Here is a 57,671-nt window from a genome sequence, read left to right as displayed (position 1 = left end):
CTGGCTGCGTCGCGCCCACGACGACGAACAGGCGCGCCAGATCGGCCTGCGCCTGACCGGCCGCATCAATGACTGGTGGCGTCAGCACCTGGCCGATGAGTACGGGCTCGAGAGCGCGCTGGAACTGCAGTACGAGGTGCATTACCAGCGTTTTCTGATGCCCAACGTGCGGGGCGCCGATACCGGCAGCAAGAAGCGCTATGCCGGCTATGTCCGCAGCGCCGACGGCCAGGACAAGGTGACCTACAAGGGGCTGGAAACGGTGCGCACCGACTGGTCGCCGTTGGCGCAGCGCTTCCAGCAGGAGCTGTATCTGCGCATCTTCCGGGGTGAACCCTACCGCGACTACATCGTCGGCTATGTGGCCGACCTGTTTGCCGGCCGGCTGGACGAGCTGCTGGTCTACCGCAAGCGCCTGCGGCGCCAGCTGGACCATTACGAAAAGAACGTGCCGCCACACGTGCGGGCGGCGCGCATGGCCGACCAGGTCAACCAGCAGGACGGGCGCCCCCTGCAATACCAGCAGGGCGGCTGGATCAACTACGTCATGACCACGGCCGGCCCGGAGCCGCTGGAAAAGCGCAGTGCCGCCATCGATCATGGGCACTATCTGGAGCGCCAGCTGGCCCCGGTGGCCGATGCCATCCTGGTCTTCGTGGGCGACAGCTTTGCGGCCGTGACCTCACCCCAGCAGGAATTGTTCTGAAGCGCCGCAGAATGAAAAAAGGCCGGATTCGATGAATCCGGCCCTGCTTGTCTGCGCTAGCACTGGTCAGTGCAGGCGCGAATCCGACTCACGTCCCGAGCGCGGGTCGTACTGGACGCGCAGCGCCACCGGCTGCTGGCGCGGCTTGTGGTACAGCTTGTGGCGCAGGAACAGACCGAAGGCCAGCACGCCCGCGAGCACATAGAACGCATAGAAAGCCGCGAGATAGCTACCGTAGTGAAGCAGGGTGTCGATGATGGCCATAGGTCCTCCTTGGGGAGTCATTCAGTGTCGATGGCCTCATCGTATGCCGGGACGTCGGTGGCGGATATCAGGGTTTTTCTGATGTGTGTCGCTGCAACGGCAACTGTACCTCGACGGCTCGCGCCCCGTCAGCGCCCCGGACCCGGTTGCACCATGGCGGCGGCAGGCGGCACTTGCAGATGTTGCAACAGCTTGGACACCATCAGGATCACGGTCAGGCTGACGATGCAGAAGAACACCGCCAGCGGCGTCAGGCTATGGATGGACACGAAGCCGGCCAGCCCCATCATCCCCGAGGACACCAGCAGCAGCGCAAAGCCGAGGATGGCACTGGTCAGCCCGGCGATATGCGGGAAGATCGAATTGCCCTTGGCCATCAGCGTGGGATACATGGCGCCGGCGCAGAAGCCCATCACCAGCACCGGCGTGATCAGCGTCCACACCTGCAGGCCCACGGTCAGGGCCAGCGCCAGCATGACGAAGGCGGCACCGGCCATGACCCGCGCACCGATGCGCAGCCGCGCTTCGGCACTGGGCAGGCGGCGATGCTGGATGCGATTGGAAATGCCGCCCAGGAAATACATCATGCCGATGGCCAGCGCCATATAGCCGAAGAAGGTCGGTGGCTGGTGCAGGGTGTTCTGCACCATGAAGGGGCCGACGATGTTGAACACCAGCAGGATGCTATAGCACAGGCCCTGGGCCAGGAAGCAGCTCTGGAACACCGGGCTGGCCAGCACCATGCGGGCATTCCTGAACAAGGTCCGGGGGTGCAGGTGCACCGGCTGGGCCAGCGTCTCCCGGTAACGCCACAGGATGGCCCACATGGCGAAGGAGTAGATCAGCAGGAACACCAGGCAGGAGCGCCAGCCGAAGGCTTCCTGCAGGTGCGCGCCGATCACCGGGGCGACGATGGGCGCCAGGCCCCAGGCAATGGCCATGTAGGTGTAGGCATGCACCAGCGCCTGGCCGGCAAAGGAGTCGGTGATGATGGCCTTGGCCAGCAGGTTGGTGGCGGCGATGCCGAAGCCCTGCAGGATGCGGGCAGCGACGAAGGTTTCCAGGTTGGGCGCCACCAGGGTCAGCACGCAGCCCAGCGTGAACAGGCCCAGCCCCAGGGCCAGGATGCGTTTGCGGCCGAAGGCGTCGGCCAGCGGTCCGAACACCAGCTGTCCGAAGGCATAGGCGATCAGGTAGCCGGTCACGCTGGTCTGGATGGCCTGGGCCGAGGTGGCGTAGTCGATCGCCATCTCCGGCAGCGCCGGCACGTACAGATCGATGGCCAGCTGGCCGGCCGAGGCAAAGGCGCAGATCAGGAACAGCAGGAAGCGCGGGTGGTTCGGAGACGGCTTGGCAGAAGAGCTCATGAAGGGGGATGCTGCGTAGACAAAGACCGCTATTGTGAACCTTGATGCAGTTTTCTGCTGGCAGCGGCTCAGCTCGGCCGGACAGTCTGCATAAAGTTTCATTATTGGCCAGAGCAGAATGGCAAGTTCTGATGCCTGTAAAACATCATCTTGTAGAAATAATTCGAGACGAGAGCAGTAAACTTTCGATATTCGACTCTCCTCGTTCCCACGGACGTATCGTCTGCCGACCGCAAGCCAGCGCGTCTGCCGCGGCAGGTGGCGCGGCGGCAGCTGCCAATTCCTTGGGGGAGGGAGATATCGTGAATTTCATTTTTCGCCGGTTTTCGATCCGGCAGATCTTTATCGCGCTGGTGACGGTGATTGCCATGCTGATGGCGCTCATCGTGCTGGCCGCCTATGAGGAGGAAAACGCCAACATGGCCCTGAACCGGGCCAATGAGCAGCGTTTCAGCTCCTTTCTGCTGGCCGCCGAGCTGCGCCAGAGCTCGGACGACCTGACCCGGCTGGCGCGCACCTACGTGGTCACCGGCGATCCGGTCTACGCCCAGCACTACCAGACGGTGCTGGACATCCGCGACGGCAGGCGAGCACGTCCTCAGCACTACGAGCGCATCTACTGGGACTTCTTCGATGCCGAGGGGCGTGCGCCGCGTCCGGACAGCAATGTCAGTGCGGCGCTCACCGATCTGATGCGCGAGAACGGCTTCACCGCCGCCGAGCTGAGCAAGCTGACCGAGGCCAAGAACATTTCCGATACCCTGGTCCAGATCGAGACCCGTGCCATGGAGATGGTCAAGGCGCAGCGCGCCGCCGGTGCCAGCGCCAACCGCAACGAACTGGAACAGGCACGGCAGATGATGCATGACGCGAGCTACCACCAGAACAAGGCCCGGATCATGCACCCGGTCGACGAGTTCTTCGCCATGCTGGACCAGAGGACGGCCGGCCAGGTGCAACTGGCACAGGAAGCTGCAGACCGCATGACGCGCGTGGTCTACCTGCTCATCGGCGTCAGCCTGGTGGTGCTGACCGGCACGCTGCTGGTGGTGTACAAGGCCATTGCCGGTCCGCTGGCGGGGGCGGTGGAGGTTGCCCGGCGCGTCTCCCATGGAGACCTGACGGCGCCGATCGATGTCGGCTACAAGGGAGAGACCCGCATGCTGCTCTACGCCTTGAAGGAAATGCGCGACGGGCTCACCTGCATCGTGCGGCAGGTGCGCGAGGGGGCCGACTCGATCCGTGTATCGGCAGCCCAGGTCGCCTCGGGTTCCCAGGACCTGTCCTCGCGCACCGAAGAGCAGGCCGGTTCGCTGGAAGAGACAGCAGCCTCGATGGAGCAGATGAATGCCAACGTGCAGCGCAACGCCGGCAACGCCCAGCGCGCCAGCCAGCTGGCTGGTACCGCCTCTCAGGTGGCGCGCGAGGCGGGGTCGGTGGTGGCCGAGGTGGTGACGACGATGGCCTCGATCAAGGATTCCTCGCACCGTATCGTGGAGATCATCACGGTGATCGATGGGATTGCCTTCCAGACCAACATCCTGGCGCTCAATGCGGCGGTGGAGGCGGCCCGGGCCGGTACCCAGGGACGCGGCTTCGCGGTGGTGGCCGGCGAGGTGCGCAACCTGGCGCAACGTGCCGCAGCCGCTGCCAAGGAGATCAAGCTATTGATCGACAATTCGGTGGACAAGGTGGAGAGCGGCAACCTGCTGGTCAAGAAGGCCGGTCAGACCATGGCGGAAGTGGTCGAGAGCGTGCAGCGGGTCAACGACCTGATGGGCGATATTGCCAGCGCCAGCGTGGAACAGTCCAGCGGACTGCAGCAGATTTCGATGGCGGTCAAGCAGCTTGACGACGTCACCCAGCAGAACGCCACCCTGGTCGAGCAGACCTCGTCGGCCTCCGACTCAATGCAGGAACAGGCCAACCGGCTGGCGCAGCTGGTCGGGGAATTCAAGCTCTTGCCCAACTTCGACGAGGAAATCCCGCTGCTGCTGGTGGATTAGGATACTTTCACAAGCTCAGCTGAGCAGGCGTGCGCGCAAGGCATCGAAGCGCGCCGGCCATTCCCGGTGCCAGCGCTCGCGCAGGGCCGGTGCCATCCAGGCGGCATCCAGGCCGTTGAGCATGAAGCCACGCAGGGCATCGATGTCGGCGCCCAGCTGCAGCATCATCAGCCAGGCGCCGGTGGGCGTGACCAGATGCAGGGTCGGATCGTCGGTGTTGGGGTGCAGACGCAGGCCGGCGGCCAGCATCTGGCGGATCGGATGGTCCTGCGCCCAGCGTTGTGGCGGCAGGGTGCGCAGGTAATAGGAATTGGTCGGCACCACGGTAAAGATCAGGCCGCGTTCGATGCAGCGCTGCAGCAGCGCCGGGTTGTCGACGATGGTATAGCCGTGGTCGACGCGGTCCACCTGCAGCAGGTCGATGGCGGTGGCCACGTTGTTCCAGGGCATGCCGAATTCGCCGGCATGCGCGGTGGTCTTCAGGCCAGCTTCACGCGCCAGGCGGTAGGCGGTCTTGAACAGCTCGGGCGGACGGTCGTTCTCGCGGTAGTCCATGCCGATGCCTACCACCTGCGGCGCCGGATGCTGCAGCATCCACTGCACCATGCTCAGGGCCTCGTCGGGGCTGGCTTCGCGGTCGATGCTGGGGATCAGGCGGCCGATGATGCCGATGTCCCGTTCTGCATCCACGATGGCGCGCACGATGGCGTCTTGTGCGGCGTCATAGGCGATGCCCGAGACCCGCACCGTGCCGGTCGGGTTCCAGAAGAATTCGCTGTAGGCCACACCGTGTTGCCAGGCGTCCTGCAGGTATTCGTAGGTGATGCGGTAGAGGTCGTCGGGCTGGCGGATCAGCACGGCATCGAGGGCGCGCAGCACGCGCAGCACGCCGACCGGCTTTTCGCCGCGGGTGTAGAAGGCTTCGATCTCTTCGGCCGAGACCGGATGGCCGGCGCGCGCGGAAAGTTCGCTGAAGGTCTGGCGGCGCACCGCGCCGAACAGATGGCAATGCAATTCGACCTTGGGCAGGGCGCGCACGAATTGTTCGAGCGTCAGCGGGCCGGTATCGGTGGGGTCGTTAAAACTCATAGACGAAACATCGCGGAAGATCGGTTCAGGGAGGAGTCGCGGGGGCGTCTTCAGGACAGCGTGCCCAGCAGCTCCTGCATCATGCATTGCATGGCACGTGGGCCGTCGACGGTCATGGCGACCTCGGTATTGGCCGGTGCGCGCCGGGGGACGCGGAATTCGCACACCGTCATGCCCCGCGTGAGCCGGCCCTGCAGTTCGATATCCACCCGCGCCGAGCGGAAACTGAACAGTTCCGGACGCTTGAGCCAGATCGCCACCGCCGGGTCGTACATCGGCATGGGCACCGAGCCGTCCGGACTGCGGATGCGCAGGTAGGCATCGAAGTAGCCGGCCAGCCAGCGGGCGCGGGGCGTGCCCAGGGCGCGCACCTGCTGCACCTCGTCGGCGGTCACCAGCAACTGGCGGCACAGGTTCAGCCCGAACATGCGCAAGGGGATACCCGACTGGAACACCACATCGGCCGCTTCGGGATCGGCAAAGATGTTGAATTCGGCGGCCGCCGTGTGATTGCCCTGGTCGGCCGAGCCCCCCATGAGGATGATTTCCTTGACCATGGAGGCGATCTCGGGCGCACGCTGCAGGGCGATGGCCACATTGGTCAGCGGCGCGATGCACATGAGGGTGATCTCGCCGGCGTGCAGGCGGATCGCCTCGATCATGGCATCCACCGCGTGCGGCAGCGGCGAACGCTGCAGTTGCTGCGACTGGCGCGCTTCGAGTTCGGCGATATCGACCTGCGGCAAGGCGTCACCGGTGGTGGCCATGCCGGCCTGGCCGAGGATGGATTGCGCGGTCTCGATGTTGCCGGCCAGCGGCTTCTCGCAGCCGGCATAGACCGGCACATCCAGCTGATAGTGCTGCTTGATGCGCAGCGCATTGTCGTAGGTGGTCGCCAGCGGCGCGTTGCCCGCCACCACCGACACGCCCAGCCAGTTCACGTCGAGGTTGGCCGACAGCATCAGCATGGCCAGCCAGTCGTCGAAGCCGGGGTCGGTATCAAGCCAGATCTTGTGCATGTTCTTGTTTTCCTTGGAGGGTAGGGGCCTGCTCAGGCCGGCAGTGTCAGGGCTTGTTCCAGCGGCAGGTGGAAGGCCACGTCGTCGCCTTCACGGGCTAGTGCCTGGGCGGCCGGGGCCATGCCGCGCACTTCGCCCAGGGCAGTCTGCAAGAGATATTCCACCGATTCACCCAGGAAGCCCCGTGACAGCACGCGGCCCCGGTAGCTGCCGCTGCCGACCTGGACCTGCTGCACGCGCCAGCCGGCGCAGGCGGTACCAGCGGGCAGGCCAGGGCAGGGCAGGCTGCCATGTTGGCCATGTTGGCCGTGGAGGGCGCCGTCGCGGTAGTCGAACAGGTTTTCGAAACCCATGAAATTGGCGACGAAACGGGTGCGCGGGGCATTGAAGAGGCGCTCCGGCGTATCCAGTTGCTCGATCTTGCCGCCGTTCATGACCACGATGCGGTCCGACATCGCCAGCGCTTCATCCTGGTCGTGGGTGACGTAGAGCATGGTGATGCCCAGCTCACGCTGGATGCGGCGCAGCTCGGCGCGCATCTGCACGCGCAGCTTGGCGTCGAGGTTGGAGAGCGGTTCGTCCAGCAACAGCAGCTTGGGTTCGATCACGATGGCCCGTGCCAGCGCCACGCGCTGCTGCTGGCCGCCCGACATCTGCGCCGGCAGGCGTGCTTCGAAACCGGCCAGGCCGACCGCGGCAATCACCTTCTCCACCCGCTGGCGCAGTTCGGCCGAGGGTACCTTGCGCAGGCGCAGGCCGAAGGCCACGTTGTCGAACACGTTCAGGTGCGGGAACAGGGCATAGGACTGGAACACCAGGCCGATGTCGCGCTTGTTGGGCGGCAGGCGGCTGATGTCGCGTCCGTCCAGCGTGATGCTGCCGGCGCGCAGCTCGATCAGGCCGGCGATGGCGCGCATGGTGGTGGTCTTGCCGCAGCCGCTGGGGCCGAGCAGGGAAATCAGCTCGCCCCGGGCCACGTCCAGGTCCAGCCCTTGCACGGCGGTCTTGGCATTGCCGTAACCGAGGGCGACTTGCTGCAGTGTCAGGTAACTCATCACGTTCTCACATCACATGTATTTGGAAATGCCCAGCGCCTTTTCGGTGACCAGCACGAAGGCCATGGTGAACAGCACCAGCAGCGTGGACAGCGCCGCGATGGAAGGATCGAAGCTGTTTTCCATGTGGCCCAGCATCTCGATGGGCAGGGTGCTGATGCCAGGTCCGGTCAGGAACAGCGACACCGGCACCTGGTTGAAGGAGGTCACGAAGGCCAGGAAGAAGGCCGCGATCACGGCGCCCCGGATATTGGGCAAGACCACCAGGCGGAAGGTCTGGGCGCGGGTGGCGCCGAGGGTGATGGCGGCTTCCTCGATGTCCACGCGCAGGTTGGCCAGGCTGGAATAGACCACCCGTACCGCATAGGGCGTCAACAGGCCGACGTGGCCGATCAAGAGACCCAGGAATACTGGCGCGTCGATCACCAGCACGAAATGGCGCAGCAGGCCCAGACCCACCAGCATGGCCGGGATGATCAGGGGCGAGGTCAGCACCTGCTTGATCACCGCCATGCCGGGCGGCGGCATGCGTGACATGGCATAGGCCACGGGCACGCCCAGCAGCAGGGCGATCACGGTCGCCAGCAGGCCGATTTCCAGGCTGGTACCGAAGGCCTGGCGGAATTCGTCGGCCTGCAGCACCGCCACGATCCAGCGCAGCGAATAGGAGGGCGGCGGGAAGGCCAGCGTCTCGCCGCCGCTGAAGCCGGCCAGGAAGACGATGATGAACGGTCCCAGCAGGAACAGCATCACGGCCCACAGCACCAGGCGCGGGAACAGTCCTTGTTTCATGTCGTCCTCCGGGGAGCGGCAATGCGTTTCAATCCGGCGTTGACGGCCAGCGTCATCGCCACCAGGATCACCGCGATCACGTTGGCGGTGCCGAAGTCACTTTCCACGCTGACCTTCTGGTAGAGCAGGGTTTCCAGCATCAAGACCTTGGGTCCACCCAGCAAGGCCGGGGTGACATAGGCGGTGACACTGCCGGTGAACACCAGCGTGCCGCCCACGATCAAGCCCTCCTGCGTCAGCGGCAGGGTGACGCGGGTAAAGACCTGCCAGGCATTGGCGCCCAGGGTGGAGGCCGCCAGCGCCAGGTCGGCGGAGATGTTTTCCATGGCGCTGACCAGCGACATCAGCATCAGCGGCAGCAGCAACTGCAGCAGGCCCACGAACACCGCCATCTCGGTAAAGAGCAGGCGTTGCGGTTCATCGGTCAGGCCCAGTTGCAGCAGCACGGCATTGACTGCGCCATTGCGCCCGAACAGCACGATCCAGGCATAGGTCCGCGCAATGGGTGACACCATCAGCGGCAGGATCATCATGCCCAGCACCAGTCCGCGCCAGCGTGGTGCCACCCGGACGATGGCTTGCGCCGCGGGATAGCACAGCAGGGCCGAGCACAGGGTGACCAGGGCGGCGATGCGCAGGGTGCGCCACAGCACCTGCAGGTGCAGCGGTTCGGCGAAGAAATCGGCGAAGCGGGCCAGGCTCCATTGCAGCGGGCCGCCGTCCAGGCTGTCCGGGCCGCCGGTGCGGAAGGCCCCCAGCAGCAAGGCGGCCACCGGCAGCAGGAAGCAGACCACGGTGAAGATCAGCGCCGGCGTGACCAGCATCAGGCCGAGGCGGGTTTTGGATTGGGCGAGCATGTTGGGCAAACGATGTCAGGAAGATGAACGACAGCGACGGCCGCCATCCCGCAGGAGAGCGGCCATCGACGATGGCGTCGGGCGTGTGGCCGGACTACTTGCTGATGCCCTTGTTCCACTGTTCCAGCCAGCCGGAGCGGTGCTTGAGCAGGTCTTCCGGCTTGACGAACTTGAGCGAGGCGATATGTTCGCCGCCATAGGTATTGAATTCGGCCTTGTCCTTGGGCAGCACCACCTGGGTGTTCACGGGTGAATCCACCAGTTCCATCGCCAGCGCGGTCTGCACGTCCTTGGACAGCCAGAAATCCATCAGTTGGTAGGCCAGGTCGGCGTTCCTGGACTTGGCGACGATGCCCATCACATTCATGCCGGCGGCCTGGCCTTCGGCGGGGATGGCCCACTTCAGCGGCATGCCGGTCTTCATCAGCTGCGACCAGGTGAAGCGCGCCACCGGGGCGACCCAGATTTCATCCTGGGCAAACAGCGAGGACAGCTGCGCGCTGTTCTTGGTGAAGGTGACCACGTTGTTCTTGATGGACAGGATCTTCTGCATGCCGGCAGCATAGTCCCCACCCTTGCCACCCCAGGCCAGATCGGCCATCTGCAGCGCCAGCGGGCCCTGCGTGGTGCTCACATCCGGCAGGGCGATGCGGCCCTTCAGTTCAGGGTTCCAGAGGTCCTTCCAGGACTTGGGGGCGGCGGTCTTGTCGCTGCGATAGACCAGACCCACCGAGTAGATGGTGTAGCCCACGGCGTAGTTGCCGCCGATGGGATTGCGGGCGAAGGGGTAGATCTGGCTGTAGTTCTTCAGCTGGCTGTAGTCCAGCGGCTGCACCAGGCCCTTGCGGGCGGCTTCCAGCATGCCGAAGTCCGACAGCAGCACCAGGTCCACCACCGGGTTGTTGCGGCGGGCATCCAGCTTGGCGATGCGGTCGGCATTGTTGCCGGTCTCGACCACGATCTCGCAGCCGCATTTTTCCTTGAACGGTGCATAGACCAGTTTGTTGAACAATGGCTGCGAAATCGGGTAGGCCGACAGCACCAGGGTGCGCTTTTCCGCGTGGACCGGCGCGCTCAGCAGGGACAGGCCGAGGCCGGCAGTGACCAGGGCGGCCGAAGCACGGGTGAAGGGGACTTTGTTCAACATGACTATCCTTGAAACCGACAAAAGACTTGTATTGTAGGCCCGACCGCCGCGGGAGCCAGCGGTCAGGCCTGGGGAGAACGATCAGAAGACGTGACGCACGCCCAGCATCAGCACCGCCTGCTTCTTGTCACTGGAGGACGGGAAGCCGAAGATGGTGGCCTTGGTGGCATCGCCAGCAGCCATCTGGTAGCTGTAGGTGATGGCCACGTCGGTGCGCTTGGACAGGAAGTAGTCAGCCTGGAAGTTGACCTGGTGCCACTTGGGGTTGGTGTTGATGGTGTCGTACTTGCCGGTGGTATAGAAGTAGGACGCGCCCAGGTTCAGTTGTGGCGTGTAGTGGTGCACCAGGTTGATGTCCACGTTCTGCAGGGTCAGCTTGGTGTTGTCCAGGTATTCATACTTGACGTTGCTGTACATCGCGCCGAAATCGGTATTGCCCACGATGTAGAAGCCACCGGTACCGGCGATGCGCTGGCGGCGCACGCCGGCCGAGCTGTTGACCGCGCTCTTGTTGAAGATCAGCAGCGAGCTGGCGTAGTCGTTGCCCATGGCGCCGTCCGGGCTCTTGCTGCTGTTGGGCTGGTCCATCTGGGTGTAGGCCACGGCCCAGCGGAAGTTGCCGCCCTTGTAGCCGGAACCGATGCTCATGACGCGGTTCACGGCGGCGTCGCCGGCCGCTTCACCGAAACCATAGACGGCGGTGACGTTGAAGTTGTTGAAATAGGGGCTGACGTACTTGACCGAATTCTGCACGCGCAGGTTGTTGTAGCCGTTGTCGTTGTCGCCGATGTGCACGCCGTTGCTGGCGATGACCACGGGGCCGAGGTAGTCCTTGACGGCTTCATACTGGCGGCCCAGGGTCACGGTGCCCATGCTGTTGGAGGACAGGCCGACCCACGACTGGCGACCGAACAGGCGACCGTTCTGGGCGGCGCCGCCGGTCATCATGTTGAAGCCGTTTTCCAGGTTGAAGATGGCCTTGTTGCCGCCGCCCAGGTCTTCCTGGCCGCGGAAACCGATGCGCGGGTTCTGGTTGGTGCCGGACAGCGCCTCCAGATTGTGCGGTCCGCCCTGATTGCTGAGGTAGCCCACGCCACCCGAAATCAGGCCGTAGATCTCGACCTTGCTTTGTGCTTGCGCCTGTGCGCCTGCCAGCGCTGCCGGAATAGCCAGTGCGCCGATCATCCAGTGTTTTTTCATTCCTGCCCCTGTGGTGAGTCTTGATGAGGTCTTGCGACCGTTCTTTTTGGTGGTACTGCGAACGGTGTGGAGGATAGGACAAGTGCTTAAATAATATAATTTGTTTATATTTATAATTTCATAAACTGGATTTATAACCGAGACGGTTTTCCTGCCCTGTCTTTTTGGCAATGCCATGATCAAATTGAATCAGAAAGTCACCCTTCGTCACCTGCAGGCGCTGGTCACGCTGGCCGACACCAACAGTTTCAGCCGCGCCGCCGATGCACTCGCAGTGACCCAGCCGGCCCTGTCTGCGTCCATCAAGCAGCTCGAAAACCAGCTTGGGACGCGGCTTTTCGACCGCACCACGCACCAGATCAGCCTCACCGCGCAAGGGGCCGTGGTGCTGGAATACGCGCGTCACCTGCTCAATACGGCCAGCAATATCTTCGACGATATCGAGCATGCCATCGGCACCGGACGGCACCGCATCCGGGTCGGCGCCATCCCTTCGGCGGTCACGCTGACGGCGGCGGTGATCGCCCGTTACAACCAGGCGCACGACGAGCATGTGGAAATCCTGCTACAGGACATGCCCAACGACGCCCTGCTGGACGCCTTGCACTCAGGCAAGCTGGACTTCTGCGTGGGTATCAAGCCCCCCGATTCGCTGTCTTCCCAGACACTGGAAACGGTGACCCTGTTCGAGGATGAGCTGGTCCTGATCGTCTCCCGCCACCATGCCCTGGCCGGGGCCAAGGAAGTGCAGTGGCGGCAGATGGCCGGGGAAGAGATCGTGCTGTTCACCCAGGGCAGCGTGTGGGAATTCGCCTCGGCAGCGCTGATGCAGCACGGACTGGCGTCCTCGCGCCGCTATCAGGTGGTGCACAGCGAATCGCTGTACGGGGTGGTACGGGCCGGCATTGCCATCGGCATCATGCCCAGCCTCTACACCACCTACCTGCGCGACGACAGCCTGCACGTGGCGCCGCTACGGCAACCGACCCTGAAGCGCAAGATCGTGCTCATGCGGCGCAACGAGATCAGTCGCAGCGACTGGACCGACCATTGCTTCCGTGAACTGCGCAGTGACCTGAAGCAGGCCAATCACTGGTTCTGAGGGACTGCCGCTCAGTAGCGCGCATCGGCGGGCTTCTTGTCGCGGGGCCAGTCGTTGACCTTGGGTGCGAAGTCCGGACGCGGCTGGTGCGTGAAATATTCGGCCACATCCAGCGCCTCCTGATCGGACAAGCCTCCTTGACCAAGCGGAAAGCGGTCGTGCAAGGCGATCGGCATGTTGCGCTTGACGAAGGCTGCCGCAGTGTAGGTGCGCGCCATGCCGGCACCGATGTTGAACGAGGCATCGCCCCACAGCGGTGGGTATACCCACTGGCCGGCCTGATTCTTGACGCCTTCGCCCTGTTCACCATGGCACAGTGCACACTGCGCGGTATAGACACGCTGGCCGTTGACCGGATCAGGCTTGAGCCGGGGATCGATCTTGCCCACGCCACGGCCTGCGACCTTATCCTCGGCTCGGGTATCGCGCCGCATCCAGTCGATGTAGGCCAGCATGGCCTTCATGTCTTCCGATCCCGCCGGTAGTGGCTCGCCGTTCATGGAGCGTTGGAAGCATCCGTTGATACGATCTTCCAGCGTAATGAGACGCCCGGCGCGCGCGGCATAGCTGGGGAAGAAAGCCGACACGCCCACGTACGGCGAACCGTCGGCCACGGTGCCGGCATTGAGGTGGCAACTGGCGCAATTGAGTGCGTTGCCGACGTGACCGGGCAGCATGCGGCTGGTCTCGATGTTCAGGCGCGCGCCGCGTGTCAGCTGGGAGGCGTTCTTTTCACCGAGCATGTCGGCCAGGCGCGGTGTGACGAAGGTTGCAACTTTGGCCTTGTCCATGCCGATGCTTTCACTCAACTGGGCGCGCATGCGGCGCACCATCGTTTCACTGATGTCGCTCTTGGTGGAACCGCCCCAACTGGTGCGGGCGAAGTTGAGTATCTCGGCGATCTCGTGGTCGTTCAGTGCGGCGAACGAGGGCATGGTCATCACCCGCGACTGCGCCTGGGTGCGCGCTGAGCGCCAGCCGGTGAGCATGATGTGGATCAGGGAGGACGGGTCTGCCGAATGCAGCGCAGGATTGTTGGCCAGGGTGGGGAACACGTCTTTTACCCCGGCGCCGTCCGGGCGATGGCAATCAGCGCAGAATTGCACGTAGCCCAGTCCTCCCCGGCTGCCGTAGAGTTTGTCAGGCGACGGAGCTGAGCTGAGCGTAGTCGGCATCTGCATTGGCAACTCGCCGGGGGCAGGCTGCAGCGAGGCCAGATAGATGCCGATGGACTGCAGGTCGTCGTCGCTGAGGTACTGGGTGCTGTGCTGTACCACATCGACCATGTTGCCGGCCACGCTGCCGAAACGGTTGCTGCCGGTCTTGAGCAAGCGGGCCACATCGTCCGGCTTCCATAGGCCGCGCAGGCTCAGGGCACGCCAGTTTTCCACGGTTTCGCCGCTCAGGAAAAACTGGCCATTTCGGCCACCGTCGCTCATGGCCTTTTCCTGGAAACCGATGCCGCGTGGTGTATGGCAGGCACCGCAATGGCCCAGCCCCTGGACAATGTAGGCACCCCGGTTCCACTGGATCGACTGCGACAGATCCGGCTGGAACGGAGTGCGGTCGAGGAAGGCCATGTTCCATAGGGCCATGCCCCAGCGCTGGTTGAACGGAAACGACATGCCCAATGCCTGGTTGGCCTGTTGCACCGGCTTTACCCCTTGCATCACGTAGGTATAGAGCGCGCGCATATCCTCTTCTGTCATCTTGGCATACGACGGATAGGGCATGGCCGGGTAGAGATGATGGCCATCCGCGGCGACGCCTTCGCGCATGACACGGTCGAACTGGGCGAAGCTGTAGTTGCCGATGCCAGTCGCGCGATCCGGCGTGATATTGGTGGAATACAGTTTGCCGAAGGGCGTGTCCAACGGCAGCCCGCCGGCCATCGGCTTGCTCCTGTCGTGGGTATGGCAGGCTACGCAATCGCCCAGGCGCGCGATATAGCGCCCGCGCATTATCTGTTGCCGGGTACCAGCATCCTGTGTGGCGCTGTAGTCGGCGGGCAGATCGTCGATGACGTCGTTCGACGGTGGGGCGGAGGGCGGCAATGAGGTCGCCGCGACTGGCCGCAACGTCGCTGTGACAGACAGGCAGAGCAACAGCAGGCCTGCCGGCACGGACAGGGTAAGGCGGCGGAAGGGGGCGGACGGTAGCTGCATGATCGTGGCTCGCTGAGTTCAGATGGTATCGAGCAATATTTAACGCCCGTCCTCTCCCAGCGACGCGGCGGTGATCCCAACCGCCTTGATATGCCGCAAACAATGGTAGTGATGCGCCGTTGCGGGTTTTGCCAGATCGCACAATAGCGCATGCCATAAGAAACGCCGTCCGGTATGAACAGCACCGGACGGCGTTTCATCCAAAGGGTGGTCTATTTGCCGGAAGACCGCAGCGACATGCGCTGCAGGATGGGCATGCGATCGAAGAACTGGTGCCACAGCGCGCCCAGCACATGCAGGCCCACCAGGAAATAGACGGCATTGCCCATGAATTCATGGACTTCCTTGATCGGCCCGCGCAAGGCCATGTCCTTGGCCAGGATCACCGGCAGGGTGCTGCCGAAGAACACCACCTCGCGGCCACCGGCCTGGGTGAAGAGGATGCCTGTCACCGGCAGGCCGATCATCACCACGTAGAGCAGCAGGTGGACCGCGTGTGCGCCCAGCCGTTGTAGCCGGGGTAAGGGCAGTTCAGGCGGCACGCCCAGCATCTTGCGGGCGATCAGGCGCACCAGCACCAGGATCAGCACAAGCTGGCCGGCGTGCATGTGCACCGTGCGCAGCAGGTCGCGCAGGGGATCGCCCTTGGGAACATCGTCGCGGTATTCGATGGTGGCCAGCGCCACCACGAAGAGCAGGAACATCAGCCAGTGCAGGGCGACCGAGAGCGGGTGATAGCGTGTTCGTTGCAGGGTGTCGGGATATTGCTTCATGCTGGCTCCTCCTTGGCTGGCGAAACCGGAATAGTAAAGGCAGAAACTTAGACCGGCATTAGCCTGGCTCAAGAAATCGTGCGGCAGGCAGAGTCCTCGCCGGCAGGAATATCGAGGATCACCCGCAGGCCCTGGCCTGTAGACGCATCAGCGTGCTCCAGCCGCAGGCCGATATCCAGTCGCGCCGCGAGTGATTGCACGATGGAAAGTCCTAGCCCGGAGCCGGGCGCGCCCGCCGGGTCGATGCGATAGAAGGGCTCGAACACCCGCTCCCGCTGCTCGGCAGCGATGCCCGGGCCGGTGTCGCTGATTTCCAGGCGCACCTGATCTGCCTGGGTGGCGGCTTCGCCTGCAACGGCGATGCTGACCCGCCCGCCGGGCGGGGTATAGCGCACCGCATTGTCGATCAGGTTGTTCAACAGCAAGCCCAGTTCCAGCGGGTTGGAGCAGACCTCGACCTCCAGGCTGCCATCAACGCCCAGGTCGATATCCTTCTGTTGCGCCAGCGGCAACAGGTCTTCCAGTACCGGTCGCACCGCCTCGCGCAAGACAAAACGGCGACATTGCGAGGCATTGGCCGACTCACCGGACTCGCCACCCTGGGCCCGTGCCAGGGCCAGCATCTGCGCCACCAGCGCCTTGCTGCGTTCGATGCCGCTGCCCAGGCGTTGCAAACGTTCGCGGGCGGTGTCGGACATCTCGCTCTGCTGCAGCCGCTCGGCCTGCAATGACAAGGCCGCCAGCGGGGTACGCAACTCATGGGCGGCATCGGCCACGAAACGCCGCTGGCTGCGCATGGCACCTTGCACCCGGGCCAGCAGGCGGTTGATGGCCTCCACGAAGGGAAGGATTTCGGTGGGCAGGGCGGTGGTGGCGATGGGTTCCAGCTGATCATCTCGGCGCTGGTCGATGTCCCGGCGCAGGCTCTGCAGCGGGGCGAACAGCTTGCCGATGATGCGTTGCAGGGCCAGCAGCAGGACTGGTACCAGGATCAGCACCGGGATCAGCGCACGCCAGGCATTGCGGTAGGCAATGCGATCGCGGACATCGGTTTCCTGCGACAGGGCGATGCGCCGACCCGATTCCAGCGCTTGCACGTAGACCCGGAAATTCTCGTGATGCATGAAGACGGTCTGCAGACCGTCATGCAGGTCCGCCGGCAGCGGCAAGGGGCGCTGTCCGTGCTCGGCCTGGGCCGTCGTCTCTCCCGGTGAGGCTAGCCATTGCACGGCGATGCGAGATTCGTGGTCGCCACCGGGATAGCGGCCTACGGCACCGGCCTCGGGCAATGTGCCGCCCATGCGGGCGATCAGGGCGCCCACCTGGCGCAACATGTCATCCTGCATGCGGATCGAATCGCGATAGGCACTGATGAAGCCGAAGCAACCCGCGCCCACCGCCACCAGCAGGATGGTCGCGGTCAGTGCCAGCGACAGGCGCGCCTGCAGGGAGCGGCTCATACCGGACGCGCGACCATCCATCCCATGCCCCTGATGTTCTTGATGGCGTCCTTGTCCAGTTTCTTGCGCAATGCATGGATCAGGAATTCGACGGCATTGCTCTCCACTTCCTCGCCCCAGCCGTAGATGCGTTCTTCCAGATCGCTGCGCGAGAGAATGGCGCCGGGGCGTTGCATCAGCGCCTGCAGCAAGGCGAACTCGCGGGCCGACAGGCTCACCGGTGGCGATTTCTGCCAGCGGGCGGTCTTGGTGCCCAGGTCCAGCTGCACGGCGCCATTGTCCAGCAGGTCGGTGGCGGCACCCGATTTGCGCCGCATCACGGCGCGCAGGCGGGCCAGCAGTTCGCCCAGGGCGAAGGGCTTGAGGACATAGTCGTCAGCCCCTGCATCCAGGCCATCGATGCGATCCTGCACGCCATCGCGGGCGGTGATGATGAGCACGGGAATGTCGCAGCCACTGCGCAACTGGCGCAAGACGGAGAGACCATCGCGACCAGGCAGTCCGAGATCGAGCAGGGCGGCCGCGTAGACCGGTTGGTGGGTGGCCGACAGGGACGAGGCAGACGAGAGGGCGGAGAGTGCGGAGAGGGCAGCGGCCCCGTCACGTACCCAGTCGACCGCATACGAAGCCTCGCGCAGCGCCGCGCGGACCTCCTCGCCGATCATGATGTCGTCTTCTACCAGCAGTATTCTCATCGCCTTGCCTGGGTGGAGCCGGGACGTTGTACCGGCGGCGTTAGAGTCTACGGCAAAAGTGTGGGGGAGGAAATGCGTGGGTCGGTTCAGGTGACGGCGCGACCGGTTTCTTTTCGGTCAGACTGGGTGTCATCAGCGAAGTCCATGAGAACGCATCTCACGCCTATCCATGAAATGGGTTCTAGTCGAGCGCGTCGTCATCTTCCCCGGGCGTCAACGTCACGTGCTCCAGGCCGTTGTGTACCTCATTGGCATTGGCCAGCCACTGCCAGAGGATGTCCTTCTCTTCGATACCGGGGCGGTCCGTGACCACGGCAGGAAACGGCATGCCCTTTCTCACATAGGCCTGCCGATCCCAGCGATTGAAGGAAGCATGCAAGGGATGTGTATCCGGTAGATAAGGACGCCATATGCCCGCGCGCGGGCAAGGTGAATGGCTTCTGTAGTAGCGCTCCGTTTTCGGGATATCGCTATAGCGCGCTGCGCGGCGGGCCAAACGGGGATCGTCCTTGATTGGCGCCGGTGGCAATTGGTCGATGGCCTCGCCCAGATAATGGAAGCGGATGCGCCCATCTTCATCTTGCAGGCCGGTCCGGCTGCGATCGAAGAGCTCCCCCTTCAGATAGCGCATCGGTAGCTGCTGCGCATCCCACGCACGATGACGCTCGCTGACCGGATGCATCAGGCGGGCGATCCAGTAGCCGGTCTCGGGGGCGGCCGTGCTTTCATACTGCGGCACGATCTGGCGTTGTGGTTGCTCGGGGAGTTGCCGGCCCGGTTCGATATGGGCACGGCCGGTAAGCAGCCAGGCTGGGTTCGGTTCAGGCGGAGGTGGCGCAGCGGGTCGGGGAAGAATTGGCTTGGCCGCGTCGAGCAGGGTGTTGCGGTCGCCGTTCCACATGGGGAGCTTGGCGGGGGGAAGTGGGAGAATCTTGTCCAGGTTGGGGAAGCGGAGATCGGGATCAATGCGGAGCGCCGCCGCCAACGTCGAATAGCGGTCTGCACGAGTCGGGTCTTTGAATCCTCCGACTAACGGCCTTCCCACCGAGAAAGACAGACTGAGATAAGAAGCACCCTCATCACTACCCAATTTGACCGAGTCATGCAGGACAACCAATGCTCGCTCCATATCGTGGCCCATCGCGCTGTCCCTGCCTATCAAGCTTAGTCCTAATGCATAGGCAGCTTCGCGGTTTCCTTGTTGAAATCCGCATTCCATCATTTTGATGCCGATTTTTCTATTACCCCAGAAACCTTGTGCAGGATCATCATAGACTGCGCGCAGCGCCTTACCTATAAAAGCTTGAGCACTGGCACTACCCATGTCTGCCGCGAGTTCCAGAAAGGCATAAGCTCTACTTGGATCGCTTTTTACACCCATTCCTTCCATGTGATACCGCCCCATTACATTGAAGGCAGCGGGAATTCCCATCCTCATGGCCTCTTCGATAATCTGAATAGCGCGCTCGGTATTGCGATCCACGCCTTCGCCGTGGGCGTAACCGTCGGCAAGATTAAGCATGGCTTTCCAGTGACCTCGATCCGCTGCCTGCTGCCATAAATGAATGGCCATTTTGTAATTGCGTTGCTCTGGCCAAAGCCGGTGATTGGTGAGCGCCAGGCCTTCTTGAAACCATATCTCAGCTTGTGGATCGTTCGGAGGAACAATGTCGGTTTCATGCTTACATTGAAATTCCTTGCGATGCGGATCAAAGGCTTTCAACGGCATGTTGCGGGGAAGGTTATTCATGGCATTGGAGGAGAAAATAGTTAGAGAAATAAGAATCGATGAAACACACGAGAATCCGCGCATAGGTTTATGCCAATCTAAATCTGCTAGTTCGCGAATCCTTGAATGGGAATAAAAATCCAATAGGCGCGCTACCTATTACACGGGCTTCCTCGTTCTCGTCCATCAGCTGCTTCCACGCATTGAATGCCTCATCTGCAGATATCCTATCGATGGTGACGGGATTACATTTCTCGGCATCTCCGGTATGTCTCCCCCACACATGCTTCCTGATCTGAGCACTCATCGCAGGATCATCGCAAGCCACATTGATCTCCGCATCCACCGCCATCGAGCGCAGATTCAGGTTGGCGCTGCCCACCGTAAACATGGAGTCGTCGATCACCATCAACTTGCTGTGGATATAGATTTCACGATAGCGCTCGCCCAGCCTGGCTGACTCCCCCTCCTTCGGTGGCGTTCGTGAGCGCCACGCATGGTCGTAGGTCCACAAGGTGCCGATGAGCGTACGCATGCCCAATGACTTCAGTTGCTCGCTGACGTTCTCCTTGCTGGTACCGGTCGATGCAGCGCTTTGGGCCAGGGTCGAGGGCTCTGCCGGTTTGAGCATGGGGTTCGGCACTTCTCCCTTGGCGCGCTTCTCGCTGGCATAGCGCTCCCAGTCACGCTGCTTCTGGAGCTCGTCTTCGATCAGCTTGTCCTGGTTGGGCATGGACTCTCCATGGCCCAGAGCGCGTACCGTGTCGTAGGTGCGGGGTACCATCTGCGCCAGTTCCGGGGCCGGAATCACCGCCATCACATGCAGCACCGGTACATCGTCCAGGCTCAGGCCGGCGCGCTGGCATCCCTGGACGAAGTTGTTACGGTTTTCCTTGAGTTCCTGCGCCCACTCGGTGTACTGGAAATACTGGTTTTCCACATACAGGTAACTGCGCGCAAAGCTGCTGGCCTGGCGATACAGGCGCTTGATGGTCTTGTCGCCTTCTTCCGGCTGGGTGCGCACGATCTGGGCATTGACCGTGGCCTGGCCTCTCAGGGGCTCCCACAGGCCAGGAGGCGGCCGATGCACGTCGTGCTCACGCTTGAGCGGGGTACCTCGTCCCTTGGCGCGGTTCCAGGCATCGGTGAAGTTCTTGCTGATGCCCACCAGCGCCTCTCCCTTGATGCGGCAGGCATAGTCCTGATAGGGCTTGAGGCCAGGTTGGCCATCCTTGGTGCCACCTTCCCACGACTCGCCGCGGCGTGGATCGTGGAACAGGTGTTCTTCGGTATCCCAATAGTCGGTCACCGAATTCAGGCCCATCACATACCCGACCGCATGTGCACCGCCTTCGTGTTCGTAATCGATGAGAATGGTCTTCTGGTGATCCGTGGCGACCACGGCCATGCCGACGGTCTCCAGCAGGCCGCGCTTGCCGGGCTCCTCGGACAGGCTGCCCAGCACCGCACTGACGTCGCCATCGCGAATGCGCAGACTCAGATTCTCGATCAGGCCCTGCTCGGCTTCGCGGTACCACTGGGCGTTGAAGGCTTCGCGCATGCCCTGGGGATCGTCGGCCGACGGGGGTAACTTTTCTTGCCTGCCCATGCGGTACAGGTTGCGCACGTTGGGTTCATAGGGGCTGGGCTGCCGGAACCCTGGCATATTCTTGGCCAGCGAGCTGCCGATGAAGCCGTACCACGACAACAGCCGCACCTGCACCGGCTTGCCGCCGTTGTAGCGGCCTGCGGCGACATTGCGCAGCAGACCGCCCCAGCTCTCGCCACGTGGCCATTGACCCCGTTCACGCTCCAGCTCCATGGCCGGGTCGAAGCCCCAGCAGATGATCTCCACACTAGCGCGAGCTTGCTTGATGTCGTTGAGGATGCTGCGAAACCCTTCCTCGCCGCAGTAGAGCATGGTCAACTTGTTACAGCGGTGGATGGGAGCGTGCTTGTCGTGCTCGCTTTCGAGCAGCCATTGCACACTGCCCCAGCTGATGGGCGAGGCTTCACTGAGGGGGACGCGGGATTTGCGGTGGGTGGTGGGCATGATCGTAGAAGGGGGAAGAAACGAGAGACTGTCCAAAAAGTCGGCCAGTATCGGCCGACTGTCTGGTCTATCTCGCTTCCTGCTTCGATCTAATGCCTTCCTACCGTAGATATTCGAGGCCCGGGGTATTCACACCGGGGGTTCCATGTCATCGGGCACAACGCCCGGAATGTATAGATGAATCCGTAAAGGCCCTAGAGCCGGCCGTTGCCAATGCGCTGCGCCGCGAACGCCCGTGCGGCTTCAATGGCCTGTTCGCGGCTGTGGGCCGGCAGATTGGTCTCCACACGCTGCCGCTGGACCACGCAGATACTGCGGCGCGAACTGGAACGGCCGCGGTAGATGGTGACGAAAGGCATCCAACCGGTATTGGACAGGTTGGAAAACGCCTCCAGCACGATCTCGTATTGCCCCATCACTTCGATATCCATTCTTCCTCCGTAGTCGGTTTCCCTTCATCTGGCGCGGGCCTGGAACAGCCGGGATGGACGCAGGATAGAAAGCCTGCGGCCTGCGCGCCACACCATGGCGTGCTGTGCTGTAGCGCGCAGGGCCGCATCTGTACTGCTTTTGCGGCTGTTGTGGTGGTTTTTCCGCGACTGCGAACTGTGTTCCCCCTGGCTGACGGGCTGTGTATGTACCGCGCCCGTGGTGCCGACCCTAGACTGCGTTCCAATCGACCCAATGGCGCCCGCAATGGCGTGAGGAAGGAACCGCATCATGAGAACCAACAGGCAGGGAGGCGATGGCTACAGTCGCACCATGATCGAATGGTGTGCCTATGCGGCCGCACTGGGTTTTTCGGCCTTGCTGATCGCCAACTTCGTGTGGTCCGAGCGACGTCTGATCCATGCCGACGAGACCACCCGCATGCAGACCCAGGCCCGCATCATCGAAGAAAATCTGGCCCATCAGTTCCAGGGCGTGCGCAATGCGCTGGAGAGTGCCCGCAATGCCCAGGCCGACGGTGCCAGCTGTCATGCGGATTGCCAGAGCCTGCTGCTGCAATCGCTCAAGCGCGCCATGCCGGGTGTGCGCGCCATCGTGGTGCTCAATGGCAGCGGCCATATCGTGCGCTCGGCCGACGACATCGCCGATCGCCGTCTGGACGACCGCGATTTCCTCTCGCAGATCCCGCGCATGTCGTCGGGGCAGGTGATGTATGTCTCGCAGCCCTTCGAAAATACGCCGGGCGTGTTCAACATCAAGCTGTCGCTGCCCATCACCACGGCCGATGGCCGCGTCGAGGGCGCGGTCAGCGCCATCCTCAATCCGGAATACTTCGATGCCGTGATGCGTTCGGCGCTCTACGCGGACGACATGAGCATTGCCATCACCGGCGAAGACGGGCGGCGCCTGCTGTTCGTGCCGGCCAATGCGGCGCAGATGCGTCAGGCCGGGCAGGGCCGCGCGGGACCGGACGATTTCCTGCGCCAGCATCTGCGCAGTGGCGAGATCACCAGCGTACAGACCGGCAAGGACGCCCAGGGCCAGGCGCGCATGATGGTGCAGCGGACCATCACCAGCCGCGAGCTGGGGCTGGACAAGACCCTGGTCATCAGCCTCTCGCGTAGCGTCGACCATATCAATGCCGGCTGGCATGAGCCGGCACATTCATTCCTGCTCATGTGGCTGCTGTTCGCCCTGGCGGCGGCGCTGGTGCTGGCGTTGCTGCAGGGACGGCGGCGTGCGGTGCAGGTGCTCACCCACCAGCGCGAGCTGCAGCATGCGGAAATGAACGAACGCATGGAACTGGCCTTGTCCGGCGCCAATCTGGGCCTGTGGGACTGGCATATCCAGGCCGATACGCGCAGCGTCGACGGGCGGGCCAGTGCCATGCTCGGTTATCCGCCCGAGCGCCAGTTCGACGCCCCCGGCGAATGGCGCACGCTGGTCAACACGGAACACATGGCGGCCCTGGATCACGCCTTGCGCCTGCATCTGGCCGATAGTCGCCATTGCTTCGAGGCCGAATACCAGATGCGCCACAAGGAAGGTCACTGGGTCTGGATTCAGTGCCGCGGCAAGTTGGTCGAGCGCGATACGCACGGCCGTCCGCTGCGCATGGTGGGCACGCGCATGGACATCAGCGCACGCAAGGCGGCCGAGGAGGAGATTGCGCGCCTGGCCTATTACGATGGCCTGACCGATCTGCCCAACCGGCGCCTGCTGCTGGATCGCCTGTCGCAGGCGGTAGCGCGCTATGCCCGCGCCGGGCAGTATGGCGCGGTGATCTTCGTCGACCTGGACAACTTCAAGGGCCTCAACGACACCATGGGTCACGATACCGGTGATCGCCTGCTGGAACTGGTGGCCATGCGCCTGCAGCAGGTCACGCGCGAAATCGATACCGTGGCCCGGCTGGGTGGGGATGAATTCGTCATCCTGCTGGAAAACCTGGGCAGCCAGATCGAGGAAGCGGAGAACAATGCCGAATGCGTCTGCCGCAAGATCCTCACCGCGCTCAATGCCGGTTACGAACTGCAGGGCAGTGAGGTGCGCAGTACGCCCAGCCTGGGGGTGGTGCTGTTCGGAGCCGGCCGGCATACCGTCAATGACCTGCTGCGCCAGGCCGACATGGCGATGTACGAGGCCAAGGCCGCCGGGCGCAATACCTATCGCTTCTTCTGTCCCTCCATGCAGGAAGTGCTGGACCAGATGGCGATGCTGGAAAACGATCTGCGTCACGCCCTGGTACGGCGCGAACTGCGCCTGCATTACCAGCCCATCGTGCGTGCCGACGGCAGCCTCGCCGGTGTAGAGGCGCTGATGCGCTGGCAGCATCCGCAACGCGGGATGGTGTATCCGGCGGCCTTCATCGGCCAGGCGGAAAAGGCCGGCCTGATCGTGGAGTTCGGACAATGGGCACTGACCACCGCCTGCGAGCAGCTGGCCGCCTGGGCTGGCGATGCGAAGACGGCGCACCTGACCATCGCGGTCAATGTCAGCGCGCGCCAGTTCCGCCAGCCTGACTTCGCGCAATGTGTGCTGGACATCCTGGAGCGCACCGGTGCCAATCCGCGCCGGCTCAAGCTGGAGCTGACCGAAAGCATGCTGCTCACCGACGTCGATACGCTCATCACGCGCATGGCCATGCTCAAGGAGACCGGCCTTGGCTTCTCGCTGGATGATTTCGGTACGGGCTATTCGTCACTGAGCTATCTCAAGAAATTGCCGCTGGACCAGTTGAAGATCGATCGATCCTTCGTGCAGGACATGCTGCAGACGCCGCATGCCTGGTCCATCGTGCAGACCATCGTCAACCTGGCGCAAGGCCTGGGGCTGGAGGTGGTCGCGGAAGGGGTGGAGACCAGCGAGCAGTGGGCGGCCTTGCGTCGCCTGGGGTGTGCCGGTTTCCAGGGCTATCTGTTCGGCAAGCCCATGCCGCTGGAGGAATTGCGGATGGGCGTGACGCTGGCCGCGCCGGGCCATTCGGAGGGCGGCGAACCCGGTACCGGCGCGCCGCGCAGCATTCATCTGGCGCTGATCAGTCCGGTGGCGGGCGGCTGAAAGGCCATAGTGCTCAGTCCCGCTTGCATCTCCCGCTCGGCACGGCCTGCGCTGGCGACTATGTCGTGACAGAGTTCACCCAGGGTGCGCACGGCTGCTTCGACGTCGCGTTCCCACGGGAAGCTGTAGTTCAGGCGGATGCAGTGATGGAAGGCCGGATCGCTGCTGAACATGTCACCCGGCGCCACGCTGATGCCGGCCTCCTGGGCGCGCGCGTGCAGTTCGATTGCCCGCACCGAGCGCGGCAGGCTGACCCACAGCAGATAGCCCCCCTGCGGCTGCGAGCAGTGGGTGCCGGCGGGGAAGAACCGCAACACCGCCGAACGCATGATGCGTTCGCGTTGCATCAGCAATTTGCGCAGCCGCCGCAGATGGAAATCATAGCCCTCGTTCTGCAGGTATTCCGCCACCGCCCGCTGGGGGTGGGTGGGCATGCTCACGGTGTTGAGGAACTTGAGCTGCTCCACGGCCTGCCGATAGCGGCCCGGCATGGTCCAGCCGATGTGCTGCTCCGGGGTGAGACTCTTGGAGAAGGAACTGCAATACAACACCAGTCCCTGCTCGTCGTAGCTCTTGGCCGGGCGTGGGCGCTGGTCGCTGTAGTGCAGTTCGCCATAGACGTCGTTTTCCACCAGCGGCAACTGGTAGGAAGCCATCAGTCGCACCAGCGCCTGCTTGCGCGAGTCTGGCATCAGGTAGCCCAGAGGATTCTGGAAGTTGCTCATCACCACCGCACCGGCCACCTCGCCACTGGCCAGGGCACGGTCCAGCGAAGGCAGGTCGATGCCCTGGCCGGGATCGGTCGGGATGGGCAGGGCGCGCATGCCCGCACGTTCGATGGCGTGCAGCAGGGCGTAGTAGGTCGGAGACTCCACGGCGATGGCCGCACCCGGCCGGGCGATGGCCTGCAGGCACAGCTGCAGGGCTTCGGTGGCGCCCTGGGTGATGATGATTTCGCTGGCCTGGACCGGCAGTCCGGTCTCCAGATGGCGACGCGCGATCTGGCGGATCAGGTCGAGGTTGCCGGGTGGCAAGGTGCCGATCAGTTCGCGCTGTTCGCGGCGCTTGTAGAAGCCCTGTGCCAGCTGCGTGATGCGCGCCGACGGGAACAGCGCCGGGTCGGGGTAGGGCGAACCCAGCGGGATGCGGGCATTGCAGTTGATGGAGCGCAGATTGTGCAGCACCAGCGCTGCCGGCGTGGCATCCGCAGGTGGCACTGGCAGGCAAGCGGGGCGCGCCGGTATCGGCACGGGGCCGGGCGGGCAGGCCGCTGCCTGGCGCATGCGTACGAAATAGCCCGACTGCGGGCGGCTCTCGATCAGTCCCTGACTCTCCAGCAGCAGGAAGGCCCGGATCACCGTGGAAATGCTCAGGTGGTATTGCTGGCTGGCGCGACGGACGGAAGGAATCTTCTCGCCCGGCAGCATCACGCCTTCCTGGATCTGGCGCCGGATGGTGTCGGCGAGGGTTTCGTAGAGCTTCATGGGTTTTCCCGTAGCAAAGCAATCGGATGGACGCATCCTAGGACCGCGCTGTCAGGACGCCAATCATACGAAGGTATGGACGCTTGCCGGTTTCACCCACGCTTCCCCATGCCATGAGAGCGGCCCCGCTCCAGGCCTGCGCCAGCGGCCGGTTTTCATCCGATGGGCACCCTATACTTTGGTGTAATACATGTGCTTTGTCCGCCCTGCAGGTTATATACTCGCGTCCGGAAGGAAGGATCGCCATCCGCGGTCCTGACCATCATTCAGGGACCACAACCGGTCCACATAAAAACAGGCAAGCCAGCAGGGGGGAGCAGTATGTACCGATTCAATCGTTCGCCGGCAGTACCGGCCGCGGCCGCGGCACTGACGGTAGCGATCTTTGCCGTGGATGCACTCACCGAGCTGGACGTGGCCATTGCCGTGCTCTACGTCGGCGTGGTGCTGATGTCGGTCTGGATCTGGCCACGGCGCGGCGTGATCGCCGTGATGCTGTTCTGCATGGGCCTGACTCTGCTCGCTTATCTGATCTCCCATGGTTTCTTCAAGGACGAGGCGGCCCTGACCCGTTGCCTGGTCAGTCTGGCCGCCATCGCCATTACCGGATTTCTGGCCGTCAAGGGGCAGGATGCGACCATTGCCCTGCTGCAACGGGAAGAAGCCCTGAACCAGGCCCGCAGCCAGCTGGCCCACGCCAGTCGGGTGAGCACCCTGGGTGAACTCACCGCCACCATCGCCCACGAAGTCAATCAGCCGCTGGCGGCCATCGTCACCCACGGCCAGGCCGGCCTGCGCTGGCTCAACCGTGAGGAACCGGTACTGGAGGAAGTGCGACGCGCGGTCGATGCCATGCAGCAGAACGCCAAACGGGCCAGCGAGGTGATCCAGCGCATCCGCAGCATGGCGCGGCCCTCGGCTCCGACCTTCGTGCCGCTGGATGTGAGCCAGATCAGCGCGGAAAGCTGCGACCTGCTGGGCCGCGAATTGCAGCGCCTGCATGTGAAGTTGAGGCTGGACCTGCCGACGGGATTGCCGGCCGTGCTGGCCGACAAGGTGCAATTGCAGCAGGTGCTGATCAATCTGGTCATGAACGCAGCCCAGGCCATGCACGAGGCGCGAACCATTGCGCCGGTGATCGAAGTGCGTTGCGGCCTCACGCCGGAAGGCATGCTCTTTATCGAAGTGGCCGACAACGGTCCCGGATTCAGCGAAGAGCAGCTCAAGAAGTTGTTCGCCGCCTTCTTCACCACCAAGAAAGAGGGCATGGGCATGGGTCTGGCGATCTGCCGCTCCATCCTCGAATCGCTAGGCGGCAGCATCGTCGCCGCCCATCGCAAGCCACAAGGAGCCTTGATGACTGTCCAGCTGCCGCCGATCCAGGGAGATGAACAATGAGTTCGGTGGCGCGCGTAGCCGCTGCCGAGTCCGCACCCGCGGTGCCGGTGGTATATATCGTCGACGACGACCCGGCCCTGCGCGAGGCGCTGGACAGCCTGCTGCGCTCGGTGGGCCTGCAGGTGTTCGGTTATGCCAGTGCCATCGAATTCCAGCAGCGTCCGATCCAGAGCAGTCCATCCTGCCTGCTGCTGGATGTCCGTCTGCAGGGCGTGAGCGGGCTGGATGTGCAGGCCGAACTGGTGCGCAGCGGCGTGGACATGCCGGTGATCCTGATGACTGGCCATGGCGACATCCCCATGAGCGTGCGGGCCATGAAGGCCGGTGCCATCGATTTCCTGACCAAACCTTTCCGCGAGCAGGACTTGCTGGACGCCGTGGCCACCGCCCACGAGAAGGACCGGCTGCAGCTGGAGCAGCGCCTGGCGCGTACCGGCCTGCAGGCACGCTATGCCAGCCTGACGCCGCGCGAGGCCGAAGTCATGTGGCTGGCCGTCAGCGGGCTCCTGAACAAGCAGATCGCCGGAGAGCTTGGCACCAGCGAGGTGACGGTGAAGATCCATCGCGGCCACGCCATGAAGAAGATGCAGGCACGTTCCTTCGCCGACCTGGTGCGCATGGGTCAGGCCCTGGAGCAGCAAGGGCTCAAGCCGCGCGCCTGAAGCCTGGCGCAATGCCACGGCAGGGCGCCGGCCGGCCAGGCCGAATGGCGTGTCGGCGCCCGTCTTACCCCCGCTCATACCAATGTATGATTCCCGCCCCGGCCCGGGCTTGATAACCTGCAATCAAGAATTCGTCTCATCCATGCGGATGCAGAAGACAGGCCGGCGCTTCGAGCCGGCATCGCCAAGGGAATGCAGTGAACCAGCCAAGCAAGATTGCCGTAATCGATGATGACGCCTCCATGCGCGAGGCCCTCTCGGCGCTGATGCGCTCAATGGGATGGACGGTGCAATGTCACGCCAGCGCCGACGACTTTGTCGCCGAACAAGCCTATGAAGCCATGGATTGCATCGTCACCGATGTCCAGATGCCCGGCATGAGCGGCGTGGAATTGCTGGAATGGCTGCGCGGCCGCCAACTGGCCATGCCGGTGGTGGTAATCACGTCGTATCCCACCGTGGCGGTAGCGGCGCGGGTGGTGGCGGCCGGCCGCTCGGCCTTCCTCGGCAAGCCCTTCGATGGCGACGAGATGCTGCAGACGGTGGAAACTCTACTCAAGCAATGACCCGGGGGGGAAGATGGAAAATCTGATGCAGCAGACCCAAGCCATGCCACGCCGCTGGAAAGACAGCCTGCGCAGTCTGGTGACCGCAATCGCACCGGCAGCCCAGGAGATCAGCCTGCGGCAACGCCTGGCCCGTCATTCACGCTGGCCCATCTACCTCTTGCTTACCCTGGTCGTGGCGTGCGGCGCCAGCCTGTCCATGGTCATGCAGAACACCGTGGAAAACATCCGCCATGCCGCCGATCCCCTGGTGCACTGGACCCTCAATGGCATGGGCATGCATGACGTGACCGAACTGCTGCGCGAGGGCGGCATGGTGGATCTGAACCTGAACCGCATCGCCCGTCTGGTGCACTGGTTCAATCTGCTGGCACTGGCCACGGCGCTGTTCATGATGTATCACATCCGCGCCCGCTTCCGCTCCGAAGACGCGCTGGCACACCAGGCAGCGCACGATCCGCTGACCGGTCTGGCGCACCGCCGCTCGCTGGAACACCGCGTGCTGCACCTGCGTGGCCGCGGCCATACCCTGGTGCTGGGTAGCGTCGATCGCTTCGAACGGGTCATCGGCGCCTACGGCCATGAATTCGCCGACGCCATGATCACCGATATCGCATCCCGTCTGCGCAGCATTGCCGGGGCCTATCATGGCGAGGTCTTCCGCCTGGATGGCGCCAATTTCGTGATCCTGTATCGCCACCATGCGGACTCCGAGGATTTCTCGCGGGCGCTGGTGGCCCTGCAGGCCGGCATGCAGCGGCCTTTCAGCTGCCGCGCCCACGAAGTCTATTCCAACCTGAGCCTGGGAGCGGCCGAGTATCCGCGTCATGGCGGCGACGCCGTGCAACTGCTGCGCAATGCCGACGCCGCGCTGCAATCGGCCCGCGCACAGGGTGGCAACATGCTGGTGGCCTATTCGGAAGCGCTCAACGCCGAAGCGGTGGCCCGGGTCGAACTGGAGGCCCAACTGGTACACGCCCTGGAACGCAACGAACTGGAACTGCACCTGCAACCCCAGCAATCGCTGCAGGACGGCAGCCTGGTCGGATTCGAGGCGCTGGTGCGCTGGCGTCGCCAGGGCCAGCTGGTGCCGCCGGGCGATTTCATCCCCGTGGCCGAGGAATCCGGCCTGGTGATCGCCATCGGGGAATGGGTGCTGGAACGTGCCTGTGCCCAGATCCACGCGCTGCGCAACCTGAGCGGACGCGACATGGTGGTGGCCGTGAACATCTCGGCGCGCCACTTCGGCCACCCCGATTTCCTGGCGCGCATGCAGGCGCTGCTGGCACGCACCGGCATCAATCCCGCCTGCCTGGAACTGGAAATCACCGAAGGCGCCGTCATGGAGCATACCGAGGCCGCCGTGCAACTCTTGCACGAACTGCGTGCACTGGGACTGAAGCTGTCGATCGACGATTTCGGCACCGGCTATTCCAGCCTGGCCTACCTGAAACGCTTCCCCATCGACAAGCTCAAGGTCGACCGCTCCTTTGTCAGCCAGCTACGCCCCAGTTCGCAGGACGCTGCCATCGTGCAGGCGGTCATCGGCCTGGGCCATACGCTGGACATCAAGGTCATTGCCGAGGGCGTGGAAACGGTGCAGCAGCGCGAATGGCTCAAGCGCCTGGGTTGCGATGAAATCCAGGGCTACTTCTACAGCCGCCCATTGGCGGAGCCGCAGCTGCTGGGTTTCGTGATCGGCCAGATGCGCGAAGAAGCGGCGGCCTGAAGGTCACAGGGCGCGCCCCTTGCAGGCGACGCGCCCCGGATCACCGCAAGTCTTGCTCAGGCGTCCAGCCAGACATGCTCGGCAAAGGAATATCCCATCATGCCCCCCAGCGGGATGGGCGAGAGGCCTTTGAGCTTGCTGCTGTAGCCGTCCAGGCTGGCCAGGAACATCGGGATGCCGATGCCGGCTTGTTCATGGATGAGGGTCTGCATGTCGCCATACATCTGCTTGCGCTTGCCCAGATCAATCTCTGCCCGGGCCGCGGTCAGCAACTGGTCGAACTTCTCGCTCTTGAACCGTGATTCGTTCCACGCCGCCTGGGACTGGAAGAATTGCGTCAGCAACACATCGGCACTTGGACGTGGGTTGACGTTGCCGAATCCGACCGGGTTGTTGAGCCACTGGTTGGACCAGTAACCCTCCGGCGGCAGGCGCTTGAGTTCCAGTTCCAGCCCGATGCGCTGCGCGGTTTGCTGCATCACCGTGGCGATATCGACCGAATACATTGCTGCCACCGAACAGGCGATCGGCACCTTGCCGCTCACGCCGGATTTCTGCAGATGGTACTTTGCCTTGTCCAGGTCCATCTGGCGTTGTGGAAGACCAGCGAGGAAAAACCGGTTGGTGGGGTCGATGGGCTGGTCGTTACCCAGCACGGCATGACCACGGGCGATGTTCTTGCGCATCAGTTCGCGGTCCATCAGATACTTCATGGCCAGCACGAAATCCGGATTGCTGCCGGGACCCACATCCTTGCGCAGGATGAGGTCGGTGTAGGCGCCCGACTGCGTTTCCAGTACCGCAAAGCCGGGACTGCCCTTGACCCGTTCGATGGAGCGCGGATTGAGGTTCGCTACCAGATCCATCCCGCCCGAGAGCAGTGCATTGACGCGCGCACTCTCATCGCCGATGCCGACATACTCGATCTCGTCCAGATAGGGCTTGCCGGGAATCCAGTAATTGTCGTTGCGGACCACCACCGAACGGATGCCCGGGTTGAATTCCTTGAGCTTGTAAGGGCCGGTGCCGATGCCCGCGCTGAAATCCGTGGTGCCGGCCTTGACGATATGGAAGTGGAAGGTCCCGACGATCACCGGCAGATCGGCATTGGGCGCCACCAGGGTAACGGTCACTTCATTGGGGCCGGTCTCCTTGACGCTGTCGATCTGGTCGGCCAGGGTCTTGGCCTTGGAGGCGGTGGCCGGGTCCTTGTGCCGGATCAGCGAGAACACGACGTCGGCCGGCGCCAGCGGCTTGCCGTCGTGGAAGGTGACGCCACGACGCAGCTTGAATACCCATACCTTGGCATCCTTGCTGCTGAAGGATTCGGCCAGCGCCGGTTGCGGCGTGAGCGTGGCATCCAGTACGGTCAGGCCGTTGTAGAGCATGGTGCCGCGCGAATAATCGGTCTTGTTGGACTGCTTGGCCGGGTCCAGCGTATCGCTGACCGAGGCGGTATCGCCGCCAACCCGCAGCCGGCCGCCACGCCGTGGCGTCTGGGCATAGGCAGTGATGGCGCTACTGGCCAGGCCGCCCGCCAATGTCGCCTGCATGCCGCCTGCCAGCAGCATCTTGAGAATATCGCGTCGGCTGGCGCCGCGTTTCATGCATTCCATCAGGCCGGCAGTGTCGCTGGCGCTGAGGAGAAGCTCGTTGTTGTTCTTGCTGTTGTCGTCCATGGTGCAACTCCCTGGTGGTTGAAGCGTGAGGACATCGGTCGGCCGCGCGCAGCGGCTGGCCTGTTCCCGGATGAACTGCTGACCTCTGGTCGGGCCAGAGGGCGAGGCTTAACGGCCGGCGTCGACGGCATCGGCCAGTTCGGCCAAGGTATGGAAGTGGTAGTCGGGAACGGTGTGCTGGGAGGCTATCGTGCCGCCCGGACCGGATTTGTCGTGACGACGCTCGATCCAGCAGGTGGTGATGCCCAGACGCTTGGAGACGCCGATATCGTGGTACTGGCTCTGCGCCACATGCAGGTTGTCGGCCGTGCGATAGCCCCATTGGCCTTCGAAGCGGCCACGCGCATAGGCGAAATATTGCGGATCAGGCTTCTCGCACAAGGCATCGTCGCAGCTCAATAGCAGATCGAAGGGCTCCCCCAGGGTGCGGGAGAAATGCTGGAGCGCCCAGCTCTGCGCATTGGTCATGGTGACCAGCTTGAAATGCTTGCGCAGGCGTTGCAGCGCCTGTACTGAATCGGGGAAAGCGGGCCAGCGCGCGACCGAATCGCGCAGGCCGCGAGCCAGTTCGGCGCTGTCGGGCAGGCCCAGACCGGGCGCAATGACATGCCAGCAGCGCTCCAGGTCGTCCGGATACCAACCGGTATTGCCATCACTGCGCGCGGCGCGGTAGGCCGTCAGAAAATCTTCGTCGGAGATCTTGCTGTCGGGAACCGCCTCGCGCAGGTAGGCCAGCATGCCTCCCTCGAAATCGATAAGCGTGCCGACGACATCAAACGTGAGTACCTTGAAGTGCTGCAAAGACATGTCCTGCTCCAGAAAGTAGGTGGCGATGGGAGGGGGAGAGATGACTGCAGATGAAAACAGGTGCGACAACCTGAGCATACGGAGCAATGGCCGAGCTTTCTTCCGAAGTGGGGTGAGCAAACCGCACAGAATTTTTTTCTGCACGGTCGCAACGGCATGTTGTGACAGTCCGACTGCTGCCGATTTGTCAAAACCCGCATGATGCGCGGTCGGGATGGAGAGGGAGATCGATGATGTACGTGCAGCGCACGACGCAGGCAGCGCATGCAGCGGGCCTGGCGCGCGTTGTAAAACTTCATATACCAGATTAAAATGAGAATTATTATTATCTAAGTCAATTCTTGTCACCGCCATGTCCGTCCCGCCCCTCGCCGATGCCGAGCGCTTCCAGATGCTTTATCGCGAGCATCATCGCTGGCTGCAGCAATGGTTGCGGGGCAGGGTGGGCAGCAGTTTCGACGCCGCCGACCTGGCTCAGGACACCTTCCTGCGCGTGCTCGGCAAGCCACGTGCGCTGGATGAGGTGCGGGAACCGCGTGCCTGGCTGAGCCGCATCGCGCACGGACTGGTGGTGGACAAGGTGCGCCGCGACGAGGTGGAGCGTGCCTGCCTGCAGGCCATCGCCAGTCTGCCCGAGCCGGAGGTGGTCTCACCGGAAGCGCGGATGCTGCTCATCGAACTGCTGGCGGCCATCGACGCCATGCTCGAAGGCCTGGGCGCCCGGGCGCGCGAGGCCTTCCTGCTGTCGCGCCTGGAGCAGATGAGCTATCCCGAGATCGCCACCCGCATGGGGGTGTCGCTGAGCAGCGTGGAGAAATACATGGCCGCCGCGATTCGCCATTGCTACCTGATGCGGCAGTCGCTGCAGGGTTAGCCGCCTGCATTTGTGCCCGCGCCATGCCTGCCTCGCCGCCAGCCAGCTCCAACACGCCCGCAGTCGATCCCCTGGTCCTCGACCAGGCCATCGCCTGGCTGGTCCGCTTGCGGGCTGACGCCGGGCGCCACGGTGTGGATGCCCACCTGCAGGCGCAGATAGAGCACTGGTGTCGTGCCGACCCCTGTCATGCGCAGGTATGGCGTGATCTGATGGCTGCTGAAGAACAGTTCCAGCGCCTGGTGGCCCTGCCGGTTCCGGCCGGTCAATGGCAGGGACCACTCAAGCGACTGTCCCGCAGCCGGCAGGCGCGGCAGTCACGCCGTCGCTGGCTGGGCGGTGTCGCACTGGGTCTGGGGGGACTGGCCGTGGCGTCGCTGGCGGCGCGCCAGGCGGGCCTGCTGGACCTGCCGGAGCTGCTGCAGGCCGATGGCTACACCACCGCCACCGGCGCCCAGCGTCGGCTCAGCCTGAGCGACGGCACCCATCTGGCGCTCAACACTGATTCCCACATCCAGGTCCGTTTCGACGAGGAGCAGCGGCTGCTGGTGCTGCGCCAGGGTGAAATCTTCGTCGATACCGGCAAGGATGCCCAGGCCGCGCAGTATCGACCCTTGCGGGTCAGGACTGGGCAAGCGCTGCTGCAGGCACTGGGGACGCGTTTCGATGTGCGCCAGCAGGCGCAGAGTACCCGGCTCACGGTGATCGAGGGGCAGGTGGCGGTGCAGACGGCCAGCGGCATGCGCGAGGTCATCTTCCCCGGTGAGATGGTCGAGATCGATGCGCAGGGGCAACTGGCGCGCCAGGCCATCGTGACGGCCGCCATGGACCCCACGGCCTGGCTGGAACAGACCCTGGTGGCGCGCCAGATGCGGCTGGACGACCTGCTTGCCGAGATGGCCCGCTATCGCCATGGCTGGCTGCTGTGCGATCCGGCGGTGGCCGACTTGCGGGTGTCCGGCGTCTTCCAGTTGCAGGACAGCGACGCAGCCCTGGACTCGCTGGCCCGGACACTGCCGGTGGTCGTGCAGCGACGCACACGGTTCTGGGTGCGGCTGGCGGCGGCCGGCTAGTGAGTCAGGCAGCGGGCCAGGCAGTGCGCCGCGCGGGCTGATCGGGACGGGCCGGATTTTTTTCGCTTCCGCTTACGGGTTTTGGCGAACTCGTTCGGCATCCCAGTGTAGCCCGACGAATCGAACCGCTTGCGCATGCCCTCCACTCCATTCCTGTCCCTGAACTCCCGCACCGCCGGCATCACGCGCATGGCGCTGACGGCGCTGCTGCTGGCCCTCGGCGGCCTGGGCTTGTGGCCGGCCGAGGCCATGGCGCAGGACCGACGCCATTACGAGATCGCCGCCGGACCGCTGGAACAGGCCCTGAACCACTTCGCCCGCCAGGCTGGCATCACCCTGTCGTATGCGCCGGACATGGTGCAGGGCCGGCAGGTAGTGGCGCTGGCCGCTACGCTGGCGGTGGAGGATGGCCTGGCGCAGTTGCTGGCAGGTAGCGGCCTGCAGGCGGTACGTGCCGCCAATGGCAGCTATGGCCTGCAATGGCGCACCGGCATGGGTGAAGGCGGCGCGCCCATGCCGGTGCGCCAGCAGACGCAACGTCTGAAGGACGTCATCATCGACGGTCGTGGCGAACAGGCCGAGTTCGCCGAGGGCAGCGAGGGCTACGCCGTTGCCGCTAGCCAGAGCGCCACCCGCACCGTCACCCCCTTGCTGGAGATCGCCCAATCGCTGTCGGTCGTCACCCGTGCCGAAATGGAAGCACGCGGCGCGGACAGCATCCTCGACGTGCTGCGCTACATGCCCGGCGCCAACACCGAAACGCATGGCGTCGATCCACGCGGCTACGACTACTTCAACCTGCGCGGTTTCATCAATGCCCAGAACACCAGCAACTACCTCAATGGCCTGCGCCAGCCGGTGGCCGGCTTTGGCACGTTCCGCACCGAGGCATACGGGCTGGAACGGGTCGAAGTCTTGCGGGGAGCGGCGTCGGCCAGCTTCGGGCAGGCCGATCCGGGCGGGGTGGTCAACCGTATCAGCAAGGTGGCCGGAGACGATGCGCCCAACGAGATACAGGCCGGTATCGGCAGCTTCCAGCGGCGCCAGCTGGCGGCCGACCTGAGCGCTACCCTGGACGATGCAGGCCGGGTACAGGGCCGTCTGGTGGGCCTGGCGCTGGACAGCAATACCCAGTTCAGCTACGGCAATGGCAGTGCCGTGCCCAACGATCGTCTGTACCTGGCGCCCTCGCTGAAGCTGCAGCTGGGCGGCGACAGCCATCTGATCCTGCTGGCCGACTACCTGCGCGACCGCAGTGGCAGCGGCCGCTGGACGGCGGTACGTCCCGACGGCAGCCTGACTCATACGCTGGTAGGCGACCCCGGTACGGATCATCAGCGGGGCGAGCAATGGTCGCTGGGCTGGATGCTGGATCAGCGGCTGGATGCGACCTGGCGCCTGCAGCAGAATTTCCGCCACGCGGCGCTGCGGTCGGACTACTCGGTCCTCAACCCGGGCAGCTTGAGCGGCAGCGTGCTCTCGCGCAGCAGCGCCCGATACCAGACGCAACTGACCAGCACCCAGATCGATACCCGCCTGCAAGGCCGCTGGCAACAGGGGCCGCTCGACCATACCGTGCTGCTGGGGCTGGACCTGATGCAGATGCGTCAGGACGAGCAACGTTACCGGGGAACCGCGCCCGCGCTGGACCTGGCGCAGCCGGTCTATGGCATGCCCATAGCGCTGGCCTCCACCCTCTATGCGCAATTGCATGAAGAGATGCGCCAGACCGGCGTCTATGTCCAGGACCAGATCCGCGATGGCGCCTGGGTATGGACCCTGGGTAGTCGCCATGATCGCGTCACCGATAGCACTCGCAACGACATCGGGCCGTCCCGCCTGGATAGCCGCGCCCAGGCCTGGAGCCATCGCCTGGGCCTGGCCTGGACCCATTACCCCGCTCTGGTGCCGTATCTGAACTACAGCACCGCCTTCCTGCCGCAGGCCGGCCAGGACGCCGCGGGCCAGCCCTTTGCACCAGCCTACGGACGGCAACTGGAAGTCGGTCTCAAGTTCCAGCCACAGGGGCAGCGCCTGCTCTATACCGCCGCGCTCTACCAGGTCAGCAAGGACAACGTGCTCACCGCCGACCCGCAACACGCCAATGCCTACCTCACCCAGAGCCAGGTCCGCTCGCGCGGGGTGGAACTGGAGGCCAAGGGCAGGCTGCACCCAGGTCTCAACATTGCGGCCGCCTACGCGTATACCCAGGCCATCAACACGCGCCATGTCGATCCCGCCTTGCAAGGCAAGTCGCCGGTGCTGGTGCCACGTCATGCAGCCAGCCTGTGGCTGGACTACAGCCCAGGCCCGGTGTGGTCCGGCTGGGGGATAGGAGGGGGCGTGCGCTATGTCGGTCGCAACTACGCCAATGCCGACAACAGCGTGCGCAATGCCGCCGTACTGCTGCTGGACGCCATGCTGCGGCTGGACCAGGGGCATTGGCGCTATGCGCTCAACATCAGCAACCTGACCAACCGCCAGAGTACCTCCTGCCTGGCCGAGCCGACCCTGACCTGCTTCTGGGCCGAAGAACGGATGGCGCTCTTGAGCGCCCGCTATCGCTGGTAGCCAGAGGAAAGGGGACCCATCACCATGCAAGACAGGCAGGCAATACCTCACCACGATGCGACTGCATCGGACCTGCGCGAGCATTTCATCGGCCAAAGGCGGCGTCTGCGTGATGCGGCGCTGCGCATCCTGGGCTGTCCGCATCGCGCCGAGGACGTGGTGCAGGATGCCTACCTCAAGATCAGCGAAGTCCCGGCCGGGTTCGATATCCGCCAGCCCTCGGCCTACCTGCTGCGCATCGTGCGCAACCTGGCCATCGATCGTCATCGCCGCAGCGCCTTCGAGAGCGATGTCTTCGCCGTCGAGGAAGAGGGCCAGGCCGTTCACGAAGAGGCTCAGGGGCCGGAAGCCATCGCCATCAGCCGCCAGACGCTGGCGCTGATCAGCCACGCTTTGGCCAGCCTGCCGCCGCGCACGCGCCGGGCGTTCGAGCTGTATCGGCTGGGCGGCATGAGCCAGCGCGAGATCGCCGCTGAACTGGGAATATCGGCCACCCTGGTCAACTTCCTGATCCGTGACGCCATGGACAGTTGCCGCGCGCAGCTGCAAGCCGGCGCGACCTGTCATGGGACGGAGCGATAGGCTATGATGCGCACTCGTGCCGCCCTGATGGGTGGCGTGTTTTTTTCCGGTGTTTGCGCCTCGTCCCATCGATCCGTCCTCCATGTCCCAGCCTTCCGCTTCTTCCCTGTCGTGGCAGACCGCCGTCTCCTGGGTGATGCGCGAGCACGAACAGGACGGGCTCGACGAGCCTGAACAGCAGGCCCTGCAGCAATGGCTGCAGGCCGACCCCGCCCATCTGGCCGCCTATCGCGAAGCCCGCACCCTGTGGCTGGCGCTGGGCTTCATTCCCGCCCCCGGGGAGCGTGGCTGACGCGCGTCGCGCTTCTTCCACCAGATCACCACGCCGGTCACCGTCAACAGGCTCACCGCCAATCCCAGCAAAGCCAGCGCGATGCGCCAGGGCAGTCCGAACACATGGCCCATGTGCAGCGCGCCGAGCCAGTTGCTGAAGGTATTGCCGCTGCGGTCGCCTGTCGGCAGCCAGTGGCCGCGCACCTGGCCGCTGGCGGCATCGATCAGCAGTCCGGTATTGCCGACGTCGCTGCGCAGGTCGGCATTGCTGTGCACCATGTAGGCATACACCCCGCGCCGGCGGTCGTAATTCAGTCTTTCCTCGAAGTCGATCTGCAGTCCGCGTTCGCTGGCGAAACCGGCCATGGCCCGGCGTGCCATGGCATGCGCCTGCGGCCAGGACATCGGTGGCCCCGCCGTCAGTGGTGATGCATTGGCCAGGGGCGGCGCGGGGCGCCAACTGTAATCGAAGGGCAGCAGGCGCGACATCACCGGCAGATAGATCTGGTCGCGCAGGTTGAACATCACGCTGGACCAGGCCAGCATCAGCAGCAACACCCAACACCACAGGCCGAAGGCGCGATGCAGGTCGAGATTGACGCGATAGAAACCGGCCCGCCACTTGACCAGCCAGGCCGGCTTCCATTTCGCCAGGAAAGGTCGACCCCGTGGCCAGGTCAGGATCATGCCGACCAGGCAGTCCAGCGTCCACAGCGTGGCCACCACCCCCATCACCAAGGCCCCGGCCACGCGCGGCAAGGCCAGCGAGTGGTGCAGGTTGAACACCAGCGGCATCAGTGCCGACCGTTCCAGGCTGATCCTCTGGCGGTCCCGCAGCCCCTGGATCGCCCCGGTATGGGGATTGACCAGGACTTCGTCATACCCCAGCCGGAAGGGCTGGCCGGTGGCGCGGTCGATGGCCGGGCCGACCAGGAAACGTACCGTATGACCCGCTTGCGGATGCAGGATCAACTGGCTGACATCGGCCTGTGGCCCCAGCGCCAGCGCCACCCGTTCGCGCAGCGCGTACGGGTCCAGCATGGCCGAGGCCAGCTGGCCCGGGGCCGGATGCGCCAGATGCAGCTCCGGCGCCAGCCACAGATCGAGCTCGTCCTCGAAGGCCAGCAGGCTACCGGTCAGGCTGGCCACCAGCAGGAACAGGGCCAGCACCAGGCCGTTCCAGCGATGCAACAGGACCAGCGTGTGGCGGTCAGGTGCGTGGCGGCACAGCCAGGCGCTGGCCCGGCCGGCCAGGGGGGGGCGCATTACCATCGGGTGGTCAACTGGAGCAGTCCGGTGCGACGGGCGCCGTATTCACACAGTTCGGAGCAGTACGCGTAGACCCGGTCGGTCACGTTGTTGAGCTTGAGCGCCAGCTCGATATTGCGCCACTCGCTGTTGATGCGACCCAGGTCCATCCTCGCCCCGAAGTCCAGCAAGGTGACCGCCGGGGTTTCGAAGGTGTTGAGGGCATTGCCATAGGAGCGACCGATGTAACGTACCCCGGCCGAGAGATGGGCGCCGGCCATGGCGCCACGCTGGAAGCCATAGTCCACCAGAACGCCGGCATTGTGACGGGCCGCCCCAGGCAAGGCCTTGCCCACGGTGCTGGTGGCGCTGCTGCTGGAGGTATTGCTGGTGACCTTGGCATCGGTATAGCTGTAGCTGGAGGTCAGGTTCAACCCATCAGCGAGCGACATCTTGCCTTCCAGTTCCACCCCGCGCGAGCGCGCCTCCCCGGTCTGGATCGAGTAGCCGGCGTGGGCCAGATCGGCGGTAGCCACGTTCTGCCGGCGCAGGTCGAACACTGCCAGGGTGAACAGCGCATTGGTCCCCGGTGGCACGTACTTGATCCCGGTCTCGTACTGCTTGGCCCGTTCCGGCTTGAGCATGTCACCGCCATAGCTCAGGCCGGTGGTGGGCGTGAAGGACTCGGTATAGCTCAGGTAGGGCGAGAAGCCTCCCGCCATCTCATGTACCAGGCCGAGGTTGCGGGTATTGGCGCGGTCACTGCGGTCGGTGACGGTACGGGCGATGGCATTGCTCACCTTCTGGTCGGAGCGGTCGTGGCGCAGCCCGGCCGAGAGGATCCAGCGCTCGCCTATCCTGATCTGGTCCTGCAGGTAGAGGCCCATCTGGTCATCCTGGGTGCGCAGGTTGTAGTTCTCGGCCACCGCCGGCAGGTTGCCGTAGCTGGTGGTGTAGATGTTGGAGAACACATAGCCGGCCGCAGTATTGGGGCTGACGTAGCCGCGCACGGTACCGGCGGTATGGTGCAGGTCCAGGCCCATCAAGACCTTGTGCCTGAGCGGGCCGGTGCCGAAGTCCGCCTGCAACTGGTGGTCGGCGGTGAAGGTATTGGAGTCGGTCCCCAGGCGCCAGCGCTGCAGCGCCGCCACCGCCGACTGCGTGGCGGGGAAGAAGGCGGCGAAACGCAGGTTGTTGCGGGTACCGTTGTAGTCGGTGTAGCGCAGGTTCTGGCGGAAGCTCCAGACCTCGTTGAACTGGTGCGAGAACAGCGAACTGAGCGACCAGTTCTCGTAGCGCTCGTTGTTGTCGCCGGTGCGTCCCAGCGCGGTACTGGTGGGAATCTGGCCGTTCGGATTGGGGCTGACCGTGCCGCTGGCCGGGAACAGGTTGTTGGACAGGCCTTCACTACGCTGGTATTCGAAGCGGCCGGTCCATTCGGTACGCTCGTCCGGTCGCCAGGTGATGGCCGGCGCCAGGAACAGGCGGCGGTCCACGGTCCCGTCGACCTGGGTGCCGGCGTCGCGCGCCAGGCCGGTCAGGCGATAGGACCAGACTCCGGCGGCATCCAGGGCGCCGCCGAAATCACCGGCCACCTGCTTGCGGTCGAAGCTGCCCACTTGCACCTGCAGTTCGTGTAGCGCGGTGGTGGTCGGCTTCTTGGAGACCACGTTGATCAGCCCGCCCGGCGAATTCTGGCCAAACATCACCGAGGCCGGGCCATGCAGCAATTCGATGCGCTCCAGCCCATAGGGCTCGGGCGCATAGCGGCTGTAGCTGGCGTTGGACGAGGTCAGCATGCCATCGCGATAGAAAGAACCGCCATTGTTGAGCGCAAAGCCGCGCAGCAGCGAAGCCGTATCGACGATGGCGAATGCTCCCGTGGACACCTGCACGCCGCTGGTATAACCCAGGGCCTCGGCCACGGTGCGCGCCTGCTGGGTGGCGATCTGGTCGGCGGTCACCACCGAGATCGATTGCGGGGTCTCGGTGATGGCGGTGTCGGTCTTGGTGGCGGTGGCGCTGCGCCGGGCGACGAAGCCGTGCACCGGACCGGTGGCCTTTTCTTCTTCGGTGGCGGTGACGGTGACCTGCGGCAGGGCCGTGCTGGCAGGGTCGTTCTGCGCCCAGGCGGAGGAAGTTGCCGATAACCCGAGCAGGGCCAGTCGCAGGGACTGCACCAGCAGGCGGGGGCGCAGGGGAGAGCAAGGGAGCTTGTTGTTATATCGGTTGGTCATGGTCGAGAGCGAAATACGCAAGGAGGGATCGCCAGCCGGGCTGGCGCGTGCCGGATGGCGCGCTCTCTGATAGACGAATGAGAAGTGTTTGTGTTTAGGAGGGAGTCCGTGCGGCGAAACACGGCACCGCCTATCCGCTGCCTGCACACGGCATTGGTAGGTTGGTAGGTTCGAGCGACTGCATTATGATAGCCAGCCTGCCGACACCGCAGCCTGCGGGGTGCAGACACCATCGAGATGCAGAAAGTGAGTTCTTGCGCAATGACGCACGACGAAGACCCGATATCCCAGGATGACCGCGCAGCACGCGGCAGTGCCGGCGAGGTACTGCATGTTTTCCTCAAGCTGGGGCTGACTTCATTTGGAGGGCCGGTGGCGCACCTGGCGTATTTCCGCGACGAGCTCGTGGTGCGCCGCCGCTGGATTGGTGAAAGCAGCTATGCCGATCTGGTCGCGCTGTGCCAGTTCCTGCCCGGCCCGGCGTCCAGCCAGGTCGGTTTCGCCCTGGGCCTGTTGCGTGGCGGCCCGTGGGGCGCCCTGGCAGCCTGGGCGGCATTCACCTTGCCATCGGCGCTGTTGCTGCTGGTCTTTGGCCTGGTCGCTGGGAGCATGTCGGGTGTCCTCGGTACCGGTCTGCTGCACGGTCTGAAAATCGTGGCCGTGGCTGTGGTGGCCCAGGCGGTCTGGGGCATGGCGCGCACCATCACGCCCGACCGCCAGCGCATCAGCATCGCGCTGGGTGCGTTGATGATCGTGGTCGGCGCTGGCAGTGCCGTGGGCCAGATCGCCGCCATCCTGTTTGGTACCGTGGCCGGCTTGTTGTTCTGTCGCGACCTTGCCGTGACCCGCCGGGGGCAATTGGGATTCGGCGTGTCGCGCGGTGTCGGCCTGGCCTGCCTGGCTGCTTTCCTGCTGTTGCTGGTCGGCTTGCCGATGGTGGCGACGTGGTCCGGGCTACATGCTGTTTCGGTGTTTGATGCCTTCTATCGGTCGGCCTCACTGGTCTTCGGCGGTGGACATGTGGTGCTGCCCTTGCTGCAGGCCGAAGTGGTCGGCCCCGGCTGGGTCTCCAACGATGTCTTCCTGGCTGGCTATGGTGCCGCGCAGGCGGTACCGGGACCGCTCTTTACCTTTGCTGCCTACCTCGGCACGGTGATGCATGCCTTCCCCAATGGCGTGGCAGGTGCCGTGCTGTGCCTGCTGGCGATCTTCCTGCCGGGTTTCCTGCTGCTGTTGGGCGCGCTGCCGTTCTGGGACGACTTCCGGCAACGGCCGCTGGCCCAGGCCGCCATGCGCGGGGCCAATGCCGCCGTAGTCGGCCTGCTGGCGGGGGCGCTCTACAACCCGGTGTGGACCAGTGCAGTGTTCAATGCCCGCGATTTTGCGCTGGCCGTGACCGGCATGGTGCTGCTGATGGCCTGGCGCCTGCCGCCATTGGCGGTGGTGGTGATCCTGGCGCTGGGCGGGGTCCTGCTGCAGGCGCTCTGAAGCCTGGCTGCTGTTGCCGGGCTTGCAATCAGGAAACCCCTGATGGCGTGCGCGTGGTTGCCGTCCTATCGTGAATCCACGATAAGGAGGGAACCATGTGTACCAACGCCATGAGCATCGCACGCCGCCATCTGGGCATCATCGTCCGGCTGTGCGACATGTCCGAACAGGATGAACCGGTCGCCGAACTGGTGCGCGCCACCGTCAGGAACTGCCTGCTGGCGATGCAGACGGCCGGCACCGAAGCGGCCGAGGCCAGCGAGATCATCGGACAGCTGCTGCAGCATGAACTCGCCGGCGTCCCGGCCGACCGGGACAAATACCGCAAGGTGCTGGAAGCGGCCCACCTGCATGCCGAATACCTGATGCTGGCCGATCGCAGCGCCGCCCACTGAACGTCGCCACTGGCGGCCGCCGGCCGTCATGGCCTATCCCGTGTGATCAATAGCTGCCGTCGAACTGCTCGGCCGGTACCGGCTTGCCAAACAGGTAGCCCTGGTAGCGGGTGCAACCCAGGGCCGCCAGGAATTGCTGCTGCTCGCGGGTCTCGACGCCTTCGGCAATGACTTCCAGACCGAGCGCATCGGCCAGGGCGATGATGCTCCTGGCGATGGCGACATCGCTGGGTGTGGCCAGCAATTCACGGACGAAGGACTGATCGATCTTGAGCTGATCCAGCGGCAGGCGCTTCAGCAGCGACAGCGAGGAGTAGCCGGTACCGAAATCGTCCAGCGCCAGCGTCAGCCCATGGCGCTTCAACTCCAGCATCTTGTCGATGGTGGCTTGCACGTCCTCCACCATGGCCGACTCCGTCAACTCCAGCTTGAGGTGGGCAGCCTGAGCGCCGGTCTCTTCGATGGTGCGCAGGATGTCCTGCACGAAATCCGGCTGACGCAGCTGGAGCGCGCTCACATTGACCGCGATGACCACCGGTGGCCGATTGCCGTTGTCGCTGCGGTTCCAGCGCACGGATTGGCGACAGGCCTGCTCGAACACCCAATGTCCCAGTGGCAGGATCAGGCCCGAGGCCTCCGCCACGGGAATGAAGAGGCCAGGCGAGACCGGGCCCCGGAAGGGATTGTGCCAGCGCGCCAGGGCTTCCACGCCGATCAGGCGACCGGCCTGGTCGCGCTGCGGCTGGTAGTGCAGGCTGAACTCCCCATTCTCGATGGCGCGGCGCAGGTCGTTTTCCAGGCCGGTGCGGAAATGCAGGGCCGATTCCATTTCCTGGTTGAACAGGCAGAAGGTATTGCGTCCCGCCTTCTTGGCCGCGTACATGGCCAGATCACCCTGGCGCAGCAGGTCCTGCACGCTGGCATGCGGGTCCTGCATCAATGCCACGCCGACCGAGCAGGTCGCGAAATGGCCGACGCCATGGAAGTCGAAGCGCGCCTGCATGGCATCGATGATGCGCTGGGCGAACTGGCTGGCCAGCAACTGGGCCTGTTGTGCCGGCAGTGCATCGAGCAGCACCACGAATTCGTCTCCGCCCAGACGCGCCACCATGCCGGTGCGGCCGACCAGGTTCTGCAGACGCAGCGCCACCTGCTGCAGAAGCTGGTCGCCAACGGTGTGGCCCATGGCGTCATTGAGGTCCTTGAAGTTGTCGACGTCGACGAAGAACAATGCTCCCACGCCTTGACTGCTGTCAGCCGTTTGGCCACGGTGGCTGGCGGGCTGGATCTTCTCCAGCAGCAGGCGGCGGTTGGGCAGGCCGGTGAGCGGGTCGTAGAAAGCCAGTTGACGGGTTTCCTCCTGCAGGCGCTTCTGGCTGCTGATGTCCAGCAGCGTCCCGACATAGTGACTTACACCACCGGCGGGGTCATTCACCGCGGTCAGGGTGAGCACGGCATGGAATTCGTCGCCACCGCGACGCTGTACGCAGAGCTCGCCCTGCCATTTCCCCTGGCTCTGGATCAGGGCCCACAGGCTGGTCCGGAAATCCCGGTCTTCCTGCTCCTGACGGCAGGGCGGCATCCCCTGGTCATCCAGGTCAGGGTCGCCCTGTCGATAACCGGTCAACTCGGTGAAGGCGGCGTTGACATCGAGCACGCTACGATCGGCACCCATGACCCAGATCGCCTCCGAAGAATGGAAGGCCGCCGCAGCGATACGCAATGAGGCTTCGCTTTGCCTGAGCCTGGCGGTGCGGCGGGCGACTTCCCGGCGCAGGTAGGCGGCGATCAGCAAGGCGCAGACCAGCAGCGCCAGGGCGCCGCCCAGCAACCACCACATATACGTCGGCAGCGAGGTCGCGCCACGGCCCCACTTGCGCAGGATATCGAAGTAGATGGATTGCGGATCGGCCTGCCACTGTGACAGGGCGCGGTCAATGGCCGCCAGGGTCTCCGGGGGTTGTTGCTTGCTGCTCACGAAGAACAGCTTGACCGGCTGGAACACGATGCTGGTGTCGGCCAGGCGATAGCGGTCGGCCAGCATGTCGCCCGCCTGCTGGCTGGCGATGATGCCATCGATCTGGCCGGCGGCAGTCATGCGGAAACCTTCTTCCACGCTCTTCAACGGCACCAGGGTGAGCTTGATCCCCGAATTGTCCATCAAGGCACGGAAATAACCGGACTGCACCGAGCTGTCGAGCAGGCCGATCTTCTTGCCCTTGAGATCGAACACCGAATCGATCACCACGGACTGGTTGCGATACAGGATGGACCAGCTATAGAGAGCCGGCACGGCGGAGTATTGCAGCACTTTTTCACGCTGCTCGGTCCAGGCCACATCGGGGAGGATATCGATCCTCCCTTCTTCGGCCCATTGCAGGCAGGTCTGCCATTCGCAGGGCACGAAACGCAGTTGCCAGTCCTCGCGGCTGGCGATCTGGCGCAGCAGGTCGATGTGCAGGCCGGAGGCGGTCCCGGCACTGTCGAAGAAGATCTTGGGCGGATTCTGGTAGACGCCGACGGACAGCACCTTGGCCTGGCCCTCGGAAAGGGTCAGCAGGCAGCACAACAGGAGCAGGAGGCGCCATGGACGCCACCCCTTGCTCCACCCCTTGCGCTGCACGCCCGCGGCCACACCCTGGCCCGGCTGCCTTGCCTCTGTCGCAGGCGGATTGCTGGCCGACATGTTTGCCACAGCGATGTGTTCCTTATTTGGTTTTTTGTCTACTTTATAGAACATCAAACCAAATTGGAACGTTTACCGCCATTGCCAGTTACGTCGGTTTGTTGGCATCAGCCGGGGCAAGGGGAAAACGCGGGGGCGTAGCGTACGCCCCCGCGCTCTTAGAAGAATCCCTGGGTTGGCAGGCGGACCTGGTTCGCGCTCAGGTTGCCCAGTGCAAAGGCCTTGTGCGAGGTCGGGTTGTGGGTGGAGATGGTGCGGATGTTGCGCCAGTGACGATCCAGATTGGCCGAGGTGAGGGTGGCCGAGGCTCCGGCGATGTCGAACAGGGCCGTGGCGGCGTGATGGGCGATGCGATCCACCACCACCTTGGCGCGTGCGGCGGCAGCGGCGGCATCCTGCAGGCGATCATCGGCATCGGCCGCATTGCTCTTCAGGGCTGCATAGGCGCGGTTGGCCTCGGCGGCGGCGGCCAGCACGATGGCGCGGGTGGCGAAGGCATCGGCATCGCGTTCGCCCAGGGCGCTCAGCAGGATAGGGTCATCGGCCGCCGCCGGTGTGGGGGCGTAGTAGTAATTGCGCTTGCGTTTGGACAGCAGCGCGCTGGCGTCGCGTGCCACTGCGCTGACCACGCCGGCTATGACCGCCGTGAGGAACAGTTGCGCAATGGTCGAGCCCAGCACCGCCTGGCGCGCTGGTACCTGATCCGGCAGCAGCACTTCGTGCGGGGCCACCAGGACATTCTCGAAGTTGGTGGTGCCGCTGCCGGTCAGCCGCTGGCCCATGCCGTACCAGTCATCCACGGTCTGCACGCCTTCGCGCTGGCGCGGCAGCAGGACCACCGCGCGGCGGCCGTCTTCCACCGACACCGTCACGTGCAGCCAGTCGGCGAAGAGGGAACCGGTCGAATAGAACTTCTGGCCGTTGAGCACATAGTGCTCACCCTGGCGGACCAGACGCGTAGACAGCACACCGGCGCCGCCGATCTGCGCCTGTCCCAGTTCGGTATGGGAGGCGCCGATCAGGTCGCCGGCACGCACGCGCTCGCGCAGTGCGGCCACGCCCGGATGTTGCAGCGGTGCGTTGAGCACGCGTTCCAGGGCCACATGGTGATTGCGCCAGATGTGGGCGATGTTGGGATCGGCCGCACCCAGTTCGATGGCGGTCTCCAGGGTCTGCACGAAGGTGGCGCCACCGCCACCGTAATCGGCGTCGAGCCGCCTTGCACCGAATCCGGTGGCCTTGATTTCTTCGATCAGGGCAAAGGGTTGTTCACGCTGTGCATCGCGCTGGGCGGCGCCGTCGGCAATGCGCTGCAGGAGGTCGGAGGGAAGTGTGCTCATGAGGTCGATGGTGTCCGGGAGAATGGATGCCGCAGGCCGGATGGCCGGGATGAGCACATCATAGAGCTCCGGGCAGGCAAGCCAAACTGCGCATTTCGCATTAGCTTGCTTGGGCCAGTCATATGCGGCCGATATGGCCGATATGGCCGATGTGGCGGACACCAGCGCTCAGTTTTCGCTTACGGTGGGTGGAGAACGTCTGAACCGGGCGATCAGGAACTTTGCGCATTCATAAGCAGGGAAGGCAAGGACGCCCCAGGCAAATGCCATGACAAGCTCAGGCAACGGCAATGACGAGAAATGGAAGGCCTCGGTCAGTGCCGGAACGTACAAGGCCGCCAGCAGCATGGTCACGGCGAGCGCCGAAATAATCAGTGCCGCACCATTGCTCGGGTAGAGCGCCTGCAGGAAGTGGCGTCCAGGGGCCAGCGCCGAAAACATCAGACTGAGATTGAGCACGACCAGCACGATGAACCCGGCAGCACGGGCCTGGCCTGGCGCGAGTCGTTCCAGAAACCAGGCATAGCCGCAGACCGCGAACCCCAGGGCCAGACCGGCCTGCATCACCGCCAGCAGGAGGGTGCGCATTTCCAGCAGCGGCGCGTTGCCATTGCGCCCCGGCGCACCGCGCTCGCTGCCGTCCGTTGCCGCATTCTCAAAGGCCAGCGTACAGGCAGGGTCGACGATCAGCTCCAGGAAAGCAATCTGCATCGGATAGAGGATCAAGGGCCAGCCGCAGATGACAGGCAGCAATGCCATGCCGGCGATAGGCACATGCATGGACAGGACGTAGGTCATCGCGCTGCGCATTCTGGAGAAAATCCGGCGCCCCGTCAGGATGCCCTCCACGATGGAAGAAAAGTTGTCGTCCAGCAGGATCAGCGAGCCGGCCTCCCTGGCGACATCGGTACCGCGCCCTCCCATGGCGATACCGACATGCGCGGCCTTGAGCGCAGGCGCATCGTTGACGCCGTCGCCGGTCATGGCGACGACCTGTCCATCGGCCTTCAGTGCCGCCACGATGCGCAACTTCTGCTGGGGCGTGATGCGCGCGAAGACGCTGGTGGTGCGCAGCCGGCGGGTGAGTTCGTGCTCATCCAAGGCCTGCACCTCATCGCCCAGCAATATCCGGTCGGCACTGATGCCGGCCTCCCTCGCGATGGTCTGCGCCGTGCCGGGATGATCACCGGTGATCATGATGACCCTGATCCCGGCCCGATGACAGGCCTGGATCGCAGCCGGCACGGCCTCTCGCAGTGGATCGGCCAGTGCCAGCAGGCCGAGGTAGCGCAGTGCGAAGCCGGTCTGCGAGGCCGGTAACGGACCGCTCCAGTTGCAGGTGGCGACGGCGATCACGCGCAAGCCGTGGCTGGCCAGGTGCAGGACATCGTGCTGCATCTGTTGCACTTCTGCCGGCGCCAACCCACACAAGGATGCAATCGCCTCCGGCGCCCCCTTGGTCGCTACCAGCAAGGGAGTGTCTGCATCGCCTTTCCAGACCAGCGTCATCGCCCGCAACTCGGGACTGAGCGGGTATTCCTGCAACAGCTGCGTGACCGCCGGTGGTGCGAAGCGTTTGGCGCTTTCCCCGGCCAGCTGATGAAAGGCCTTCTCCATGGGGTCGGTGGGACGCTGGCTGCTCGCCAGGGCTGCGGTTTCCAGCAGCGTGCGCCACTGCGGCGAGGTGATGCCGACGTCGCTCTCATCGAAGTAGAGATGGTGCCCGGCGCTCATCGCCTGTACGACACGCATCCGGTTCTCTGTCAGTGTTCCGGTCTTGTCGGTGCACAGGACCGTGATCGAACCCAGGGCCTCGACCGCCGACAGGCGTCGCGTCAGCACATTGGCCCGCGCCATGCGCCATGCCCCGATGGCAGGAAAGACCGTGAGGATGATGGGAAGCTCTTCCGGCAGCAGCGACATCGACAAGGCGATTCCCATCAACAGGGCCTCGGTCCAGCGGCCATGGGCATAGCCTTCGAGAACCACGAGAAGGGCGCTCAGCGCCAGGCCGGCTGCGGCAAACACCTTGACTGCACGAGCCACGTGCCGCTGCATCGGGCTCGGTTCCTCGACCAGCTCATGCAGCAGACTGCTGATCTTTCCCAGTTCACTGCGGGCCCCTGTAGCGCTCACCCGGGCGATACCACTGCCTCGTACGACCAATGTGCCTGATCGCACCAGCATCGCGCTGTCGGTTTGCGCAGGGGAGGGCTGATGCAATTCGGGTGTCATTGGTGGGCTGCGCTTTTCCACCGGGCAAGCCTCTCCGGTCAGCAATGATTCATCGATCTGCAGATTGGTGGCCTCGAGAACGTCCGCGTCTGCCGGCACCCGGGCGCCTTCCTCCAGAAGGATCAGGTCGCCCCGCACCAGATCCTGGCTGGGCACGCGCACCGTCCGACCCGCGCGGATTACAAGGGCGGTGGGGCTGTTGAGCACGCGCAGGGCGGACAGCGCATGCTCGGTCTTTCCCTCCTGATAGAGTGTCAGCGCCACGGTGAGCGCAACCATGAACAATAACAACAAGCCTTCGCGCAGATCGCCCAGGGCCAGATAGATGGCAGCGGCCGACAGCAGGAGCACGAACATCGGCTCCTTCAGAACATTGATCAGAGCCCGTCCCATCCGGCGCCGTTCGGATGTCAACACGTTCGGCCCGTCCTCGGCAAGGATGCGCGCCACTTCGGAAGGTAACAGGCCTTGGTAATCATCCTTCGACTCTCGCATCCGAACCTCCCTCGATGTGCATAGCGATATTGCTTCGGCCGATTTATCTGATCTGCATCAGTTCTTCGTCGCGCATGTCGCCCATCATGGACGGCAGCTATTTCGGCTCGGGCGCGGTTCCTGCCCTGGGTCACCGACGTCAGGACAGACAATGCGAATGTTGACTATTTCCCTATTGGCGAGCATGGCACTCTTGATCATCTATGTCGTTTTCTACTTCGTCGTTCAGTACGTCGTTCAGGACTGAATTTCAAGGCAGTGAATACGGACCACTCCCATCACGGCGGGATGGCCCGGTAGTGCTGCGCAACCAGGCGCGCCACGGCGCAGGAGGCCAGCCGTGTTTCACGTGAATCGGCGCGGCTGGTCAGCACCAGCGGCAGGCGTGCGCCAAGCACCAGACCGGCACTGACGGCACCACCCAGATATTCCAGTTGCTTGGCCAGCAGATTGCCGCTTTCCAGATCGGGGACCACCAGGATATCCGCCTGTCCCGCCACATCCGAGACGATGCCCTTGACCCGTGCCGATACCGGCGAGACCGCATTGTCGAAGGCCAGCGGGCCATCCAGTACGCCGCCGGTGATCTGCCCGCGATCGGCCATCTTGCATAGTGCGGCGGCGTCCAGCGTGGCCGGCATCCTCGGATTGACCGTCTCCACCGCCGCCAGGATGGCCACCCTGGGCAGCTTGACGCCAATGGCCTGGGCCAGGTCGATGGCGTTGCGGATGATGTCGGCCTTTTCTTCCAGCGTCGGTTCGATGTTCACGGCTGCATCGGTGATGATGAAGGGCCGCGGGTAGGAGGGCGTCTGCATCAGGTAGCAATGGCTCATGCGGCGCTTGGTGCGCAGCGCCGGGCTGGCCACCACGGCGCTCATGAATTCGTCGGTATGCAGGCTGCCTTTCATCAGCATCTCCACCTGTCCCTGGCTGGCCAGCTCTACCGCACGTGCCGCCGCCGCGTGGCTATGGGGAACGTCTTCGATGGGGAACGCGGAGATATCCAGCTTCTGCTGCGCCGCCAGGGCCAGCAGCTTGGCCCGGGGCGCCACCAGTACCGGCAGGATGATGCCGGCGGCTTGGGCGTCCAGTACCGCCGACAGGCTGGCCGCGTCGCAGGGGTGGACGATGGCGACCTTGACCGGCCCCAGCTGGCGCGTATGGTCGAGCAACTGTTGCAGCTCGCCATTGCCCATCTTCATGCTGACTTCCGGCAAGGTGGTCCGGCGTCGCACGATGGATTCGGTGGGTGCGATGACGTCGGCCTCGCCTTCGATCACGATGACATTGTCCTGATTGACGCAGGCGCATTTGAGCGTCAGCCGGTGCCGGGCTTCGTCACGTGCGACCACGGTGACGCTGGTCTGCAGCGTATCGCCGATGCGGACCGGATGCAGGAACCGCAGGGTCTGGCCGAGATAGATCGTGCCTGGCCCCGGCAGCCGGGTCCCCAGTACCGCCGAGATCAATGCGCCGCCGAACATGCCATGCGCGATCAGCCCGTGGAACCGGCTTTCCTTGGCGAAGGCGGCATCCAGATGCTGGGGATTGGCGTCACCGGAGATGACGGCGAAGAGCTGGATGTCGGCCGAGGTGAGCGTGCGGGTGATGGTGGCAGTGTCACCGATGGCGATTTCCGCGAAGACCCGGTTGCGGATCAGGCCGAGCAGGTCGTCGCTGGCGTGCGTTTCTGTCATGTTGGCGGGGCTGCCTGATGATGCTTGGGTCATGGTGTCCTCGGGTGGGAATGGGCCGGAGCGGATTCGGCGATGCGGCGCTCACGCTTGCCCGGGGCGTTCATGCGACGATGTGATAGCCCGCATCGACATACAGGGTGTTGCCGGTGATGACGCTGGACGCATCGCTGGCCAGAAAGCTGCACAGGTCACCGACATCGTCGATATTGGCCAGCCGGCGCAAGGGCGAACGGCGGGCGGCGTCGGTCAGAAACTCCTCGAAACAATTCAGTCCGGAGGCGGCCCGCGTGGCCAGCGGCCCCGGCGACACGGCATTGACCCGGATGCCAGCCGGGCCCAGGTCGCTGGCCAGATAGCGCACGCTGGCTTCCAGCGCCGCCTTGACCGGCCCCATCATGCCGTAGTGGCTGACGACCTCGTCGGCACCGACATAACTCATGGTGATCAGGCTACCGCCATTCTTCATCAGGGGCTGCGCCAGGCGGGCCATGCGGATGAAGGAATGGCAGGATACGTCCATCGCCTTGGCAAATCCCTCGGGCGAGCAATTCACGACGCGGTCATGCAGGTCCGCCGCCGGTGCGAAGGCGATCGAATGCAGCACGAAGTCCAGCCTGCCCCAGTGCGTCGTGATCAGTTCGAAGAGATGCTCCATCTGGCCAGGTTGACTGACGTCCAGCGGGCTCATGATGGTGGCCTGCACCTGATCCGCCAGGGGTTCCACATAATGGCGCGCCTTGTCGTTGAGCCAGGTCACGGCCAGTTCGGCGCCGGCCGCGTGCAATGCACGCGCACAGCCCCAGGCGATGCTGTGCTTGTCGGCGATGCCGACCACCAGGCCTTTTTTTCCTTCCAGCGAAAGCACCATCCTATTTCTCCATGATGTAGGCTCCGGGCGCATCGTCCATCCGCCCGGCTTTTGCGCCGCCCAGACGGGGCGGAGTGGTGGGCTCGCCCGAATGCTGCGCCAGCCAGGTTTGCCAGGCGGGCCACCAGGAGCCTTCGGTGACGGGAGTCTCTGCGGCCCATTGATCGGGCGGGCAGTAGGCGCCACCGGCCGGCCGGGTGCGCATCTGGAACTGGCTGCGCGGATGCCCCGGCGGGCTGACGATGCCGGCATTGTGGCCGCCGCTGACCAAGACGAAGGTGATTTCCGCAGGGCACAGATAATGCAACTTGAAGACCGAGTGCCAAGGGGCGACGTGGTCGCGGACCGTTCCCACCAGGAATACCGGGGTGTTGATGTCACTGAGCGCGACCGGCTTGCCCTCCACGGGATAGCGGCCTTCACTCAGATCGTCATCCAGGAACAGTCGGCGCAAGTATTGCGAATGCATGCGAGCCGGCATGCGGGTGGCGTCCGCATTCCATTCCATCAGGTCGCTGTTGCGGGCCGGCGTACCCATCAGGTATTGGCCGATCACGCGTGACCAGAGCAGGTCGTAGGAGCGCAGCATCTGGAAGGCGGCCGCCATCTGTGTCTGGCTGAGCGTGCCGGCCTCTTGCATCTGGGCCTCCAGCAGGCTGATCTGGCTTTCGTCGATGAACAGGCCCAGTTCACCCGGCTCGCTGAAGTCGGTCTGGGCCGCCAGCAAGGTCAGCGATGCCAGGCGCGGGTCGCCGTCGCGCGCCATCGCGGCCGCTGCAATGGCCAGCAGGCTGCCACCCAGGCAATAACCGGCGCCATGTACTTTCCGACCGGGGACGATGCGGTTGACCGTGTCGAGGGCGGCATGCAGGCCGGCGTTCAGGTAGTCGTCCATGCCCAGGTCGCGGTCTTCGGGACCGGGGTTCTTCCAGGAGACGCAGAATACCGTGTGACCGCGCTCGACCAGATAGCGGATCAGCGAGTTCGCCGGTGACAGGTCGAGGATGTAGTACTTCATGATCCAGGCCGGAATGATCAGCAGCGGCTCCGGATACACCGCCTTGCCGGCCGGGGCGTACTGGATCAATTCCATGATGTCGTTGCGCAGGACCACCTTGCCGGGCGTGATCGCCACATCCTTGCCGGGCAGGAAGCTGCGATCGGTACTGGTGGGCTGTTCCAGCAGCAGACCGACCATGTCGTTCATGCAGTTCTGCAGACCGAGCAGGAGATTGTTGCCGCGTTGTTCAGCGGTGACGCGAAGGACTTCCGGATTGGTCAGCAGGTTGTTGCCTGGAGAAAAGAGGTCCAATAATTGCCGTGCGGCGAAACTGACCACATCGGCGTGGTGCTTTTCCACACCCCAGACATCGCGCGTGGCGGCGCTCCACCACTGCTCAGTGAGCAGGAAGCCCTGGTGCCACAGGTTGTAGGGCCAGCGCTGCCAGTCCGGTGCGGCAAAGCGGCGGTCCGCGACCGGCAGATCGGAAGCCTGGGTGTGGGCACTGCCCATGTAATGCAACAGTCGGTTGCCCTGCTGCAGGGCCAGGCACAGCAACTCCAGGCGTTTGCCGGGGGAAACGGCCAGGTGCGCGGCCCAGTCGATGGCGGCCAGCAATCCCGACGCCAGTGATAGCGAGCCGCTGGAGCGGGCCAGGGCTGCGTGCACCTGCGCGTCCAGGCGCTCGGTCGGGCTCAGTGGTGAAGCTGCGTCAGTATCAGCGGCTGCGAGCGGCCCTGGCCCAGCGGGCCAGCGTTGTTCCGGGGCGTTCATGCGTTGAGGCGGGCGCGGCCGCGTTCATGCTGTTGCTGACAGGCGAGACAGCGCTTGGCGGTGGGATAGGCGAGCAGGCGTTCAACTTCGATCTCGGCGCCGCAATCCACGCACAGGCCGTAGCTGTTGTCCGTCAGCCGTGAACGGGCCTCTGTGATGTCCAGCAATTCATGCAATTCCTGATCCGACATCACCTGCTGGATGCCGAGCCGGTCAGACTGCTCGTCATCGGCGAAGTCGTCTGTGCGCATGCGCTGGCGCAGCGAGGTTTCGGCTTCATCCAGCAAGGAACGAAGCCGGATGAGCTGGGTGGTCGAGAGATGTCGCATGGGCGCTCCAAGAACTTGCCCCGAAGCCAATCGTGCCGGGGATTGCATGGGGCAACTCTGCGCCTTGCCCCGCCAGACGCTACTGATTTAGGTCAAAACGCGCGGGAGGGGCCGATGCCTTCCCCTGTTAGAACTTGACCTGCATCAGTTTTACGCCTGGTGCGGTCCGTAAAATCTTCATATAACTTCCAGACATTGTGAATGTTGCGGGTGTGCAGACACTCGCCGGCCGCCCCTGCGATCGGGACACGGCATCGATTGTGACCCCAGGAGAAATTCCATGCGCACATCCACCCGGGAACTCATCTTCTTCGAAATCGAAGAGATGGCGAGAGAACATCGGCAGATTCTGGAAGGCTTCGCCCAGTTGGCAGCAGTGCCGGAAGCAGAATTTGCAGCGTCCTACGGACGGCTGCTGGACCAGATCGAAGCCGACTTCAGGGCCGAGGAAAGCATCATGGAAAAGATCTGCTATCCGGACCTGCGCAACCATCTGCGGGACCATGCCAGCCTGCTGCGAATCTTGCACAAGGCACGGCCCTATATTGACGAGGGCGACATGTCCTTCGCCGACATGGTCAGAGGGACGATGCCGCTGATGCTGGTGCATCACATGACCGTGATGGACATGACACTGGCCGACGCGATCGCTGGCTTCGTCAAGAACGAAGTGGAACAAGGCCGGTGATGACGGATGCGCTGGCGATCATGTCGCGATGATCTGACGCAACTCTGTACTCATCAATCATCAAGCAGTACCAATTTCGGAAAGGAAATCCCATGGCTGCCCCCAATATGGATAAGTTTGCTGATCTCTGGCTGGCCTGTGCCAGCCATCAAATCGAGTCCGGTGTCGAACTCGGCGCCAGCGCGCTGGATTGCATGAGCAAGATCTATGATCTCGACACCAACTTCCTGCGCCGCGAGACAGGCAATGCGATTCTGCTGGCCAAGCAATGCGTGGAGGCAAGAACACCGGTGGAGGCCGCCTCGATGATGGCCGAGCGCTGGCGCGGTGAGATGCAGGAAAGCGCGGTCTTTGCCAAGCAGTTGGGTGAGTTGGTCGGCGATGTCACCGTCAAGCTGAATCACTCGATGCAACAGCGCATGATCGCTGTCAACAAAGAATGCGTCAGTTGCCTGCATGGCGCCGGCAATCACCGCTTGCCTGGCAATGCTGATATGGCGCATCTGTTCGACAAGAGCTTCCAGGAACTGCCGGGCATGTTCGGCAAGATGATGGAAAGCGGCAAGCAGATCACCGAGGCCTGGAGCGACGGCCTCAAGCACGTGGTACCGCAGATGCTTGCCGCAGCCAACGTGGCCAACGATCATGCCGCCAGGAAATCGGCGGGCAAGGTCGCCAAGGCCGAATCCTGATGCGGGGCGCTAACTGCGTGCTTGCCTGACGATCTCAGTGCGAAGGCAACGCCCAGTCAGGCCGCTCAGGCGTTTCCGTGTCCACCACGATGACGTAGCGGCCCGCGCCTGTCACGTCACCGACCGGCATGGTCGGCACGATGCGCATGCCGGCATTCCTGGCGGCCTGGTACTCCGCATCCAGCACTCCGTGTTCGTCCAACAGTTGATTCAGGGACGCCGGAATGCGGATGCAGCCCTTGGACTGGCGGGTCCCCAGCAGGGGTTCGAGCAGGTCGGGATCAGTCGCGTGCATCTGCAGACGCATGGTGCCGACGCCGCCCTTGCCCCATCCACGGGTGGCGTTCTGCCACCCAAGGTCGAACACGCGCATGCCGCGCACGCCATAGCCCCGAATGCCATGCGAATTCCTCGTTCCCAACGCACGGTAGTCGGGGTTGTCGACGGAGTGCCGATAGACGCCGGTCGGCGTCAGGAAGTGATCAAAACCGCCAGGGCGGCCAGTCGATACCGGTGTCGCGCCAATCAGCCGGCTTGGCTGCCCGTTATCCACCCAGTAGAGAAGCGCCGCCTGCACGGTGGCGGCGCGATCGATCACGAGGACGTATTGGGGTTCGGCAAGGCTGATTTCTTGCTCCTGTAGCATGGAGCGCGCCAATGCCAGATAGCGTAGCTGTTCACTCTCCGGCGGCTGCAATCGCGGATGAACCTCGTTGGCGAACAGACGGCTCAGTTCCGGTGCATCGATTGCGACCGCCGCACCAGCGCTGCTCTGGGCTGCGCCGGGTAGCGCCACGATTGCTACAGCA

46 protein-coding genes (2 of these 46 cut by a window edge) are annotated in these 57,671 nt (G+C 64.0%); 17 read left to right on the top strand and 29 right to left on the bottom strand.

The features are described from left to right. On the top strand, positions 1 to 706 hold the final stretch of the coding sequence (locus HFRIS_RS05385) for a DNA polymerase II (RefSeq protein ID WP_039874502.1). Its footprint begins 1,733 nt before the window's first position; 706 of the gene's 2,439 nt are visible here — the last part of the coding sequence; the start codon falls outside the window, past its left edge; it ends in the stop codon at positions 704 to 706. Positions 707 to 772: 66 nt separating this feature from the next. Here the strand turns inward: HFRIS_RS05385 and HFRIS_RS05380 are convergent, their stop codons facing one another. After that, positions 773 to 970 (bottom strand): hypothetical protein, encoded by a 198-nt coding sequence (locus HFRIS_RS05380; RefSeq protein WP_006462239.1) that lies wholly within the window; start codon positions 968 to 970, stop codon positions 773 to 775. Positions 971 to 1,098: 128 nt separating this feature from the next. Next, positions 1,099 to 2,337, bottom strand: a complete 1,239-nt coding sequence (locus tag HFRIS_RS05375; protein ID WP_006462238.1) for a multidrug effflux MFS transporter — start codon at positions 2,335 to 2,337, stop codon at positions 1,099 to 1,101. Between the two features lie 302 nt (positions 2,338 to 2,639). Between HFRIS_RS05375 and HFRIS_RS05370 the strand changes: the two genes are divergently transcribed. Further along, positions 2,640 to 4,343, top strand: a complete 1,704-nt coding sequence (locus HFRIS_RS05370; RefSeq protein WP_006462237.1) for a methyl-accepting chemotaxis protein — start codon at positions 2,640 to 2,642, stop codon at positions 4,341 to 4,343. A gap of 15 nt (positions 4,344 to 4,358) precedes the next feature. Here HFRIS_RS05370 and HFRIS_RS05365 read toward each other — a convergent pair whose 3' ends face one another. From HFRIS_RS05365 to HFRIS_RS05335, 7 genes are all read right to left on the bottom strand, one after another. After that, the gene (locus HFRIS_RS05365) at positions 4,359 to 5,432 is read right to left on the bottom strand and encodes an adenosine deaminase family protein (RefSeq protein ID WP_006462236.1); all 1,074 of its coding nucleotides are present in this window, start codon (positions 5,430 to 5,432) and stop codon (positions 4,359 to 4,361) included. 50 nt (positions 5,433 to 5,482) lie between these two features. Next, positions 5,483 to 6,451 carry a nucleoside hydrolase gene (locus HFRIS_RS05360; protein ID WP_006462235.1) on the bottom strand — a complete coding sequence of 323 codons (969 nt, stop codon included), beginning with the start codon at positions 6,449 to 6,451 and terminating at the stop codon, positions 5,483 to 5,485. Positions 6,452 to 6,483: 32 nt separating this feature from the next. Next, positions 6,484 to 7,506: an ABC transporter ATP-binding protein gene (locus HFRIS_RS05355; RefSeq protein ID WP_006462234.1), complete on the bottom strand. Its 1,023-nt coding sequence runs from the start codon at positions 7,504 to 7,506 to the stop codon at positions 6,484 to 6,486. Positions 7,507 to 7,518: 12 nt separating this feature from the next. Further along, positions 7,519 to 8,298: an ABC transporter permease gene (locus HFRIS_RS05350; protein WP_006462233.1), complete on the bottom strand. Its 780-nt coding sequence runs from the start codon at positions 8,296 to 8,298 to the stop codon at positions 7,519 to 7,521. After that, positions 8,295 to 9,155 carry an ABC transporter permease gene (locus tag HFRIS_RS05345; RefSeq protein WP_006462232.1) on the bottom strand — a complete coding sequence of 287 codons (861 nt, stop codon included), beginning with the start codon at positions 9,153 to 9,155 and terminating at the stop codon, positions 8,295 to 8,297. Before HFRIS_RS05345 ends, HFRIS_RS05350 begins: the two co-directional genes overlap by 4 nt. A 94-nt stretch (positions 9,156 to 9,249) precedes the next feature. After that, the gene (locus HFRIS_RS05340; protein WP_006462231.1) at positions 9,250 to 10,302 is read right to left on the bottom strand and encodes an ABC transporter substrate-binding protein; all 1,053 of its coding nucleotides are present in this window, start codon (positions 10,300 to 10,302) and stop codon (positions 9,250 to 9,252) included. Positions 10,303 to 10,383: 81 nt separating this feature from the next. Then, positions 10,384 to 11,502: a porin gene (locus HFRIS_RS05335; protein ID WP_051110876.1), complete on the bottom strand. Its 1,119-nt coding sequence runs from the start codon at positions 11,500 to 11,502 to the stop codon at positions 10,384 to 10,386. 175 nt (positions 11,503 to 11,677) lie between these two features. Here HFRIS_RS05335 and HFRIS_RS05330 point away from each other — a divergent pair, with 175 nt between their 5' ends. Next, the gene (locus HFRIS_RS05330) at positions 11,678 to 12,604 is read left to right on the top strand and encodes a LysR family transcriptional regulator (RefSeq protein ID WP_006462229.1); all 927 of its coding nucleotides are present in this window, start codon (positions 11,678 to 11,680) and stop codon (positions 12,602 to 12,604) included. An 11-nt stretch (positions 12,605 to 12,615) separates the two neighbouring features. Here the strand turns inward: HFRIS_RS05330 and HFRIS_RS05325 are convergent, their stop codons facing one another. The 7 genes from HFRIS_RS05325 to HFRIS_RS05295 form a co-directional block, all read right to left on the bottom strand. After that, entirely contained in the window at positions 12,616 to 14,769 is a 2,154-nt protein-coding gene (locus HFRIS_RS05325) for a c-type cytochrome (protein ID WP_039874498.1), read from the bottom strand. Positions 14,770 to 14,981: 212 nt separating this feature from the next. Further along, positions 14,982 to 15,542, bottom strand: coding sequence for a cytochrome b (locus HFRIS_RS05320; protein WP_006462227.1), 561 nt, complete (start codon positions 15,540 to 15,542; stop codon positions 14,982 to 14,984). A 68-nt stretch (positions 15,543 to 15,610) separates the two neighbouring features. Then, positions 15,611 to 17,002, bottom strand: coding sequence for a sensor histidine kinase (locus HFRIS_RS05315; RefSeq protein WP_006462226.1), 1,392 nt, complete (start codon positions 17,000 to 17,002; stop codon positions 15,611 to 15,613). Continuing rightward, positions 16,999 to 17,697, bottom strand: a complete 699-nt coding sequence (locus HFRIS_RS05310; RefSeq protein WP_006462225.1) for a response regulator — start codon at positions 17,695 to 17,697, stop codon at positions 16,999 to 17,001. The genes HFRIS_RS05315 and HFRIS_RS05310 overlap by 4 nt, the downstream gene beginning before the upstream one ends. Before the next feature lie 181 nt (positions 17,698 to 17,878). Then, positions 17,879 to 19,447, bottom strand: coding sequence for an SEL1-like repeat protein (locus HFRIS_RS05305; RefSeq protein WP_039874494.1), 1,569 nt, complete (start codon positions 19,445 to 19,447; stop codon positions 17,879 to 17,881). A 67-nt stretch (positions 19,448 to 19,514) separates the two neighbouring features. Then, entirely contained in the window at positions 19,515 to 21,479 is a 1,965-nt protein-coding gene (locus HFRIS_RS05300; protein ID WP_006462223.1) for a phospholipase D-like domain-containing protein, read from the bottom strand. Positions 21,480 to 21,673: 194 nt separating this feature from the next. Next, positions 21,674 to 21,910, bottom strand: a complete 237-nt coding sequence (locus tag HFRIS_RS05295; protein ID WP_006462222.1) for a hypothetical protein — start codon at positions 21,908 to 21,910, stop codon at positions 21,674 to 21,676. Positions 21,911 to 22,199: 289 nt separating this feature from the next. Between HFRIS_RS05295 and HFRIS_RS24485 the strand changes: the two genes are divergently transcribed. Next, positions 22,200 to 24,989: a bifunctional diguanylate cyclase/phosphodiesterase gene (locus HFRIS_RS24485; RefSeq protein WP_006462221.1), complete on the top strand. Its 2,790-nt coding sequence runs from the start codon at positions 22,200 to 22,202 to the stop codon at positions 24,987 to 24,989. Here HFRIS_RS24485 and HFRIS_RS05285 read toward each other — a convergent pair. Continuing rightward, positions 24,953 to 26,473: an aminotransferase-like domain-containing protein gene (locus tag HFRIS_RS05285; protein ID WP_006462220.1), complete on the bottom strand. Its 1,521-nt coding sequence runs from the start codon at positions 26,471 to 26,473 to the stop codon at positions 24,953 to 24,955. The genes HFRIS_RS24485 and HFRIS_RS05285 overlap by 37 nt on opposite strands. 321 nt (positions 26,474 to 26,794) lie before the next feature. On the opposite strand from HFRIS_RS05285, the gene HFRIS_RS05280 reads away from it, so the two are divergent. The 4 genes from HFRIS_RS05280 (at position 26,795) to HFRIS_RS05265 (ending at position 30,828) form a co-directional block, all read left to right on the top strand. Further along, positions 26,795 to 27,871, top strand: coding sequence for a sensor histidine kinase (locus tag HFRIS_RS05280; protein WP_006462219.1), 1,077 nt, complete (start codon positions 26,795 to 26,797; stop codon positions 27,869 to 27,871). Then, positions 27,868 to 28,533 carry a response regulator transcription factor gene (locus HFRIS_RS05275; RefSeq protein WP_006462218.1) on the top strand — a complete coding sequence of 222 codons (666 nt, stop codon included), beginning with the start codon at positions 27,868 to 27,870 and terminating at the stop codon, positions 28,531 to 28,533. Before HFRIS_RS05280 ends, HFRIS_RS05275 begins: the two co-directional genes overlap by 4 nt. A gap of 197 nt (positions 28,534 to 28,730) precedes the next feature. Further along, positions 28,731 to 29,099: a response regulator transcription factor gene (locus tag HFRIS_RS05270; protein ID WP_006462217.1), complete on the top strand. Its 369-nt coding sequence runs from the start codon at positions 28,731 to 28,733 to the stop codon at positions 29,097 to 29,099. Between the two features lie 25 nt (positions 29,100 to 29,124). Then, a complete protein-coding gene (locus HFRIS_RS05265) occupies positions 29,125 to 30,828 on the top strand; it encodes a putative bifunctional diguanylate cyclase/phosphodiesterase (RefSeq protein WP_161625965.1) in 1,704 nt (567 codons plus the stop codon). Positions 30,829 to 30,884: 56 nt separating this feature from the next. Here HFRIS_RS05265 and HFRIS_RS05260 read toward each other — a convergent pair whose 3' ends face one another. Then, positions 30,885 to 32,507, bottom strand: coding sequence for an ABC transporter substrate-binding protein (locus tag HFRIS_RS05260; RefSeq protein WP_006462215.1), 1,623 nt, complete (start codon positions 32,505 to 32,507; stop codon positions 30,885 to 30,887). A 108-nt stretch (positions 32,508 to 32,615) separates the two neighbouring features. Beyond that, positions 32,616 to 33,314, bottom strand: coding sequence for an HAD-IA family hydrolase (locus HFRIS_RS05255; RefSeq protein ID WP_006462214.1), 699 nt, complete (start codon positions 33,312 to 33,314; stop codon positions 32,616 to 32,618). A 352-nt stretch (positions 33,315 to 33,666) separates the two neighbouring features. On the opposite strand from HFRIS_RS05255, the gene HFRIS_RS05250 reads away from it, so the two are divergent. The 5 genes from HFRIS_RS05250 (at position 33,667) to HFRIS_RS05230 (ending at position 38,706) form a co-directional block, all read left to right on the top strand. Beyond that, positions 33,667 to 34,188 carry a sigma-70 family RNA polymerase sigma factor gene (locus tag HFRIS_RS05250; protein ID WP_006462213.1) on the top strand — a complete coding sequence of 174 codons (522 nt, stop codon included), beginning with the start codon at positions 33,667 to 33,669 and terminating at the stop codon, positions 34,186 to 34,188. Positions 34,189 to 34,211: 23 nt separating this feature from the next. Continuing rightward, the gene (locus tag HFRIS_RS05245; RefSeq protein WP_006462212.1) at positions 34,212 to 35,261 is read left to right on the top strand and encodes a FecR family protein; all 1,050 of its coding nucleotides are present in this window, start codon (positions 34,212 to 34,214) and stop codon (positions 35,259 to 35,261) included. Between the two features lie 135 nt (positions 35,262 to 35,396). Beyond that, positions 35,397 to 37,832 carry a TonB-dependent siderophore receptor gene (locus tag HFRIS_RS05240; RefSeq protein ID WP_006462211.1) on the top strand — a complete coding sequence of 812 codons (2,436 nt, stop codon included), beginning with the start codon at positions 35,397 to 35,399 and terminating at the stop codon, positions 37,830 to 37,832. 24 nt (positions 37,833 to 37,856) lie between these two features. Further along, on the top strand, positions 37,857 to 38,414 hold the full coding sequence (locus HFRIS_RS05235; RefSeq protein WP_006462210.1) for an RNA polymerase factor sigma-70: 558 nt from the start codon (positions 37,857 to 37,859) through the stop codon (positions 38,412 to 38,414). Positions 38,415 to 38,496: 82 nt separating this feature from the next. Further along, entirely contained in the window at positions 38,497 to 38,706 is a 210-nt protein-coding gene (locus tag HFRIS_RS05230; RefSeq protein ID WP_006462209.1) for a DUF4880 domain-containing protein, read from the top strand. Here HFRIS_RS05230 and HFRIS_RS05225 read toward each other — a convergent pair. Together HFRIS_RS05225 and HFRIS_RS05220 are read right to left on the bottom strand one after the other, a co-directional pair. Beyond that, on the bottom strand, positions 38,640 to 39,953 hold the full coding sequence (locus HFRIS_RS05225; protein WP_006462207.1) for a PepSY-associated TM helix domain-containing protein: 1,314 nt from the start codon (positions 39,951 to 39,953) through the stop codon (positions 38,640 to 38,642). The two genes, HFRIS_RS05230 and HFRIS_RS05225, sit on opposite strands and share 67 nt — an antisense overlap. Further along, entirely contained in the window at positions 39,953 to 42,172 is a 2,220-nt protein-coding gene (locus HFRIS_RS05220) for a TonB-dependent siderophore receptor (RefSeq protein ID WP_039874488.1), read from the bottom strand. The genes HFRIS_RS05225 and HFRIS_RS05220 overlap by 1 nt, the downstream gene beginning before the upstream one ends. Before the next feature lie 261 nt (positions 42,173 to 42,433). Here HFRIS_RS05220 and chrA point away from each other — a divergent pair, with 261 nt between their 5' ends. Together chrA and HFRIS_RS05210 are read left to right on the top strand one after the other, a co-directional pair. Further along, complete coding sequence (chrA, locus tag HFRIS_RS05215) at positions 42,434 to 43,660, top strand: chromate efflux transporter (RefSeq protein ID WP_006462203.1); 1,227 nt, start codon at positions 42,434 to 42,436, stop codon at positions 43,658 to 43,660. A gap of 95 nt (positions 43,661 to 43,755) precedes the next feature. Then, a complete protein-coding gene (locus tag HFRIS_RS05210; RefSeq protein WP_006462202.1) occupies positions 43,756 to 44,055 on the top strand; it encodes a hypothetical protein in 300 nt (99 codons plus the stop codon). A gap of 46 nt (positions 44,056 to 44,101) precedes the next feature. Here the strand turns inward: HFRIS_RS05210 and HFRIS_RS05205 are convergent, their stop codons facing one another. The 7 genes from HFRIS_RS05205 to HFRIS_RS05175 all read right to left on the bottom strand — a co-directional run bounded on the left by HFRIS_RS05205 (position 44,102) and on the right by HFRIS_RS05175 (position 55,530). Then, positions 44,102 to 46,741: an EAL domain-containing protein gene (locus HFRIS_RS05205; RefSeq protein WP_006462201.1), complete on the bottom strand. Its 2,640-nt coding sequence runs from the start codon at positions 46,739 to 46,741 to the stop codon at positions 44,102 to 44,104. A 158-nt stretch (positions 46,742 to 46,899) separates the two neighbouring features. Then, entirely contained in the window at positions 46,900 to 48,081 is a 1,182-nt protein-coding gene (locus HFRIS_RS05200; RefSeq protein ID WP_051110879.1) for an acyl-CoA dehydrogenase family protein, read from the bottom strand. A 168-nt stretch (positions 48,082 to 48,249) separates the two neighbouring features. Beyond that, on the bottom strand, positions 48,250 to 50,811 hold the full coding sequence (locus tag HFRIS_RS05195) for a cation-translocating P-type ATPase (protein WP_039874485.1): 2,562 nt from the start codon (positions 50,809 to 50,811) through the stop codon (positions 48,250 to 48,252). A 278-nt stretch (positions 50,812 to 51,089) separates the two neighbouring features. Next, the gene (locus HFRIS_RS05190; RefSeq protein ID WP_006462198.1) at positions 51,090 to 52,511 is read right to left on the bottom strand and encodes a bifunctional enoyl-CoA hydratase/phosphate acetyltransferase; all 1,422 of its coding nucleotides are present in this window, start codon (positions 52,509 to 52,511) and stop codon (positions 51,090 to 51,092) included. Positions 52,512 to 52,611: 100 nt separating this feature from the next. Then, the gene (gene fabI / locus HFRIS_RS05185) at positions 52,612 to 53,379 is read right to left on the bottom strand and encodes an enoyl-ACP reductase FabI (RefSeq protein ID WP_006462197.1); all 768 of its coding nucleotides are present in this window, start codon (positions 53,377 to 53,379) and stop codon (positions 52,612 to 52,614) included. 1 nt (position 53,380) lies between these two features. Next, on the bottom strand, positions 53,381 to 55,153 hold the full coding sequence (locus HFRIS_RS05180) for an alpha/beta fold hydrolase (protein ID WP_051110875.1): 1,773 nt from the start codon (positions 55,151 to 55,153) through the stop codon (positions 53,381 to 53,383). Continuing rightward, a complete protein-coding gene (locus HFRIS_RS05175) occupies positions 55,150 to 55,530 on the bottom strand; it encodes a TraR/DksA family transcriptional regulator (RefSeq protein WP_244436259.1) in 381 nt (126 codons plus the stop codon). The genes HFRIS_RS05180 and HFRIS_RS05175 overlap by 4 nt, the downstream gene beginning before the upstream one ends. Before the next feature lie 232 nt (positions 55,531 to 55,762). Between HFRIS_RS05175 and HFRIS_RS05170 the strand changes: the two genes are divergently transcribed. Beyond that, positions 55,763 to 56,170, top strand: a complete 408-nt coding sequence (locus HFRIS_RS05170) for a bacteriohemerythrin (RefSeq protein WP_006462194.1) — start codon at positions 55,763 to 55,765, stop codon at positions 56,168 to 56,170. 92 nt (positions 56,171 to 56,262) lie between these two features. After that, complete coding sequence (locus tag HFRIS_RS05165; RefSeq protein WP_152486636.1) at positions 56,263 to 56,862, top strand: phasin family protein; 600 nt, start codon at positions 56,263 to 56,265, stop codon at positions 56,860 to 56,862. Positions 56,863 to 56,896: 34 nt separating this feature from the next. Here the strand turns inward: HFRIS_RS05165 and HFRIS_RS05160 are convergent, their stop codons facing one another. Beyond that, on the bottom strand, positions 56,897 to 57,671 hold the 3' portion of the coding sequence (locus HFRIS_RS05160) for a L,D-transpeptidase (RefSeq protein WP_006462192.1). 44 nt of this gene lie beyond the right edge of the window; 775 of the gene's 819 nt are visible here — the last part of the coding sequence; its start codon lies beyond the right edge, outside the window; its stop codon occupies positions 56,897 to 56,899.

The organism is Herbaspirillum frisingense GSF30 (genome assembly GCF_000300975.2).
GTDB lineage: Bacteria > Pseudomonadota > Gammaproteobacteria > Burkholderiales > Burkholderiaceae_D > Herbaspirillum > Herbaspirillum frisingense.
This window is presented reverse-complemented; position numbering and strand designations above follow the sequence as displayed.

Excerpts from the sequence above, each read along its gene's own strand:
- HFRIS_RS05380 (WP_006462239.1), bottom strand. The coding sequence starts at position 970 with ATGGCCATCATCGACACCCTGCTTCACTACGGTAGCTATCTCGCGGCT.
- HFRIS_RS05375 (WP_006462238.1), bottom strand. The coding sequence starts at position 2,337 with ATGAGCTCTTCTGCCAAGCCGTCTCCGAACCACCCGCGCTTCCTGCTG.
- HFRIS_RS05365 (WP_006462236.1), bottom strand. The coding sequence starts at position 5,432 with ATGAGTTTTAACGACCCCACCGATACCGGCCCGCTGACGCTCGAACAA.
- HFRIS_RS05360 (WP_006462235.1), bottom strand. The coding sequence starts at position 6,451 with ATGCACAAGATCTGGCTTGATACCGACCCCGGCTTCGACGACTGGCTG.
- HFRIS_RS05355 (WP_006462234.1), bottom strand. The coding sequence starts at position 7,506 with ATGAGTTACCTGACACTGCAGCAAGTCGCCCTCGGTTACGGCAATGCC.
- HFRIS_RS05350 (WP_006462233.1), bottom strand. The coding sequence starts at position 8,298 with ATGAAACAAGGACTGTTCCCGCGCCTGGTGCTGTGGGCCGTGATGCTG.
- HFRIS_RS05345 (WP_006462232.1), bottom strand. The coding sequence starts at position 9,155 with ATGCTCGCCCAATCCAAAACCCGCCTCGGCCTGATGCTGGTCACGCCG.
- HFRIS_RS05340 (WP_006462231.1), bottom strand. The coding sequence starts at position 10,302 with ATGTTGAACAAAGTCCCCTTCACCCGTGCTTCGGCCGCCCTGGTCACT.
- HFRIS_RS05335 (WP_051110876.1), bottom strand. The coding sequence starts at position 11,502 with ATGAAAAAACACTGGATGATCGGCGCACTGGCTATTCCGGCAGCGCTG.
- HFRIS_RS05330 (WP_006462229.1), top strand. The coding sequence starts at position 11,678 with ATGATCAAATTGAATCAGAAAGTCACCCTTCGTCACCTGCAGGCGCTG.
- HFRIS_RS05325 (WP_039874498.1), bottom strand. The coding sequence starts at position 14,769 with ATGCAGCTACCGTCCGCCCCCTTCCGCCGCCTTACCCTGTCCGTGCCG.
- HFRIS_RS05320 (WP_006462227.1), bottom strand. The coding sequence starts at position 15,542 with ATGAAGCAATATCCCGACACCCTGCAACGAACACGCTATCACCCGCTC.
- HFRIS_RS05315 (WP_006462226.1), bottom strand. The coding sequence starts at position 17,002 with ATGAGCCGCTCCCTGCAGGCGCGCCTGTCGCTGGCACTGACCGCGACC.
- HFRIS_RS05310 (WP_006462225.1), bottom strand. The coding sequence starts at position 17,697 with ATGAGAATACTGCTGGTAGAAGACGACATCATGATCGGCGAGGAGGTC.
- HFRIS_RS05305 (WP_039874494.1), bottom strand. The coding sequence starts at position 19,447 with ATGAATAACCTTCCCCGCAACATGCCGTTGAAAGCCTTTGATCCGCAT.
- HFRIS_RS05300 (WP_006462223.1), bottom strand. The coding sequence starts at position 21,479 with ATGCCCACCACCCACCGCAAATCCCGCGTCCCCCTCAGTGAAGCCTCG.
- HFRIS_RS05295 (WP_006462222.1), bottom strand. The coding sequence starts at position 21,910 with ATGGATATCGAAGTGATGGGGCAATACGAGATCGTGCTGGAGGCGTTT.
- HFRIS_RS24485 (WP_006462221.1), top strand. The coding sequence starts at position 22,200 with ATGAGAACCAACAGGCAGGGAGGCGATGGCTACAGTCGCACCATGATC.
- HFRIS_RS05285 (WP_006462220.1), bottom strand. The coding sequence starts at position 26,473 with ATGAAGCTCTACGAAACCCTCGCCGACACCATCCGGCGCCAGATCCAG.
- HFRIS_RS05280 (WP_006462219.1), top strand. The coding sequence starts at position 26,795 with ATGTACCGATTCAATCGTTCGCCGGCAGTACCGGCCGCGGCCGCGGCA.
- HFRIS_RS05275 (WP_006462218.1), top strand. The coding sequence starts at position 27,868 with ATGAGTTCGGTGGCGCGCGTAGCCGCTGCCGAGTCCGCACCCGCGGTG.
- HFRIS_RS05265 (WP_161625965.1), top strand. The coding sequence starts at position 29,125 with ATGCAGCAGACCCAAGCCATGCCACGCCGCTGGAAAGACAGCCTGCGC.
- HFRIS_RS05260 (WP_006462215.1), bottom strand. The coding sequence starts at position 32,507 with ATGGACGACAACAGCAAGAACAACAACGAGCTTCTCCTCAGCGCCAGC.
- HFRIS_RS05255 (WP_006462214.1), bottom strand. The coding sequence starts at position 33,314 with ATGTCTTTGCAGCACTTCAAGGTACTCACGTTTGATGTCGTCGGCACG.
- HFRIS_RS05250 (WP_006462213.1), top strand. The coding sequence starts at position 33,667 with ATGTCCGTCCCGCCCCTCGCCGATGCCGAGCGCTTCCAGATGCTTTAT.
- HFRIS_RS05245 (WP_006462212.1), top strand. The coding sequence starts at position 34,212 with ATGCCTGCCTCGCCGCCAGCCAGCTCCAACACGCCCGCAGTCGATCCC.
- HFRIS_RS05240 (WP_006462211.1), top strand. The coding sequence starts at position 35,397 with ATGCCCTCCACTCCATTCCTGTCCCTGAACTCCCGCACCGCCGGCATC.
- HFRIS_RS05235 (WP_006462210.1), top strand. The coding sequence starts at position 37,857 with ATGCAAGACAGGCAGGCAATACCTCACCACGATGCGACTGCATCGGAC.
- HFRIS_RS05230 (WP_006462209.1), top strand. The coding sequence starts at position 38,497 with ATGTCCCAGCCTTCCGCTTCTTCCCTGTCGTGGCAGACCGCCGTCTCC.
- HFRIS_RS05225 (WP_006462207.1), bottom strand. The coding sequence starts at position 39,953 with ATGCGCCCCCCCCTGGCCGGCCGGGCCAGCGCCTGGCTGTGCCGCCAC.
- HFRIS_RS05220 (WP_039874488.1), bottom strand. The coding sequence starts at position 42,172 with ATGACCAACCGATATAACAACAAGCTCCCTTGCTCTCCCCTGCGCCCC.
- chrA (WP_006462203.1), top strand. The coding sequence starts at position 42,434 with ATGACGCACGACGAAGACCCGATATCCCAGGATGACCGCGCAGCACGC.
- HFRIS_RS05210 (WP_006462202.1), top strand. The coding sequence starts at position 43,756 with ATGTGTACCAACGCCATGAGCATCGCACGCCGCCATCTGGGCATCATC.
- HFRIS_RS05205 (WP_006462201.1), bottom strand. The coding sequence starts at position 46,741 with ATGTCGGCCAGCAATCCGCCTGCGACAGAGGCAAGGCAGCCGGGCCAG.
- HFRIS_RS05200 (WP_051110879.1), bottom strand. The coding sequence starts at position 48,081 with ATGAGCACACTTCCCTCCGACCTCCTGCAGCGCATTGCCGACGGCGCC.
- HFRIS_RS05195 (WP_039874485.1), bottom strand. The coding sequence starts at position 50,811 with ATGCGAGAGTCGAAGGATGATTACCAAGGCCTGTTACCTTCCGAAGTG.
- HFRIS_RS05190 (WP_006462198.1), bottom strand. The coding sequence starts at position 52,511 with ATGACAGAAACGCACGCCAGCGACGACCTGCTCGGCCTGATCCGCAAC.
- fabI (WP_006462197.1), bottom strand. The coding sequence starts at position 53,379 with ATGGTGCTTTCGCTGGAAGGAAAAAAAGGCCTGGTGGTCGGCATCGCC.
- HFRIS_RS05180 (WP_051110875.1), bottom strand. The coding sequence starts at position 55,153 with ATGAACGCCCCGGAACAACGCTGGCCCGCTGGGCCAGGGCCGCTCGCA.
- HFRIS_RS05175 (WP_244436259.1), bottom strand. The coding sequence starts at position 55,530 with ATGCAATCCCCGGCACGATTGGCTTCGGGGCAAGTTCTTGGAGCGCCC.
- HFRIS_RS05170 (WP_006462194.1), top strand. The coding sequence starts at position 55,763 with ATGCGCACATCCACCCGGGAACTCATCTTCTTCGAAATCGAAGAGATG.
- HFRIS_RS05165 (WP_152486636.1), top strand. The coding sequence starts at position 56,263 with ATGGCTGCCCCCAATATGGATAAGTTTGCTGATCTCTGGCTGGCCTGT.